Source organism: Pseudomonas sp. NBRC 111123, assembly GCF_001320205.1.
GTDB lineage: Bacteria > Pseudomonadota > Gammaproteobacteria > Pseudomonadales > Pseudomonadaceae > Aquipseudomonas > Aquipseudomonas putida_J.
Window position 1 is genome coordinate 1 of sequence record NZ_BCAZ01000023.1, and the last position, 56,981, is coordinate 56,981.

Annotated in this window: 50 protein-coding genes, 1 pseudogene and 1 riboswitch (1 of these 52 running past the window's edge); of the genes and pseudogenes, 33 read left to right on the top strand and 18 right to left on the bottom strand. The window is 63.9% G+C overall.

The window, feature by feature from the left end; genetic code table 11:
* A partial coding sequence (locus APH27_RS13555; RefSeq protein WP_177331672.1) for a contractile injection system protein, VgrG/Pvc8 family occupies positions 1–729 on the top strand: 729 nt, incomplete at its 5' end.
* Positions 730–758: 29 nt separating this feature from the next.
* On the top strand, positions 759–1,031 hold the full coding sequence (locus APH27_RS27145; protein ID WP_371262712.1) for a T6SS immunity protein Tli4 family protein: 273 nt from the start codon (positions 759–761) through the stop codon (positions 1,029–1,031).
* Here the strand turns inward: APH27_RS27145 and APH27_RS13560 are convergent.
* Positions 970–1,260 (bottom strand): hypothetical protein, encoded by a 291-nt coding sequence (locus APH27_RS13560; protein ID WP_027918989.1) that lies wholly within the window; start codon positions 1,258–1,260, stop codon positions 970–972. The genes APH27_RS27145 and APH27_RS13560 overlap by 62 nt on opposite strands.
* Positions 1,261–1,386: 126 nt before the next feature.
* On the opposite strand from APH27_RS13560, the gene uvrA reads away from it, so the two are divergent.
* The 9 genes from uvrA to APH27_RS13605 all read left to right on the top strand — a co-directional run bounded on the left by uvrA (position 1,387) and on the right by APH27_RS13605 (position 14,360).
* Entirely contained in the window at positions 1,387–3,903 is a 2,517-nt protein-coding gene (uvrA, locus tag APH27_RS13565; RefSeq protein WP_060485080.1) for an excinuclease ABC subunit UvrA, read from the top strand.
* A gap of 184 nt (positions 3,904–4,087) precedes the next feature.
* Positions 4,088–5,842: an L-lactate permease gene (locus tag APH27_RS13570; protein ID WP_027918991.1), complete on the top strand. Its 1,755-nt coding sequence runs from the start codon at positions 4,088–4,090 to the stop codon at positions 5,840–5,842.
* 314 nt (positions 5,843–6,156) lie between these two features.
* On the top strand, positions 6,157–7,806 hold the full coding sequence (locus APH27_RS13575; protein WP_060485081.1) for an MFS transporter: 1,650 nt from the start codon (positions 6,157–6,159) through the stop codon (positions 7,804–7,806).
* Positions 7,803–8,936 carry an HlyD family secretion protein gene (locus tag APH27_RS13580; RefSeq protein WP_060485082.1) on the top strand — a complete coding sequence of 378 codons (1,134 nt, stop codon included), beginning with the start codon at positions 7,803–7,805 and terminating at the stop codon, positions 8,934–8,936. The genes APH27_RS13575 and APH27_RS13580 overlap by 4 nt, the downstream gene beginning before the upstream one ends.
* A 7-nt stretch (positions 8,937–8,943) precedes the next feature.
* Positions 8,944–9,855, top strand: coding sequence for a LysR family transcriptional regulator (locus tag APH27_RS13585; RefSeq protein ID WP_027918994.1), 912 nt, complete (start codon positions 8,944–8,946; stop codon positions 9,853–9,855).
* A 135-nt stretch (positions 9,856–9,990) separates the two neighbouring features.
* Positions 9,991–11,184, top strand: coding sequence for a CaiB/BaiF CoA-transferase family protein (locus tag APH27_RS13590; protein ID WP_060485083.1), 1,194 nt, complete (start codon positions 9,991–9,993; stop codon positions 11,182–11,184).
* The gene (locus APH27_RS13595; RefSeq protein WP_060485084.1) at positions 11,181–12,119 is read left to right on the top strand and encodes a hydroxymethylglutaryl-CoA lyase; all 939 of its coding nucleotides are present in this window, start codon (positions 11,181–11,183) and stop codon (positions 12,117–12,119) included. Before APH27_RS13590 ends, APH27_RS13595 begins: the two co-directional genes overlap by 4 nt.
* 85 nt (positions 12,120–12,204) lie before the next feature.
* Positions 12,205–13,536, top strand: a complete 1,332-nt coding sequence (locus APH27_RS13600) for an MFS transporter (protein WP_060485085.1) — start codon at positions 12,205–12,207, stop codon at positions 13,534–13,536.
* A gap of 191 nt (positions 13,537–13,727) precedes the next feature.
* On the top strand, positions 13,728–14,360 hold the full coding sequence (locus APH27_RS13605; protein WP_027918998.1) for a hypothetical protein: 633 nt from the start codon (positions 13,728–13,730) through the stop codon (positions 14,358–14,360).
* A 3-nt stretch (positions 14,361–14,363) separates the two neighbouring features.
* Here APH27_RS13605 and APH27_RS13610 read toward each other — a convergent pair whose 3' ends face one another.
* Positions 14,364–15,239, bottom strand: a complete 876-nt coding sequence (locus tag APH27_RS13610; protein WP_060485086.1) for an AEC family transporter — start codon at positions 15,237–15,239, stop codon at positions 14,364–14,366.
* 517 nt (positions 15,240–15,756) lie between these two features.
* Between APH27_RS13610 and APH27_RS13615 the strand changes: the two genes are divergently transcribed.
* The 3 genes from APH27_RS13615 to APH27_RS13625 all read left to right on the top strand — a co-directional run bounded on the left by APH27_RS13615 (position 15,757) and on the right by APH27_RS13625 (position 18,075).
* On the top strand, positions 15,757–17,055 hold the full coding sequence (locus APH27_RS13615; RefSeq protein ID WP_060485087.1) for an MFS transporter: 1,299 nt from the start codon (positions 15,757–15,759) through the stop codon (positions 17,053–17,055).
* A gap of 114 nt (positions 17,056–17,169) precedes the next feature.
* A complete protein-coding gene (locus APH27_RS13620) occupies positions 17,170–17,475 on the top strand; it encodes a hypothetical protein (RefSeq protein ID WP_027919001.1) in 306 nt (101 codons plus the stop codon).
* Positions 17,476–17,523: 48 nt separating this feature from the next.
* Entirely contained in the window at positions 17,524–18,075 is a 552-nt protein-coding gene (locus tag APH27_RS13625; RefSeq protein ID WP_060485088.1) for a YbhB/YbcL family Raf kinase inhibitor-like protein, read from the top strand.
* 151 nt (positions 18,076–18,226) lie between these two features.
* On the opposite strand, the gene APH27_RS13630 is transcribed toward APH27_RS13625, so the two are convergent.
* Positions 18,227–19,159: a LysR family transcriptional regulator gene (locus APH27_RS13630; protein ID WP_060485089.1), complete on the bottom strand. Its 933-nt coding sequence runs from the start codon at positions 19,157–19,159 to the stop codon at positions 18,227–18,229.
* A gap of 125 nt (positions 19,160–19,284) precedes the next feature.
* On the opposite strand from APH27_RS13630, the gene APH27_RS13635 reads away from it, so the two are divergent.
* Entirely contained in the window at positions 19,285–19,545 is a 261-nt protein-coding gene (locus APH27_RS13635; protein ID WP_027919004.1) for a DUF2790 domain-containing protein, read from the top strand.
* Between the two features lies 1 nt (position 19,546).
* Here the strand turns inward: APH27_RS13635 and APH27_RS13640 are convergent, their stop codons facing one another.
* Complete coding sequence (locus APH27_RS13640) at positions 19,547–20,242, bottom strand: tRNA (adenine(22)-N(1))-methyltransferase TrmK (RefSeq protein WP_060485090.1); 696 nt, start codon at positions 20,240–20,242, stop codon at positions 19,547–19,549.
* A gap of 140 nt (positions 20,243–20,382) precedes the next feature.
* Between APH27_RS13640 and APH27_RS13645 the strand changes: the two genes are divergently transcribed.
* The 3 genes from APH27_RS13645 (at position 20,383) to APH27_RS13655 (ending at position 25,148) form a co-directional block, all read left to right on the top strand.
* The gene (locus tag APH27_RS13645; protein ID WP_060485091.1) at positions 20,383–20,742 is read left to right on the top strand and encodes a RidA family protein; all 360 of its coding nucleotides are present in this window, start codon (positions 20,383–20,385) and stop codon (positions 20,740–20,742) included.
* A gap of 76 nt (positions 20,743–20,818) precedes the next feature.
* The gene (locus APH27_RS13650) at positions 20,819–22,921 is read left to right on the top strand and encodes a TonB-dependent receptor (protein ID WP_060485092.1); all 2,103 of its coding nucleotides are present in this window, start codon (positions 20,819–20,821) and stop codon (positions 22,919–22,921) included.
* A 226-nt stretch (positions 22,922–23,147) separates the two neighbouring features.
* Positions 23,148–25,148, top strand: a complete 2,001-nt coding sequence (locus tag APH27_RS13655) for a U32 family peptidase (RefSeq protein ID WP_060485093.1) — start codon at positions 23,148–23,150, stop codon at positions 25,146–25,148.
* A 112-nt stretch (positions 25,149–25,260) separates the two neighbouring features.
* Here APH27_RS13655 and APH27_RS13660 read toward each other — a convergent pair whose 3' ends face one another.
* Together APH27_RS13660 and APH27_RS13665 are read right to left on the bottom strand one after the other, a co-directional pair.
* Positions 25,261–26,655 (bottom strand): aspartate aminotransferase family protein, encoded by a 1,395-nt coding sequence (locus APH27_RS13660; RefSeq protein ID WP_060485094.1) that lies wholly within the window; start codon positions 26,653–26,655, stop codon positions 25,261–25,263.
* 85 nt (positions 26,656–26,740) lie between these two features.
* Entirely contained in the window at positions 26,741–27,589 is an 849-nt protein-coding gene (locus APH27_RS13665) for a helix-turn-helix transcriptional regulator (protein ID WP_027919010.1), read from the bottom strand.
* 488 nt (positions 27,590–28,077) lie between these two features.
* A riboswitch (cobalamin riboswitch) is annotated at positions 28,078–28,302 on the top strand.
* A 100-nt stretch (positions 28,303–28,402) separates the two neighbouring features.
* Between APH27_RS13665 and APH27_RS13670 the strand changes: the two genes are divergently transcribed.
* The 7 genes from APH27_RS13670 to APH27_RS13700 all read left to right on the top strand — a co-directional run bounded on the left by APH27_RS13670 (position 28,403) and on the right by APH27_RS13700 (position 34,904).
* Entirely contained in the window at positions 28,403–28,588 is a 186-nt protein-coding gene (locus APH27_RS13670; protein WP_027919011.1) for a CbtB-domain containing protein, read from the top strand.
* Between the two features lie 7 nt (positions 28,589–28,595).
* Positions 28,596–29,288, top strand: a complete 693-nt coding sequence (locus APH27_RS13675; RefSeq protein ID WP_060485095.1) for a CbtA family protein — start codon at positions 28,596–28,598, stop codon at positions 29,286–29,288.
* A gap of 17 nt (positions 29,289–29,305) precedes the next feature.
* Complete coding sequence (locus tag APH27_RS13680; RefSeq protein WP_027919013.1) at positions 29,306–29,698, top strand: cobalamin biosynthesis protein; 393 nt, start codon at positions 29,306–29,308, stop codon at positions 29,696–29,698.
* Between the two features lie 30 nt (positions 29,699–29,728).
* Positions 29,729–30,481: a precorrin-4 C(11)-methyltransferase gene (gene cobM, locus APH27_RS13685; protein ID WP_060485096.1), complete on the top strand. Its 753-nt coding sequence runs from the start codon at positions 29,729–29,731 to the stop codon at positions 30,479–30,481.
* 61 nt (positions 30,482–30,542) lie between these two features.
* The gene (locus APH27_RS13690; RefSeq protein WP_027919015.1) at positions 30,543–30,785 is read left to right on the top strand and encodes a DUF1272 domain-containing protein; all 243 of its coding nucleotides are present in this window, start codon (positions 30,543–30,545) and stop codon (positions 30,783–30,785) included.
* Positions 30,786–31,000: 215 nt separating this feature from the next.
* Entirely contained in the window at positions 31,001–31,615 is a 615-nt protein-coding gene (locus APH27_RS13695; protein ID WP_027919016.1) for a response regulator transcription factor, read from the top strand.
* A 13-nt stretch (positions 31,616–31,628) separates the two neighbouring features.
* A complete protein-coding gene (locus tag APH27_RS13700; RefSeq protein WP_060485097.1) occupies positions 31,629–34,904 on the top strand; it encodes a transporter substrate-binding domain-containing protein in 3,276 nt (1,091 codons plus the stop codon).
* Here APH27_RS13700 and APH27_RS27150 read toward each other — a convergent pair.
* From APH27_RS27150 to APH27_RS13710, 3 genes and pseudogenes are all read right to left on the bottom strand, one after another.
* A complete protein-coding gene (locus tag APH27_RS27150) occupies positions 34,879–35,373 on the bottom strand; it encodes a methyl-accepting chemotaxis protein (RefSeq protein ID WP_371260252.1) in 495 nt (164 codons plus the stop codon). The genes APH27_RS13700 and APH27_RS27150 overlap by 26 nt on opposite strands.
* 42 nt (positions 35,374–35,415) lie before the next feature.
* Positions 35,416–36,246 (bottom strand): annotated as a pseudogene (locus APH27_RS27155) (PAS domain-containing protein); the annotation flags it as partial.
* Between the two features lie 66 nt (positions 36,247–36,312).
* Positions 36,313–37,332, bottom strand: coding sequence for a LacI family DNA-binding transcriptional regulator (locus tag APH27_RS13710; protein ID WP_060485098.1), 1,020 nt, complete (start codon positions 37,330–37,332; stop codon positions 36,313–36,315).
* Between the two features lie 206 nt (positions 37,333–37,538).
* Here APH27_RS13710 and APH27_RS13715 point away from each other — a divergent pair, with 206 nt between their 5' ends.
* The 3 genes from APH27_RS13715 to APH27_RS13725 all read left to right on the top strand — a co-directional run bounded on the left by APH27_RS13715 (position 37,539) and on the right by APH27_RS13725 (position 39,929).
* Positions 37,539–38,078: a gluconokinase gene (locus APH27_RS13715; RefSeq protein ID WP_027919020.1), complete on the top strand. Its 540-nt coding sequence runs from the start codon at positions 37,539–37,541 to the stop codon at positions 38,076–38,078.
* A 111-nt stretch (positions 38,079–38,189) separates the two neighbouring features.
* Positions 38,190–39,542, top strand: a complete 1,353-nt coding sequence (locus APH27_RS13720; RefSeq protein ID WP_060485099.1) for a GntP family permease — start codon at positions 38,190–38,192, stop codon at positions 39,540–39,542.
* Positions 39,543–39,626: 84 nt separating this feature from the next.
* Complete coding sequence (locus tag APH27_RS13725) at positions 39,627–39,929, top strand: hypothetical protein (RefSeq protein WP_027919022.1); 303 nt, start codon at positions 39,627–39,629, stop codon at positions 39,927–39,929.
* A gap of 121 nt (positions 39,930–40,050) precedes the next feature.
* On the opposite strand, the gene APH27_RS13730 is transcribed toward APH27_RS13725, so the two are convergent.
* From APH27_RS13730 to APH27_RS13745, 4 genes are all read right to left on the bottom strand, one after another.
* Positions 40,051–41,478 (bottom strand): sigma-54 dependent transcriptional regulator, encoded by a 1,428-nt coding sequence (locus APH27_RS13730; RefSeq protein WP_060485100.1) that lies wholly within the window; start codon positions 41,476–41,478, stop codon positions 40,051–40,053.
* Positions 41,453–42,946, bottom strand: a complete 1,494-nt coding sequence (locus APH27_RS13735; protein WP_060485101.1) for a sensor histidine kinase — start codon at positions 42,944–42,946, stop codon at positions 41,453–41,455. The genes APH27_RS13730 and APH27_RS13735 overlap by 26 nt, the downstream gene beginning before the upstream one ends.
* A gap of 292 nt (positions 42,947–43,238) precedes the next feature.
* The gene (locus APH27_RS13740; RefSeq protein WP_060485102.1) at positions 43,239–44,708 is read right to left on the bottom strand and encodes a HAMP domain-containing sensor histidine kinase; all 1,470 of its coding nucleotides are present in this window, start codon (positions 44,706–44,708) and stop codon (positions 43,239–43,241) included.
* Between the two features lie 106 nt (positions 44,709–44,814).
* The gene (locus APH27_RS13745; protein ID WP_027919026.1) at positions 44,815–45,408 is read right to left on the bottom strand and encodes a transglycosylase SLT domain-containing protein; all 594 of its coding nucleotides are present in this window, start codon (positions 45,406–45,408) and stop codon (positions 44,815–44,817) included.
* Between the two features lie 188 nt (positions 45,409–45,596).
* Here APH27_RS13745 and gspG point away from each other — a divergent pair, with 188 nt between their 5' ends.
* Both gspG and APH27_RS13755 read left to right on the top strand, forming a co-directional pair.
* Positions 45,597–46,022, top strand: a complete 426-nt coding sequence (gspG, locus tag APH27_RS13750; RefSeq protein WP_027919027.1) for a type II secretion system major pseudopilin GspG — start codon at positions 45,597–45,599, stop codon at positions 46,020–46,022.
* 11 nt (positions 46,023–46,033) lie between these two features.
* Positions 46,034–47,224, top strand: coding sequence for a type II secretion system F family protein (locus APH27_RS13755; protein WP_060485103.1), 1,191 nt, complete (start codon positions 46,034–46,036; stop codon positions 47,222–47,224).
* Between the two features lie 2 nt (positions 47,225–47,226).
* Here the strand turns inward: APH27_RS13755 and xerC are convergent, their stop codons facing one another.
* The gene (gene xerC, locus APH27_RS13760) at positions 47,227–48,141 is read right to left on the bottom strand and encodes a tyrosine recombinase XerC (RefSeq protein WP_060485104.1); all 915 of its coding nucleotides are present in this window, start codon (positions 48,139–48,141) and stop codon (positions 47,227–47,229) included.
* 122 nt (positions 48,142–48,263) lie between these two features.
* On the opposite strand from xerC, the gene APH27_RS13765 reads away from it, so the two are divergent.
* Positions 48,264–48,911: a DUF1345 domain-containing protein gene (locus APH27_RS13765; RefSeq protein WP_060485105.1), complete on the top strand. Its 648-nt coding sequence runs from the start codon at positions 48,264–48,266 to the stop codon at positions 48,909–48,911.
* A 129-nt stretch (positions 48,912–49,040) separates the two neighbouring features.
* Positions 49,041–49,811 carry an RHS repeat-associated core domain-containing protein gene (locus APH27_RS25895; RefSeq protein ID WP_082435116.1) on the top strand — a complete coding sequence of 257 codons (771 nt, stop codon included), beginning with the start codon at positions 49,041–49,043 and terminating at the stop codon, positions 49,809–49,811.
* Positions 49,812–49,833: 22 nt separating this feature from the next.
* Here the strand turns inward: APH27_RS25895 and APH27_RS13770 are convergent, their stop codons facing one another.
* Entirely contained in the window at positions 49,834–51,057 is a 1,224-nt protein-coding gene (locus tag APH27_RS13770; RefSeq protein WP_060485106.1) for a pyridoxal phosphate-dependent aminotransferase, read from the bottom strand.
* Positions 51,058–51,352: 295 nt separating this feature from the next.
* On the opposite strand from APH27_RS13770, the gene APH27_RS13775 reads away from it, so the two are divergent.
* On the top strand, positions 51,353–51,613 hold the full coding sequence (locus APH27_RS13775; protein ID WP_027919032.1) for a DUF1652 domain-containing protein: 261 nt from the start codon (positions 51,353–51,355) through the stop codon (positions 51,611–51,613).
* Here the strand turns inward: APH27_RS13775 and APH27_RS13780 are convergent.
* The 3 genes from APH27_RS13780 to APH27_RS13790 form a co-directional block, all read right to left on the bottom strand.
* The gene (locus APH27_RS13780; RefSeq protein WP_060485107.1) at positions 51,610–53,697 is read right to left on the bottom strand and encodes a bifunctional diguanylate cyclase/phosphodiesterase; all 2,088 of its coding nucleotides are present in this window, start codon (positions 53,695–53,697) and stop codon (positions 51,610–51,612) included. The genes APH27_RS13775 and APH27_RS13780 overlap by 4 nt on opposite strands.
* Before the next feature lie 344 nt (positions 53,698–54,041).
* Positions 54,042–55,529, bottom strand: a complete 1,488-nt coding sequence (locus tag APH27_RS13785; protein ID WP_060485108.1) for an efflux transporter outer membrane subunit — start codon at positions 55,527–55,529, stop codon at positions 54,042–54,044.
* Positions 55,526–56,981, bottom strand: partial view of an efflux RND transporter permease subunit gene (locus APH27_RS13790; RefSeq protein WP_060485109.1) — the 3' portion only. 1,652 nt of this gene lie beyond the right edge of the window; only the last 1,456 of its 3,108 coding nucleotides appear in the window; the start codon falls outside the window, past its right edge; it ends in the stop codon at positions 55,526–55,528. The genes APH27_RS13785 and APH27_RS13790 overlap by 4 nt, the downstream gene beginning before the upstream one ends.

The window sequence follows — 56,981 nt, forward strand, 5'->3', positions numbered from 1 at the left end:
TGCATCGTCTTCACCGACAGCAACGATACCCTGCCCGCCCTGGCCCCGCAGAGCCTGCCGTTCCACACCCAAAGCGTGACCCAGAAGCAGGACGGCATCACCCAGTGGAGCACGGGTTCGCAACTGCTCAGCGGCAAGCTCAACTGGCGCAGCGTCGACTACCTGGCCCACAGCCAGCCGCGTGAAAGCGTGATGCCAGCCTTGCAGGCCGCCTCGGCGCCGGCGGCGCTGGAGCGTTACGAGTACCAGGGCCAGTACAACTGGCAGAAGCAGGAACGCGGCAATTGGCTCAGCCGCGTGCAGATCGAGCAGCGCGAATCCCAGGCCCGCCGCGTGCACGGCCAGGGCGGCGTGCGCCAACTCGAAGCCGGTCGCTGGTTCGAACTCACCCAGCACCCGCTGTACGAGCGCAAGGCTGCCGAGGCCCGGCAGTTCCTGCTGATCGAAGTGCAGTTCTTTGCCGAAAGCAACCTGCCCATGGCCCAGCAGCGCCGCGAAGCCCCCGGCAGCCTGGCACCCTTGTTCAAATCGGTACGCCCGGCACCGGACGATTCGCTGCTCGGCTCGAAGCTCAGCGAAGCCTCCTACGGCTTCTTCCTCAGCACCTTCGAAGGCCAGCTGCACAGCGCGCCCTACCGCAGCCCGTTCGAGCACGCTAAGCCCACCTTTCCCGGCCCGCAAACTGCCGTGGTGTTCACCCCCTCATGCTCGCTGGCCCCACCGTCCTGAGAAAAAGCAGAAAGGCGGTAGCAGGCCTGATGTTCGATGAACTGTTGCTCAAGTCCAGGGGCAGCGGTAAGAATGTCTATGCATTCAGCCTCGAATACCCCGGCACCCCAGGGTGCAGCCTGGAGCCCTACACCTTGCTCGAACTAAGCACCGTGGACAGCGGGCCTGGGTTCAAGAATGACGAACAGACCCTGCAGTTCTGGGATCGTTTGACGAGCAACTTGAAGCGCCCTATAGCGCTCAACCCTCCACGAACAGCAACCCGATCGCCAACAGCAACTGCACCGCAATGGTCCAGCTGAACCAGGCAGGCCGGCGCCCGCACAGCCAGACCACGGCATTGAGTACCAAGGTGATCACGTTGGTCAGCCAGAAGAACGTGAGGCCCCACATGACCGGGTCGCTCCCCAGAAAAGGCGCATAGCCACCTGAGTCGGCGGCGACATAGAGCGAGAACAGCACGCCGATTACCGCGATGGCGAGGGAGGTAAAGCTGAAGTAGCGCGACAAGCGGGTTGCAAAAGGCGTCATGCGGGGCGGTGCTCCTTGAAAAGGCGCAGTTTACCCAGAACCACCCACGCCACAAACCATGCCTGGCCGCCCCTGCCGATGGAAATGCTGTTAACTTGAGCGTTCCCCACCGCCAAGGACTGCGCCATGTCGCCACGCCCCACTGCCCCCACCGGTTTCATCCGCGTCCGTGGCGCCCGCGAGCACAACCTGAAGAACATCGATGTCGACATCCCCCGCGACGCGCTGGTGGTGTTCACCGGTGTGTCCGGCTCGGGCAAGTCTTCGCTGGCCTTCTCCACCCTCTACGCCGAAGCCCAGCGCCGCTATTTCGAGTCTGTCGCGCCCTATGCCCGGCGGCTGATCGACCAGGTCGGCGTGCCGGATGTCGACGCCATCGAAGGCCTGCCCCCGGCCGTGGCGCTGCAGCAGCAACGCGGCACGCCCAGCGCACGCTCGTCGGTGGGCAGCGTCACCACGCTGTCCAGTTCTATCCGCATGCTCTACTCCCGCGCCGGCAGCTACCCGGCCGGGCAACCGATGCTGTACGCCGAGGACTTCTCGCCCAACACCCCACAAGGCGCCTGCCCGGAGTGCCATGGGCTGGGCCGGGTCTATGAAGTGACCGAAGCGACCATGGTCCCCGACCCTTCACTGACTATTCGCGAGCGTGCCGTGGCGGCCTGGCCGATGGCCTGGCAGGGGCAAAACCTGCGCGACATTCTGGTGACCTTGGGCTATGACGTCGACATCCCCTGGCGCGACCTGCCGCAGGAACAGCGCGACTGGATTCTCTACACCGAAGAGACGCCCACCGTGCCGGTGTACGCCGGCCTGACACCGGCGCAGACCCGCGCCGCACTCAAGCGCAAGCTCGAACCCAGTTACCAAGGCACCTTCAGTGGCGCCCGGCGCTACGTGCTGCATACCTTCATGCACTCGCAGAGCGCACAGATGCGCAAGCGCGTGGCGCAGTACATGCGCCCCAGTCCATGCCCGTTGTGCCAAGGCAAACGGTTGAAACGGGCGGCGCTGGACGTGACCTTTGCCAGCCGAGACATCGGCGAGCTGTCGCGGCTGCCGCTGCAGGCGCTGGCCGAGGTGTTTCGCCAGGTCGCAGCGCCGGGCTACCTGGAGCAGCACGATGACAACCTCACCCTGGAGAAACGCCTGGCCGCGCAACGCATCGCCAACGAACTGCTGGAACGCATCGACACCCTGATCGACCTGGGCCTGGGCTACCTGGCGCTGGAGCGCAGCACGCCGACGCTGTCGTTTGGCGAACTGCAGCGCCTGCGCCTGGCCACCCAGCTCAACTCGCAGCTGTTTGGCGTGATCTACGTGCTCGACGAGCCCTCCGCCGGCCTGCATCCGGCAGACAGCGAAGCGCTGTTCGATGCCCTGCAACGGCTCAAGCAAGCTGGCAATTCGGTGTACGTGGTGGAGCACGACCTGGACACCATGCGCCGCGCCGACTGGCTGGTGGACGTCGGCCCTGCAGCCGGCGAGTGCGGCGGACAGATACTCTACAGCGGCCCGCCGGCGGGCCTCGCGCAGGTCGAAGCTTCGCGCACCGCCGCCTACCTGTTCGCCGAGCAGCAGCGCAACCTGCGCACGCCACGCCAGCCGCAAGACTGGCTGGCACTCGAAGGCATCTCCCGCAACAACCTCCACAACCTCAGCGCCCGCTTTCCGCTGGGTTGTTTCACTTCGGTCACCGGCATTTCTGGTTCGGGCAAGTCGAGCCTCGTCAGCCAGGCCCTGCTGGAGCTGGTCGGGGCCCATCTCGGTCATGCCGAGCAGAAGACCGAACCTGAAGAGCAAAGCCTTGAGGATGAACCTGAACAGATAAGCGCCGGGCGCGTCAGCGCAGGCCTCGACAGCATCAAGCGGCTGGTGCAGGTGGACCAGAAGCCGATCGGCCGCACGCCGCGCTCCAACCTCGCGACCTACACAGGGCTGTTCGACCACGTGCGCAAGCTGTTCGCCGCCACCGAGCAGGCCAAGGCCCGCGGTTTCGATGCCGGCCGTTTCTCGTTCAACGTGGCCAAGGGCCGTTGCGAAAATTGCGAAGGCGAAGGCTTCGTCAGCGTCGAGCTACTGTTCATGCCCAGCGTCTACGCGCCCTGCCCGACTTGCCAGGGCGCACGCTACAACCCAGAGACGCTGGCGGTGAGCTGGCAAGGCATGAACATCGCTCAGGTGCTGCAACTGACCGTCGAGCAGGCGCTGGCGGTGTTCGCCGAGCAACCGCCGGCGCGGCGCTGCCTGCAGGTGCTACAGGATATCGGCCTGGGCTACCTGCGCCTGGGCCAGCCGGCTACCGAGTTGTCCGGTGGCGAGGCGCAGCGGATCAAGCTGGCCACCGAGCTGCAGCGTGTGGCGCGTGGTGCGACCTTGTATGTGCTGGATGAGCCCACCAACGGGCTGCACCCGCAGGATATCGACCGCTTGCTGGTGCAGCTCAACCGGTTGGTCGAGGCGGGCCACAGTGTGGTGGTGGTCGAGCATGACATGCGGGTGGTGGCGCAGAGTGACTGGGTGATCGACATCGGGCCGGGGGCTGGGGATGCAGGTGGGCGGGTGGTGGCCAGTGGTACACCGCAGGTGGTGGCGGAGTGTGCTGACAGCCGTACTGCCGCGTTTCTCGCCCGGGCCTTGTAGAGCCGGTACCGGCCTCTTCGCGGCTAAAGCCGCTCCTACACGGGACGCGCATCTGCTGTAGGAGCGGCTTTAGCCGCGATGAGGCCGGCACAGGTGGATGAATCCTTCCTATACTTCCCCTGGCATCCCTGCATGCCGTCTGCCCAAAACGCGATACCTCACATAACAACAAATGAGGTGGCAAATGGTCTGGCAGCAAATCTACGACCCGTTCGCAAGCCCCGTGCTCTCCACGCTCATGGCCGCAGTGCCGGTGGTGGTGATGCTGGCAGCACTGGCCTTCTTCCATATCAAAGCGCACATCGCTGCCCTGCTCGCCCTGGGCTCGGCGCTACTGATCTCGATCTTCGCCTTCGGCATGCCGGCCAACATGGCAGGCTCGGCTGCGCTGTACGGCGCTGCCAATGGCCTGCTGCCGATCGGCTGGATCGTGCTGAACATCATCTTCCTGCACCGGCTGACCACCGAGAACGGCTCGTTCAAGGTGTTGCAGGACTCGCTGGCACGCATCACCGACGACCGCCGCCTGCAGTTGCTGCTGATCGCATTTTGCTTCGGTGCTTTCTTCGAAGGTGCGGCTGGCTTCGGCACGCCGGTGGCGGTGACTGGGGCAATCCTTATTGGCTTGGGCTTCTCGCCGCTGGCGGCGTCCGGGCTGGCATTGATAGCCAACACCGCACCGGTAGCGTTCGGCGCACTGGGCACGCCGATCATCACCTTGGCCAAGGTCACCGGGCTGGATGAAATGGAGCTGTCGGCCATGGTCGGTCGGCAACTGCCGTTCTTTTCGGTGATCGTGCCGTTCTGGCTGATCTGGGCCTTTGCCGGCTGGCGCAAGATGCTCGAAGTGTGGCCGGCGATCCTGGTGGCTGGCGTCACGTTTGCGGTGCCGCAGTTCCTGGTGTCGAACTTCCACGGGCCCATGCTGGTGGACGTGATCGCCGCGTTGATCTCCATGGCCTGCCTGACCGCCTTCCTGAGGGTATGGAAACCGGCGACGGTGCACACATCGGCGGCACTCACCGGGCGGGTCGACGATTCCAAGGTCGAGGACGACGGCAAAGCAGGCGCCGCGACCACCTTCGCCCAGAGCGACCCGCGCAGCGTGTTCAAGGCCTGGCTGCCCTGGATCATTCTCACTGTGTTCGTGTTCGCCTGGGGCACGGCGAGCTTCAAGAACCTGTTCGACACCCGCCCGGCGCTCGACCCAGCTAGCGGCGCGGCGATGCTCGACCCACAGGGCAAGCCGATGCGTGAAAGCAACCCGGTGTTTGCCCCGGTGTTCACCTTCGACGCGATCCACCAGCAGATCGAGAAGGTGCCGCCCGTTGTCCCGGCGCCTAAAAAGGAAGACGCCCAGTACAAGTTCACCTGGTTCACCGCCACCGGCAGCGGCATTTTCCTCGCAGCGGTGCTGGGCGGGCTGCTGATGGGCTACTCGCCACTGGCACTCGGGCGGCAGTACCTGCGCACGCTGTGGGTGGTGCGTTATTCGCTGATCACCATCGTCGCCATGCTGGCGCTGGGCTTCCTCACGCGCTACTCGGGGCTGGACGCAACCATGGGCCTGGCGTTCGCCGCCACGGGTATCTTCTACCCGATGTTCGGGACCCTGCTGGGCTGGCTGGGTGTGGCGCTGACCGGGTCGGATACGGCCTCCAACGTGCTGTTCGGCGGGCTGCAGCGGGTGACGGCGGAGCAGCTGGGGTTGAGCCCGGTGTTGATGGCGGCGGCCAACAGTTCGGGTGGGGTGATGGGCAAGATGGTCGATGCGCAGTCGATCGTCGTGGCCTCCACTGCGACCCGCTGGTATGGGCATGAAGGCGAGATTCTGCGCTATGTGTTCTTCCACTCGATCGTGCTGGCGGTGCTGGTGGGTGGACTGGTGACACTGCAGGCTTACGTAGCACCGTTCACCGCCATGGTGGTGGGCCGGTAACGGTAGGTCATGGGCTCTTCAGCGCCTGGGCGATCGAGCGCCGCCCGCGCGGCGCATCGCGGATAAATCCGCTCCTACGTTTGTTGCAACGTGGCCATGCCTGTGAGGCCATGGTTTTTAGCCTTGTTTGCAAGGCTCAAGACATGCACCAGGGCGTGCAACCATGGCTTAACAGGTTCGGCACGTTGCAACAAACGTAGGAGCGGATTCATCCGCGATGCGCCGCGCGGGCGGCGCTCGATCGCCCAGGCGCTGAAGACCTTGAGCCAACCACCTGTTCCCACACCCATCACCCCTGAAGTACAGTCAGCCCCATGGACAAATACACCCCGCGCCAGTGGCTCCCGCACGAGAAGCCCAGCCTCCCCGGCTCCCCTTCCACGCCCCTGCACACGCCGGCCAAGCGCCTGGCGTACGGGGTGGTCGGGCTGCTGGTGGCAATTACCGGTGGCCTGGGGAACGCACTGGTCACTGCCAACCTGGTGTTCCTGCAAGGCGCGCTGGGCGCGACCAGCGCCGAGATGGCCTGGCTGCCGGCGGCGTATGTGATGACCAACGTGTCGATCAACCTGCTACTGGTCAAGTTCCGCCAGCAGTTTGGTCTGCGCGCCTTCACCGAGGTGTTCCTGGTGCTGTATGCCCTGGTCACCTTCGCCCACCTGCTGGTCAACGACCTCAACTCGGCCATCGCGGTGCGTGCCGCCCACGGCATGGTTGGCGCGGCACTCAGCTCGCTGGGGCTGTACTACATGATTCAGGCGTTCCCTGAACGTTGGCGGCTCAAAGCCATGGTGCTTGGCCTGGGCGCCTCGCAGCTGGCCCTGCCGCTGGCGAGGATCTTCTCCGAAGACCTGCTGCAGATCGCCGAATGGCGTGGCCTGTACCTGTTCGAACTGGGCCTGGCACTGGCCGCTTTGGGCTGCGTGCTACTGCTCAAGCTACCCCCCGGCGACCGCTTCAAGACCTTCGAGCCGCTGGATTTCCTCACCTTCACCCTGATGGCCAGCGGCGTCGCCCTGCTGTGCGCCGCACTGTCGCTCGGGCGCATCGACTGGTGGCTGGAGGCGCCGTGGATCGGCGTTGCCCTGGCCTGCTCCATTGCCTTGATATTCACCGGCCTTGCCATCGAGCACAACCGCCAGAACCCGCTGCTGATGACACGCTGGCTGGGCAGTGGCGCGATCATCCGCCTTGGCCTGTGCGTGATACTGATCCGCATGGTCACCTCGGAACAGTCCACCGGCGCCGTGGGCTTCCTGCAGGTGTTGAACATGGGTAGCGAGCAGATGCGCTCGCTGTACTGGATCATGCTGCTCGGCGCCGTGGCGGGCCTGGCCAGCAGTGCGCTGACCATCGACCCCAAGCACCTGATCATCCCGCTGTTCGTTTCGCTGATGGCGATGGCCGCCGGGGCGTTCATGGACAGCAGCTCGAGCAACCTCACGCGCCCGGCGCAGATGTACTTCAGCCAGTTCCTGCTGGCTTTTGGCAGCACGTTCTTCCTCGGCCCGTCGATGGCCCTGGGCATCAGCCATGTGCGGGCCAACCCGCGCAACCTGGTGAGCTTTTCGGTGCTGTTCGGCATCTGCAACAACCTCGGTGGCCTGATCGGCGCGGCGCTGCTGGGCACCTTCCAGACCTGGCGCGAGAAATTCCATTCCAGCCACCTGATGGACCGCCTCAGCTACCTCGAACCCTTGGTCAACGCCCGAGTGCAAAGCGGCGGCGCCGGTTATGCCGGGATCCTCGCCGATCCGGCACTGCGCAGCGAAGCCGGCCTGCGCGTGTTGGCCGGCGCCGCCACCCGCGAGGCCAACGTGATGGCCTACAACGACGTGTTCGTGCTGATCGGCAGCATCGCCGTGCTGACCATGATCTGGATTACCATTCGCGGCTCCTGGCTATGGTACGTCGCCCGCCAGGCTGCTTCATCCGACTCCACCAGCGGTACTGCCAGCCGATGACCGAAGAAACCCGTACCACGACCACCACCGCCATTGCCGAAACCCCGGAAGGCAGCACCCCACCCAGCGAACCGAGCAGCCCGTTGCGCACGCGGCGGGTGCGCATCCTGTCCTCGATCAGCTTCGCCTGCGTGGCACTGGCCGGCATTTTGCTGGTGCTCTACGCCTGGAACCTGCCGCCGTTCAGCAGCGCCATCGAAAGCACCGAAAATGCCCTGGTGCGCGGCCAGGTGACGATCATTGGGCCGCAGCTAAGCGGCTATGTCGTCGACGTGCCGGTGCATGACTTCCAGTTCGTCAAGGCCGGCGACCTGCTGGTGCAACTGGACGACCGCATCTACAAGCAGCGCCTGGCCCAGGCCATCGCCCAGCTGCAACAGCAGCAGGCCGCGCTGGCCAACAACCTGCAGCAGCGCAAGAGCGCCGACGCCACCATCGCCCAACGCCAGGCGGCGATTGGCGACGCCTCGGCCCAGGCGACCAAGGCCAAGGCCGACCTCGGCCGCAACCAGGCGCTGGTCAGTGATGGCTCGGTATCGCGCAGCTCGCTGGACCTGGCCCGCGCCAGCGAGGCCGCCGCCGTCGCCAGCTTGGCCCAGGCCAAGGCCGCGCTGGAAATCGCCCTCCAGGACCGCGAAACCGTGGTGGTCAACCGCGCTTCGCTGGAGGCCTCGGTGGAAAACGCCAAGGCCGCCGTCGAGCTGGCCCGCATCGATCTGGACAACACCCGCGTCACCGCCCCGCGTGACGGCCAGCTGGGGCAGATCGGCACGCGCCTGGGTGCCTACGTCAATTCCGGTGCGCAGCTGATGCCACTGGTGCCCGATACCCTGTGGGTGATCGCCAACATGAAGGAAACCCAGATGGCCGACGTGCGCATTGGCCAGCCGGTTACCTTTACCGTCGATGCCTTGAACCACTTGAAGCTGTATGGCCACGTACAACAGATTTCGCCGGCCACCGGCTCTGAGTTCGCGCTGCTGCAGGCCGACAACGCCACCGGCAACTTCGTGAAGATCGCCCAGCGCATCCCGGTGCGCATCACCGTCGACCCCGGCCAGCCAGACGCCGCGCGCCTGCGCCCGGGCATGTCGGTGGTGGTGAGCATTGATACGCGCAACAAGGAATGACGCCCCCATGCAGTTGAACAACCTGATCCGCCGCCTGGACCTGGTCACCTTGCAGCTGTTCGTGGCCGTTCACGAAGCAGGCAGCCTGACCCGTGCTGCGGCGCGCGAGGCCATCGCGGTGTCTGCTGCCAGCAAGCGCCTGAATGAACTGGAGGGCGCGCTCGGCTCGCCGCTGTTCCTGCGCCAGGCCCGCGGCATGCAGCTCACCCCGGCCGGCGAGACCCTGCTGCACCATGCCCGGCGCATGCTGTTCAACCTGGAGAAGATCGGCCTGGAGCTGGGCGAGCACCTGCAAGGCGTGCGCGGTTACGTGCGGATGCTGGCCAACCTGTCGGCGATCATCCAGTTCCTGCCCGAAGACCTTGCCGCGTTCAGTGCCGACCATGCACAGATCAAGGTCGACCTGGAGGAGCGCCCGAGCGGTGGCGTGGTCCAGGGCCTGCTTGACGGTGTCGCTGACCTGGGCATCTGCTCTGGCGACAGTGATACCCGCGACTTGCATGCCGTGCCCTACAAGCGCGACCAACTGGTGCTGGTGGTGCGCCAGGGGCATCCACTGGCCGAGCTACCGCAGGTGGCCTTTGCCGAGACCTTGGACAACGACTTCGTTGGCCTGCACTCGGCCAGTTCGATCAACATGCGCACAGTCGAGGCCGCACGCCGGGCCGGCAAGGTCCTGCGCCTGCGCATTCATGTGCCGAGCTTTGATGCGGTGTGCCGCATGGTGCAGGCCGACATGGGCGTGGGTATCCTGCCACGCAAGGCCTTCGAACTGTTCGGTGGCGCACTCGGCTTGCGCGCCGTGGCCCTGAGCGACGACTGGGCCGAGCGCGAGTTGCTGCTGGTGGCACGCGAGCTGGAGGCGCTGTCGCCGGTAAGCCGGTTGTTGTTCGAGCAACTGCGGGGAGTCGAGCAATAGCCGCCAAAAGGTCGGTACATGAGCAGCACCAACCCTTCGCGTTTCGCGAACGGTAGTTGCCGACACAGGATTGGTGCCCTGCTTCTGCCAGCCTTACCCTCTACCTCAAAGTCCAAGAACAATGAGGTACGCAACATGCCCGCTCCCCTCGAAGGCATCCGGGTGCTGGAAATCGGCACGCTGATCGCCGCGCCCTTTGCCGCCCGCCTGCTCGGTGAATTCGGCGCCGAAGTGATCAAGATCGAAGCCCTGGGCCAGGGCGACCCCCTTCGCAAGTGGCGAAAGCTGCACGACGGCACTTCACTCTGGTGGTACCTGCAATCACGCAACAAGAAGTCCCTGGCGCTGGACCTCAAGGCCGCCGAAGGCCTGGCCATCGTCAAGCAGTTGCTGCAGGAAACCGACGTCCTCATCGAAAACCTGCGCCCCGGTGCCCTGGAAAAACTCGGCCTTGGCTGGGACGTACTGCATGCGCTCAACCCGCGCCTGACCCTGGTGCGCATCTCCGGCTACGGCCAGAGTGGCCCGTACCGTGACCGCCCGGGCTTCGGCGCCATTGGCGAGGCCATGGGCGGCATCCGCTATACCACGGGCGAGCCTGGTGCCGCACCGGCGCGTGCCGGGGTCAGCCTCGGGGACTCGCTGGCCTCGCTGCATGCGGTCATGGGTGCCCTGCTGTCGCTGTTCAATGTGCGCGCCAACGGTGGGCTCGGCCAGGTGGTCGATGTGTCGCTGGTGGAAAGCGTGTTCAACCTGATGGAAAGCCTGATCCCCGAATACGACCTGCTTGGCCACGTGCGTGAGCGCAGTGGCGGCGCGTTGCCCGGTATTGCGCCGTCGAACACTTACCGCACTGCCGATGGCGCCTTTGTGGTGATCGCCGGCAACAGCGACCCGATCTTCCGCCGCCTGATGCAGGCCATCGGCCGGCCCGACCTGGGTGCAGCCAGCGAGTTCGCCCACAACGACGGCCGCGCCGCCCAGGCCGCGCTGCTCGACGACGCCATCGAACAGTGGACCCGCCAGCACTCGATCGACGCGGTGCTGGCCGCGCTGGAACTGGCTGAAGTCCCGGCCGGGCGCATCTACTCGGTTGCCGATATCGTCAATGACCCGCACTACCAGGCACGCGACATGCTGCTCGACAGCCAGTTGCCCGATGGCACCGCTGTGCGCATGCCGGGCATCGTGCCCAAGCTCTCCGCCACGCCAGGCCGTGTCGACTGGCAAGGGCCGGCGCTGGGCGAGCACACCGACGACGTGCTTGGTGGCCTGGGGTTCGCTGCCGCCGACATCGCCCGCCTGCGCAGCCAGGGGGTGGTGCAATGATCCCAGCCAACCCTGAGCAGCTGATCATCCAGGAAGTCGCACCGCGCGACGGCCTGCAGATCGAACCAACCTGGGTCGCCACCGAAGACAAGATCGCCCTGATCGACGGCCTTTCACGCCTGGGCTTCAGCCGTATCGAGGCTGGCTCGTTCGTCTCGCCCAGGGCGATCCCGGCATTGCGCGACGGCGATGCGGTGTTCCGCGGCATACAGCGCCACCCGGGGGTGGTCTATGTAGCATTGATCCCCAACCTCAAGGGCGCCGAATTTGCCTTGGCGGCCGGCGCCGATGAGCTGAACCTGGTGCTGTCGGCCAGCCAGTCGCACAATCTGGCCAACATGCGCATGCGCCGCGAACAATCGCTGGCGGGCTTCGGTGACATCGTGCAGGCCGTGCAGGGGCGGCCGGTCAGCCTCAATGCCACAGTGGCGACCGCCTTCGGCTGCCCGTTCGAGGGGCGCATCGATGAAGACCTGGTGCTGCGCCTGCTTGATGCGTACCTGGAACTGGGCGTGCACGGCGTGACCCTGGCCGACACCACCGGCATGGCCAACCCGCGCCAGGTCGAACGCCTGGTACGCCGCAGCCTGGAGCGGGTGCCGGCAGGCATGCTCACGCTGCATTTCCACAACACGCGGGGCCTGGGCCTGTGCAACGTGCTGGCTGCCTATGAAGCCGGGGCGCGTCGCTTCGATGCCGCCCTCGGCGGGCTCGGTGGCTGCCCGTTCGCCCCGGGTGCGTCCGGCAACATCTGTACCGAGGACCTGGCCAACCTGTGTGCCGAAACCGGCATCCCCACCGGCATCGACCTCGATGGCCTCATTCGCCTGGCGCGGGGCCTGCCTGCCCTGCTCGGCCATGAGGTGCCCGGCCAGCTGGCCAAGGCCGGCCGCAATTGCGACCTGCACCCGCTGCCGGCCGGCCTGCCCGCCTGATCCACTGCGGTAACCCGGGGTTCGCCCCACCAGACAACAAGAACAACAGGGCCGCCAACGTCGCGGCCCGACTGGAGAACACATAATGAGTCTTTCCGCCCTGCACACGGCTGCCGATGGCACCGCCGACAGCGAAAAAGCCCTGGTGCGCAAGGTCGCCTGGCGGTTGATGCCGCTGATCATGGTCTGCTACCTGTTCGCCTTCTTCGACCGCATCAACATCAGCTTCGCCAAGTTCCAGCTGCAGACCGACCTGGGCTTCAGCGACACCGCCTATGGCCTTGGCGCCAGCCTGTTCGTGGTCGGTTATGTGCTGTTCGAGGTGCCCAGCAACCTGATGCTGTACAAGGTTGGCGCACGCCGCTGGATTGCCCGCATCATGATTTCCTGGGGGCTGGCCACGGCCGCGATGGTGTTCGTGAGCAACGAGTGGCAGTTCTATGCGCTGCGCTTCATCATCGGTGCCATGGAAGCCGGCTTCGCCCCGGGTGTGCTGTACTACCTGACGCTGTGGTTCCCCAGCCACTACCGGGGCCGCATCACCTCGTTGCTGTTCCTCGCTTCGGCCTTCGCCGGGCTGTTCGGTGCGCCGTTCTCGGGCCTGATCCTCGGCCACCTCGACGGTGCCTTGCAACTGCGTGGCTGGCACTGGCTGTTCCTGCTCGGCGGCCTGCCTTGCGTGGCCCTTGGTCTGTTGGTGCTGACCCGGCTCAAAGACCGCATCGAGGACGCCGGCTGGCTGAACCAGGCGGAAAAGCAGCTGCTGCTGTCGCGCATCGACCCGCCGCAGGCCGCCCATGGCCAAGGCTCGTTGCTGCAGGCCATCCGTATTCCGGGTTTCCTGACCCTGGGGCTGATCTACTTCCTGATCCAGATTGCATCTTATGGCCTGAACTTCTGGGCGCCGCAACTGATCCGCAGTGCTGGTACCGAAAACCCGTCGATGATCGGTCTGCTGACGGCCATCCCCTACATCTGCGGCGCCATTGCCATGGTCGTGTGCGGGCGCCTGTCGGATGCCACGGGCGAACGGCGCGGGTTCACCGCCGGGCTGATCTCGCTGGGCGCGCTGGGCTTCCTCTGCGCCGGGCTGTTCGATGACAACACGCCGTTGCTGCTGGTGTCCCTCGGCCTGCTGGGCGCAGGTGTGGTGGCATCTATCCCGAGCTTCTGGGCATTGCCACCGAAACTGCTGGCCGGGGCTGGCGCCGGTGCAGCCGGGGGCATCGCCTTGATCAATACCTTGGGCCAACTGGGCGGTATCGTCAGCCCGGTACTGGTGGGCCGCATCCGTGACCTGACCGGCACCACCACACCGGCGCTGTACCTGATTGCCGGCGCCTGCGTGGTGACCGCGCTGCTGGTACTGTTCGCCCTGCCAGAGAAACTGCGCACACGGGATGTACCGAACCGTTGAGGCCCTTTCGCGGGCAGCCCGCCCCTACAGGAAAAGTAGTACCTGTGGGGCGGGCGTGCCCGCGAAAAAGCCGACACGGGTTCGAACTGTGAACCCGTTCGAGATGCCGTCTTGCCACGATTGCGCCGCTCTAGGCCGTGGGTTCTAATGCCCGACCCCGGCTTATCTTCGCCATCCAAGGACGCTTGAACATGTACAGGAAGATCGTACCGCTGGCGCTGCTGGCCACCCTGGCCGGCTGCTCGGACACCAAGGACGCCAGCGAGGCCAACTTCCACAAGGCGGCCCAGGCCTACCTCGACACGCAGTACCCCCACTGCTTCGTGGTCACCGATTTCCCCACCAAGACCCAGGACTTCGACGTCACCGGCACCAACAAGGCGCTGCATGCCCTGGCCAGGGTCGGTATCGTCAGCGAGCAGGAAATCTCCCGCGTCGAAGTGCCGGAGCGCCTGTGGCAACCGGCCCGCACCGATATCTACTATGCCTACGACCTCACTGACGAGGGGCGCAAGTACTACAAGGCCGATGCCCAGAAGATGCTAAACGGCCAGACCCGCGGCGGGCTGTGCTTCGGCAAGGCAGAGGTGACGGCGATCGAGCAGTTCAGCGAACCGGGGCAGATGATGGGCCACACCGTTGCCGATGTGACCTACGCCTACAAGATCACCGGCCTGCCGGACTGGGCGGCCAATGACGACGTCAGGGCCAACATCCGTGACCTGGGCACTGCCGTGGCGACCCTTGATAAGCCGGCCCGGGAAAAACGGGTAATGGTGCTGACCAACAAGGGCTGGGTGCACGAGCGTTTGTTCGACAAGTAAGGTTTACAGCCACCAGGCCAGAACCACCGGCAGCCAGAGGAACGACAGCACGGTCGAACACATCACCAGGTTCGCCACCTGCTCCGGCTGCCGGTTGGCGCGCACCGCCATCAGGTAATTGAACACCGCGACCGGCATCGCCGACTGCACCATCAGCACTGCCCGCTCCATGCTCTCCATGCCCAGGGCCGCGCCCACCGCCCAACCCACCGCCGCACCCAGCACGATGCGCACACCGCCCAGCAGCAGGCCGCCGCCGATATGCTGCGGGCGGATGCTGGCCAGCGACACGCCCAGGGTCAGTAGCATCAGCGGGATCGACATGCCGCCCAGCAGGTCGGCGGTGTTGGCCAGCCAGCGTGGCAGTTCGAAGTCGAGGAAGATGATCGGCATGGCGCCGGCCAGGCTGATGACGATCGGGTTGCGCAGCAAGGCCTTGAACGAGGCGACCGTGCCGGAAATGGCCATGCCCAGGGTGAACTGCACGATCGACAAGGTCAGGAAGAACGCCACCGCCAGGGCCAGGCCATGCTCGCCGAAGGCATACAGGCTGATCGGCAGGCCCATGTTGCCGGTGTTGGGGAACATGAATGCCGGCAGCAGCACCCGCCAATGCTGGCCCGAGACGCGGCACACCAGCAGCCCGGCCACAGCCATGCCCACGGTGCACAGCAGGCAGGCCAGGGCCATGCTGGTGAACGCCGTAGCGTCCAGCTCGGTGCGGCTCAGGGTCGACAGCACCAGCGACGGCGTACCGACGGTCATGACCATGCGGGCGATGAATTCGGTGGGGTAATCAAGGCCTTTGCGGGCCCAGGCGTAGCCAATGCCGGCGACGATGAAGACCGGGGCGAGGACGGCGAACAGCGAAGCGAGCATAGGCGGGCCTTCCTTGGTGAGAATGCCGATTATGCCGCAGCCTTGAGGAATCTGGGGCCGCTGCGCGACCCTTTCGCGACACAAGGCCGCTCCTACAGGACGTGCGATCTCCTGTAGGAGCGGCCTTGTGTCGCGAAAGGGTCGCGCAGCGGCCCCAAAGATGTCAGATCAGGGCACAAAGCTGTCGCATCCCGCCCTGCGTCGTCTCGTCGCAGGCCTTAGCCTCTTGGGCAAATCGATCACAACCCGTAGAATCGCGCTTCCTTTTCGCCCGTCGCCTTGAACGGTGGCAACCGGCAGCAACGACAGAGTCCAGGCCTGAACACATGGTGCCCATGTGAAATAGGCTCAACCGAATCCGCCCGGCCCCGCTCTTTCAGGGGCCAGCGGTTGAGTCTTGCCCAGGTCGCATCCAGCCCAGGCACATCCGTGCAGCTTTTTCGGCCCTTGATGGGTCCGTTTGGCGTGCGCGTTCGATGAGGCGTTTTTCTGACCGCCACTCCAACTTGAGGTTTGTATGTCTCCGCGTTTGCTGGCCATGGCGCTGGCGCCCCTGCTCGGGCTGTTCATCATTGCCCTGGGCAACGGCTTCATGTCTTCCCTTACCACCCTGCGCCTGGACGCTGCCGGAGAATCGGCAACGACCATCGGCATTGTCTCGTCGACCTATTTCATCGGCCTGACCCTCGGGGCCATCTTCAACGACCGGCTGATCCTGCGCATCGGCCATATCCGCGCCTACACCAGCTTCGCCTCGCTGATCGCCGCCACCATCCTGCTGCAGGGGCTGTTCTACGACGTTACCTGGTGGTCGGTGCTGCGGCTGATCAATGGCTGGGCGGCGGTCGGTGTATTCCTGGTGATCGAAAGCTGGCTGCTGCTGGCCGGTGACGCGAAGATCCGCGGGCGCCTGCTGGCGCTGTACATGATCGCTTTCTATGGCGCAGGTGTGATCGCCCAGGCCGGCCTTGGCGAAATCACCCACCTGGGCGACAGCGCCCCGTTCATGCTTGCCGGCATGCTCGCCGCACTGTCGGTACTGCCGATCGTGATCCTGCCGCGGGTATCGCCACTGCTGGATCAGGTCGAGCCGCTCAAGCCACGGCAATTGCTGGGCGTTGCCCCGTCGGGGCTGGTCGGCTGCTTTGGTTCGGGTGTGGTCATTGCGGGTATCTACGCCCTGTTGCCGCTGTACCTGCAGCGCATCGGCCTGGATATCGGCGAAGTCGGCAACATGATGGCCTGGGTGATCCTCGGCGCCATGCTGTTGCAATACCCGGTGGGGCGCTGGTCCGACCGCAAGGACCGCCAGGATGTGCTGATTGCCCTGGCCGGGCTGTGCATGGTGCTGTCGCTGGTCACGGTGTTCCTGCCTTCGGATTCGGCCCTGCTGCCGGCCATGCTGTTCCTGCTCGGTGGCGGCGTGTTCGCGCTATACCCGGTGGCGGTCAGCCATGCTGCCGACCGGGCGCCATCCGACGCCCTGGTGCCGATGATCCAGGGCCTGCTGCTGATCAACTCGCTGGGCTCGGCCATGGCGCCGCTGGCGATTTCGCCGGCGATGACCGAATTTGGCGAAGTGGGGCTGTTCTGGGCCTTTGCCGTGGTCAACCTGGGCATGGTGTGCTTCTTCCTCTGGCGCCGCGGCAAGCGCCCGGCGGCGGAGCACCCGGCGCCGTTCACGGCATCGACCACCTTCTCGCCGACCGGCGCGGAGCTGCGGGTGACCGAGGACCTGATGCATGCGGCGCAGGAACACCCGCCGCTGGAGCACACCGAAGCGGCTGCACCAACCGCGCAGCCAGACGCCAAGTAAATGCAGGGGCCGCTTATTAGCGGCCCTTTTTTTTGACCGCCCGTCGCCCATGGGGCACCCCAGCCTCCTCCGCCAGCCAAACGAATGACAGATCATCCTCCCAGGAGACTTGCCATGACCCGCATTCATTCGCTGTTGCTCGCCCTCGCCATGGGTATCGCCACCACCACCAGCTACGCCGCGACGGACATGACCAATACCGACAGCCACCCGAAAACCGACCAGCGCGGTGGCAAGACTGCCGGTGAAGGTAGCAGTGTCAACAACCCGGGCGGTTCCAAGGACAACGACAGCAGCGACACCGGCAGCAATACCGATGCCGCCGACGGTGCCGCTGGCGGCTCCAACAGCACCGGCGAAGCCACAGGCTCCGGTGCCGGCCACACCGGGGGCACTGCCGAAGACCAGGACAGCCGCTGACCGGTAGCTGGTCTACACTGCGGCGCTAAGCCCTGCAGAGGAATCGCCATGAACCTCAAACCCTGGCTGCTCGCCGCCTTGCTGCCTTGCACTGCCATGGCTGCTGGCGGCGATTCTGCCGCGCTGGCGATCAGCTCGTCGTCATTCACCGATGGCGGTGTCATTGCCCTGCAGCAGGTCGGGCCCGACCCGGCCTGTGGTGCCGGTGAGGGGCGCACGCCACAATTGAGTTGGAAGAACCTGCCTTACGGCACGCAGTCGCTGGCCCTGGTGATGTTCGACCCGGACGGTGGCAAGGGCCTGGGGATGGTGCACTGGATTGCCTACGACATCGACCCATCGCTTGGCGCGCTGGAGGAAGGCGCCGGCTGGCAGACCAGCCAGGCACTGATCGTCGGGCGCAACTCGCACGGCACCATGACCTACCGCGGGCCTTGCCCGCCAGCCGGCGACAAGCCGCACCACTATGCACTGACCCTGATCGCTACCGACCTGCCGCTGGGCACCTTGCCCGAAGCACTGGACCGCAACGGCTTGCTGGAACTGCTGCAGGGGCATGCGCTAGGGGCGCAGAGCCTGGTTGGCCGCTACGGGCACTGATTGCCGAGACTGGCATTGCTTGTAGGAGCGGCCTTGTGTCGCGATAGGGCTGCAGAGCAGCCCCAGGATCTATGCGTTGGAGCAGAAGGTGCTGGGGCTGCTCTGCAGCCCTCTCGCGACACAAGGCCGCTCCTACAATGACCGCGTCCCATCAGCGCCAATAACGCGAATCATCGACGATTTTCGCATGACCTTCGAACAACCCCGGCAGCTGTTCCTTGAGGTAATCGATCCAGGTCCGCACCTTGGCATCCAGGTAATGCCGCGACGGGTAGATCGCATACAGCGCGTTTTCACGTAGCCGATACGGCGCCAGCAGCCGCCGCAGGCGCCCCTGTTCGATGGACTGGCTGGCGGTGTAGAACGGTAGCAGGCCGATGCCCATGCCCAGTTCGCTGGCCACCAGCATGGCGTCGGCAACGTTGGTCAGGAAGCTGTCACGCGGGGCGATCACGCAGTGGTCGAGCCCCTGGGGGAACACCCAGTCACCTTCATGCATCGGATAGGCCATGCGCAGGCAGCGATGCTCGTGCAGATCTTCCGGCCGCTCGGGCACGCCATGGCTCTCAAGGTAGCTGGGCGCCGCGCAGGGGATGCTGAAGATGGTGCCCAACGGCACGGCAATCAGCTGCGAGTCGGGCAAGGCCTCGTCCACCGTGATCACCACATCATGCCCCTCGGCCAGCGGGTCGGGGTTGCGCTGGGACAGCGTCAGCTCGATGGCCACCTCCGGACATAGGGCGTTGTACCCGGCCACCAGCGGCATCAGCAGCATGCCCAGGCCGTGCGGGCAATGCAGGCGCAAGCGGCCACGCGGGGTGAGGTGCGCGCCGCGGGCTTCATCCATGGCCTCGTCGGTCAACGCCATGATCTGACGCGCCCGCTCAAGAAACCGCTCGCCCGCCTCGCTCATGCGCAGGCGCCGGGTGGTGCGGTGCAGCAGGCGGGTTTGCAGCTGGTTCTCAAGCTCGGCGACGATCCGCGACACCTGCGCCGCTGAAATGTCGAGGGCATTGGCGGCTGCAGCAAAGCTGCCGCACTCCACTACCCGGGCAAAGGTACGCATGGCGTGCAGCATGTCCATGGGGATTCGGCTCCTAGATCGATCTTATTCGTACGTTCCAGGCAGGAATCTATCACGACTTAGCCCATTTATTGAGGATCACCAATGAATACATCATTGGTAAAACATTGGAAAAGGAGCCTGCCATGAAACGTTCTATCGCTTTTGTCGCCCTGTCTGCCGCCCTTGCCTCGTTCGGCGCCTTCGCCGATACGCCGGCCAGCCAGCCGACCGCCAGCAACTATGAGTACGGTATGCCGCTGGATGTGGCCAAGGTCATCTCGATCACCCCGGCCAGCAACGCCGCCGACTGCCAGGTCGGTACCGCGCACATGGTGTATGTCGACCACAAAGGCCAGAAACGCGAAATCGACTACCGCGAAATGGGCAACTGCTCGCAGCAGTGAGTCAGGCCAGTACCGCGTTGATCCAGCCAATCTGCCGAGCGAACTCACGCAGTTTTTCCTGCGGGATGGCATCGCGGGCACGCTCGAAGTTGGCCAGGCTTTGCTGTTTCTGACCCAGCATACGCTGCCACTTGGTCAGGAACGCCGGGCTTTTCTCACGCATCAGCACTGGGCCGAAATACAACTCCTCGGCACTGTAGGCCACCGCCTCGTCGGGTTCGGCCACGATGATCTCGTAGTCGAAACGGTTTTCCCGCAGCAGTTCTTCGCTGACGATCCGGTAGCCGTTGTGCATCAGCCAGCTGCGCAGTTCGCGCTCATCGCCATTGGGCTGCAGGATCAGGCGCTCGTTGCCGTTCAGGCGCGCCTTGCCACGTTCTAGAATTTCGCACATGGTCTTGCCACCCATGCCGCACAGGCTGATGGCCGATATGCGGTCGTGGGGCTCGATGGCCTCCAGGCCGTCGGCCAGGCGCACGGTGACGGTTTCGCTCAGGCCATTGCGGCGCACATTGCGCTGCGCTGACGCGTAAGGCGTCTGCGCCACCTCACCGGCCACCCCGGCTTCGATCACGCCACGCAGCGCCAGTGCCACCGGCAGGTAGCCGTGGTCCGAGCCGATATCGGCCAGGCGCGCGCCTTGCGGCACATGCGCTGCCACACGCTCCAGGCGCATCGATAATGTCTGTTCGTTCAACTCCGGCCCCTTGCTCAACAATCGGCGGCGATTCTGACCGCCTGGGCGCGGTATTTCAATGCATAGAGGCCCAACGGCTCGACCCTTGCGGCCTGCTCGCGTAGGCTTGCCACTTTCCTTCCGTTGCAAGGCAAACCCCCATGGCAGATCTCATCTTCACACCGGATTCCGACGCCGAGTCCATTTCCTCCGACGTCGCCGAATACAACGGCATCCTTGTGACTACCCAGATTCCGGCCGATCTCGACGCCGACATCACCCAGCAGAGCGAGAGCACCCTGCAGGCCCTCAAAGACGCGCTGGAAAAAGCCGGCAGCAGCATGGACCGGGTCATGCACCTGACCATCTACCTGACCGACATGGCCGACCGCGCCGCGTTCAACGAGGTCTACCAGCGCTTCTTCAGCAAACCGTGGCCGGTGCGTGCTGCAGTTGGCGTGGCAGCGCTGGCCTACCCTGAGATGCGCGTAGAAGTCACCGCGATGGCTGCCAAACGTTAACCCGATTCGATCTGTGGTTGGCCCCTGGGGCTGCGTTGCAGCCCCCGCGATTCCAACCTTCAAAGCAGGACGCTGCATGCATTACCCCCCTTTTCGCCGCAAGGCCCTGATCGCCTTGCTGCCCGGCCTGGGCCTGTGCCCGCTGGCCCAAGCCGAAACCGCCACCACCTTCAACCTGCTGGAACCGGTGGTGGTCACCGGCACCTACACGCCCAACCCAAGCTTCGACCTGCCCTACTCCATCGACACCGTCGACCGCGACCAGATCGCCGATGGCCAACTGGGCGTCAACCTGTCGGAGGCGCTCAACCGCGTACCCGGCCTGGTGGTGCAGAACCGCCAGAACTACGCCCAGGACCTGCAGATTTCCTCGCGTGGCTATGGCGCCCGCTCGGCCTTCGGCATCCGTGGCATCAAGCTGCTCAGCGACGGTATCCCGGCCAGCACCCCGGATGGCCAGGGCCAGGCGGCCTCGTTGAACCTGGACGTGGCGGACCGCATCGAAGTGCTGCGCGGCCCGGCGTCTGCCATCTACGGCAGCAATGCCGGTGGCGTGATCCAGATGTTCTCCCGCGATGGCTCCGGCCCACCCAAGGTGGGCGCCGAAACCACCTTCGGCAGCGATGGCTTCAACAAGAACCACGTCTACAGCGAAGGCGGCAGCGAGCAGGCCGGCTTTCTGGTCGATGCCTCGCGCATGGACACCGACGGCTACCGCGACCACAGTGCCGCCCGCCGCGACCAGACCTTCGCCAAGGTGCACGTCAAACCGGACGCAGACAGCCGCCTGGCACTGATCTTCAGCACCTTGGAGCAGAACGGCACGCAAGACCCGCTCGGCCAGACCTGGGACGCCTACAAGCACGACCCACGCTCGGTGGCGGCGCGCGCCGAGGAATACAACACGCGCAAGAGCATCCACCACCAGCAGGTGGGCATGAACTACGAGCGCTATTTCGGCGATGCGACCCTGCAGTTCAACCTGTATGCCGGCAAGCGCAGCGTCATTCAGTACCTGTCGATCCCCAAGGGCACACCTGCGAACAACCGTGGCGGCGGCGTGGTCGACTTCGACCGCGAGTTCCACGGCGGCACCCTGCGCTGGATCCAGCCGGTCAGCGCCGCCCCCGGCAACCTGACGCTGACTTTCGGTGCCGACTACGACCGCAGCCGCGACGACCGCCGTGGTTTCCAGAACTTCAGCGGTAACGCCCTGGGCGTGAAAGGCGACCTGCGCCGTGATGAACAAGACACCGCCACCAGCCTTGACCCCTATGTGCAGGCGCATTGGGAACTGGACCGCTGGACCGTGGATGCCGGCTTGCGCCACAGCAGCATGGAAATGGAAGTGGACGACCGCTTCCTGGCCAACGGCGATGCCAGCGGCTCGAAGAACTACCAGCGCACCACACCGACCCTGTCGGTCATGTATGCCTTTACCCCGGACCTGCACGGCTACATCAGCGCTGGCAAGGCCTTCGAAACCCCGACCCAGGCGGAGATGGCCTACGCTCCCGGGGCACTCGAAGGCTTCAACTTCGGCCTGGAACCGGCTACCAGTACCCAGTACGAACTGGGCCTGAAGATGCGCCCGGATGAACGCACGCGGATCAACGCGGCGATCTTCGAAATCCGTACCAAGGACGAGATCGTGGTCGCGGCTTCGACCGATGGCCGTACCAGCTACCGCAACGCCGGCAAGACCCTGCGCCGCGGCTTCGAGCTGAGCGTGCAGCGCGAGCTGAACGCGCAATGGCAGGCCAACCTGGCCTATACCCTGCTCGATGCCACCTATGACGAGGCCTTTACCCAGGGCACCGCAACCATCGACAAGGGCAACCAGCTACCGGGCGTGCCGCGCAGCAGCCTGTTCGGCGAGCTGGTGTGGAAGCCGCGCGACGGTATTAGCATGGGGCTTGAGGGGCAGTACCGCAGCAAGGTGTATGTCGAGGACACCAACGACCAGCATGCGGCGCCGGGTTATGCGGTGTTCAACTGGCGCACGCAGTTCCAGCAGCATGTCGGGCCGTGGACGTTCCACCAGCTGGTGCGCCTGGACAACTTGCTCGACCGCCAGTATGTGGGCTCGGTGATTGTCGGCGATGGCAATGGCCGCTATTACGAGGCGGCGCCAGGCCGGTCCTGGTATGCCGGCGCGGGGCTGGAATACCAGTTCTGACCGCTTAGGGGCTGCCCTGCAGCCTTTCGCGGGCATGCCCGCTCCCACAGGGACCTGACCTGGCCTGGAGCTGATGGAGAACCTGTGGGAGCGGGCTTGTCGGGGCGCCGAACCGCCGCGAAAGGGCCGGTACAGCCAGCACACCTCTCGGCACTCAAGGATGCCACCCGCCCTATTCCCCGCTACAATGCCGCACTAAACCGTGACAGCCCGAACCTATAACGACATGTCCCTTCCAAAGAACCAACTGGAACTGCTCAGCCCTGCCCGCGACGTGGCCATCGCCCGCGAGGCGATCCTGCACGGCGCTGATGCCATCTACATTGGCGGCCCGAGCTTCGGCGCGCGCCACAACGCCTGCAACGAAGTCAGCGATATCGCCGAACTGGTCGAGTTCGCCCGGCGCTACCATGCACGCGTGTTCACCACCATCAACACCATCCTCCACGACAACGAGCTGGAACCGGCGCGCAAGCTGATCCACCAGCTCTACGACGCCGGCGTCGACGCGCTGATCGTGCAGGACCTGGGGGTGATGGAGCTGGATATCCCGCCGATCGAGCTGCATGCCAGCACCCAGACCGATATCCGCACCCTGGAACGGGCCAAGTTCCTCGACCAGGCCGGCTTCTCCCAGCTGGTACTGGCGCGCGAGCTGAACCTGCAGCAGATCCGCGCCATCGCCAGCGAAACCGACGCGGCCATCGAGTTCTTCATCCACGGTGCGCTGTGCGTGGCCTTCTCCGGCCAGTGCAATATCTCCCACGCCCAGACCGGGCGCAGTGCCAACCGCGGTGACTGCTCCCAGGCCTGCCGCCTACCGTATACCCTGAAAGACGACCAAGGCCGCGTGGTGGCGTTCGAGAAGCACTTGCTGTCGATGAAGGACAACAACCAGACCGCCAACCTGGCCGACCTGGTCGATGCCGGCGTGCGCTCGTTCAAGATCGAAGGCCGCTACAAGGACATGGGCTATGTGAAGAACATCACCGCCCACTACCGCAAGGAGCTGGACGCCATCCTCGAAGGCCGCCCGGAACTGGCCCGCGCCTCCAGCGGCCGTACCGAGCACTTCTTCCTGCCCGACCCGGACAAGACCTTCCACCGTGGCAGCACCGACTATTTCGTCACCGACCGCAAGGTCGACATTGGCGCCTTCGACTCGCCGACCTTCACCGGCCTTGCGGTCGGCGTTGTGGAGAAAGTCGGCAAGCGCGACCTGCAGGTGGTCACCGAAGTGCCGCTGACCAATGGCGACGGCCTCAATGTGCTGGTCAAGCGTGAGGTGGTGGGTTTCCGCGCCAACATCGCTGAGCCGCGTGGCGAGTTCGAGGAAGACGGCCAGAAGCGCTATCGCTACCGCGTCGAACCCAACGAAATGCCGGAAGGCCTGCACAAGCTGCGGCCGAACCACCCGCTGTCGCGCAACCTCGACCATAACTGGCAGCAGGCCCTGCTGCGCACTTCGGCCGAGCGCCGGGTCGGCGTGGAATGGCATGCGGTGCTGCGCGAACAGCGCCTGATGCTGACGGTGAGCAGTGAGGAAGGCGTCAGCGTGCAGGTGGCCCTGGACGGCCCGTTCGGCGTCGCCAACAAGCCACAGCAGGCACTGGACCAGTTGCATGACCTGCTCGGCCAGCTGGGCACCACGATGTACCACGCCAACAGCATCGAGCTGGATGCGCCGCAGGCGTTCTTCATCCCCAACTCGCAGCTCAAGGCCCTGCGCCGTGAAGCCATCGACGCGCTGACCGCGGCCCGTGTGCAGGCTCACCCGCGCGGTGCGCGCAAGGCCGAGACCACGCCAGCACCGGTGTACCCGGAGTCGCACCTGTCGTTCCTGGCCAACGTCTACAACCAGAAGGCCCGCGACTTCTACCACCGCCATGGCGTGCAGCTGATCGACGCGGCGTACGAAGCCCACGAGGAGCACGGCGAAGTGCCGGTGATGATCACCAAGCACTGCCTGCGCTTCTCGTTCAACCTGTGCCCCAAGCAGGCCAAGGGCGTGACCGGCGTACGTACCAAGGTGGCGCCGATGCAGTTGATTCAGGGCGATGAAGTGCTGACCCTGAAGTTCGACTGCAAGCCGTGCGAGATGCATGTGATCGGCAAGATGAAAAACCACATCATCGACCTGCCGACGCCAGGTAGCGCGGTGGCCCAGGTGGTTGGCCATATCAGCCCGGAAGATCTGCTCAAGACCATTCCCCGCGCCCCGCACTGATGTTCAGTCCGTGAGGCCCATTCGCGGCTAAAGCCGCTCCTACAGACGGCGCAATACCTGTAGGAGCGGCTTCAGCCGCGAAAGGGCCGCTCAGCGGCCCCGTTTTTTTGTCTCAGAGAATCCCCAACCCGCGCGCGGTACGGTCCACCGCAATGCGGGTTTTCTCCACCAGCTCATCCAGTTCGCTGTGGTTGGCCACCAAGGCCGGCGCCATGATCATCCGCCCCAGGGTCGAACGAATGATCACCCCTTCCTCGAAGCCATAAGTGCGGCACTGCCAGGCCAGGTCGTTTTCATTTGCATAGCGTTTGCGGCTGCCCTTGTCTTCGGCAAACTGCAGCGCCGCCACCAGGCCGGCGCCTTGCACCTGGCCAATCAGTGGGTGGTTGGCGAACACTTCGCGCAGGATGCGCTGCAAGTACGGGCCGGTGTCTTCCTTGACCTGGCGCACGATGCCTTCATCGCGCAGCGCCTTGAGGTTGGCGATGGCCACCGCTGCCGCAACCGGGTGCCCGGAATAGGTCAGGCCGTGGGCAAACACCCCGCCCCGCTCGACCAGTGCCTCGGCGATGCGCTTGCTCAGCACCAGGCCGCCCATCGGCACGTAACCTGAGGTCAGGCCCTTGGCGATCGACAGGGTGTCCGGCTCGAAGCCGAAGTATTCATGGGCGAACCACTCGCCAGTGCGGCCAAAACCACCGATCACTTCGTCGGCACACAGCAGCACGTCGTACTGGCGGCAGATGCGCTGGATTTCCGGCCAGTAGCTTTCTGGCGGGAAAATCATGCCACCCGCGCCCTGGAACGGCTCGGCGATAAAGCCGGCGACGTTCTCGGCACCCAGTTCAAGGATCTTCTCTTCCAGCTGCAGGGCGCAACGGCGACCGAACTCGGCCGGGGTCAGGTCACCGCCTGCGGCGTACCAGTAGGGTTCGTCGATGTGCGCCACATCCGGGATCATGCCGCCCATCTCATGCATGAATTTCATGCCGCCCAGCGCAGTGGCTGCGAGGGTCGAGCCGTGGTAGCCGTTCCAGCGGCCGATCATGATCTTCTTGCTCGGCTGGCCAACCACCTGCCAATAGCGGCGCACGGTGCGGATCAGCACCTCGTTGGCCTCGGAGCCGGAGTTGGTGTAGATGGCATGGCTGTAGTGGCCTGGCAGCAGGCTGAACAACAGCTCGGACAGTTCGATTACCGCCGGGTGGGTGGTGTGGAAGAACATGTTGTAGTAGGCCAGCTGGTCCATCTGCGTGGCGGCGGCGGCAGTCAGGTCCTTGCGGCCGTAGCCGAGCTGGGTGCACCACAGGCCCGACATGCCGTCGAGGTAGCGCTTGCCGTCGCTGTCCCACAGGTGCAGGCGCTCGCCACCGACGATCACGCGCGGGCCTTCGGCGTTCAGCGCCTTCTGGTCGAGGAAGGCGTGGATGTGGTGGGCGGCGTCGCCGGCCTGGTAGTCACGGGTATTGCGCTGGGCTTGCAGCTTGGCTTGGAACGGTGCGTTCATTGTTGTTCTCCAGGGTAAAACGCGGCGTGCAGTTGTCCCTGCCAGACCGCTGACAGTAAAAATCGGGTGGGGTGAAGCGGCGCGTTCAGCGCCTTCGCAGGTAGCTTTCCAGAGGGTCTTTGCTCAGGCCTTCCTGAGCCTGGGCGAGCGAGTCGATGAACAGCGAAAACAATTCGGACTGCTTGGCGATATCGAGCTTGGTGTACAGATTCTTGCGGTGGGTCTTGACCGTGTCTTCGCTGATGCCCAGGCGCTCGGCCAGGGAACGGGTCGAGTGGCCGCGCAGCAGGTACTGGGCGATGCGGCACTCGCGCTCGGTGAGCAAAGAGGAGCCGAAGTTGTTCAGTGCGGCGTTGATCTGCCGGCCCAGGGCGCTCTCGAAACGCCCGCCGATGGCGTCGACGTCGAGGTGGCTCCACTGCCGCCGTACGGTGGCCACGACCCACGGTGCCACGCACTTGAGGTCGTTGACCTGCTGACGGTCCAGGCGGCGGGTGCTGGCCAGGGCCACGGCGATGGTCAGGTGTTCGTCGAGCGGCACGATGAAGTTGAGCTCGTCTTCCAGGTGGGCGTGCTGGTAGAACGCCAGGTAGTACTCGCTGCGCTTGAAGTGGTCGGGGGCGACGTCGCTGAGGCGGTAGCAACCGGGGGCGATGCCGTCCATGCAGGCGCGGTAGAACGGGCACAGCAGGTAGTAGCCTTCGAGGTACTTGTGGATGTTGCCTTCTGGCAGCCAGGGGCCTTCCTCGTCCTTTTCGAACAACGCCGAGGGCAACCCTTTGCGTGGGTAGAGGAACACGGTGATGGCCTGGCATGGCGCAATCAGCTTGAGTGCGGCGAACAGCGCCTCGACAAAGCCGGGCGAGCCCTGAGCATCGACGACACGGGCCATCTGCGCGTACCAGTCGGGCGATTTCAGCCGGTCTTTGCTCATTGTCGTGATCCCATGCCGGGGTTGTTGTGGTTGGAATTCTTGCATGGGGCAGTGGTACAGGCCATCACCCTTCGGGGTGAGGGGGGGGAAATTGGCTTGGAGCGGGTAGGTTTTCAACGACGGTCTTGCAGCGCCTATCCGATCGAGCGACGCCCGCGCGGCGCATCGCGGATGAATCCGCTCCTACATCTATTCCGGGCCAATCAGTCCTGGGGATACACCGGTGTCCAGCTTGTTTGTTCCCTGCAATATCCAAGGTGACGCTGTTGCCGTACCCCTTTTTCCAGCCATGCGCCAAGGGTACGCGCGCCAAGGCCGCAGGAATAACTGGCCCGAAACAGATGTAGGAGCGGATTCATCCGCGATGCGCCGCGCGGGCGGCGCTCGTTCTCACAGACACTGCAATTCCATCGGCAAGCACCTATCAGCCCCTACGCATCCTCCCCTGCTGGATGCATAGCATTTGACGCCACTCGCGCCGCATGCTCTCCTTACGCCTTGCGTCAGGTGCCCCCCTTGGGGGTGAAACGGGAAATCGGTGCGTCACAGGCCCTCGCCAGGGCTGGGCAAATCCGGTGCTGCCCCCGCAACGGTAAGCGAGCGAAGCATCCAGACCACTGTGCCACGCAGTTCGGCATGGGAAGGTGATGCTTTTCAAGGAGCCCTGCTCCTCCTCGCAAGCCCGGAGACCGGCCTGGCGTTCATGAACACCCCGCGGTGGGCGGGCGCTGTCGCATTCCCTCGGGTGCCTCGCCCCCGGGGCTGCCGCGCCTGTCCCATGCCCTTACAAAAAGCAAAGCAGAGGATCGCGTCATGCCCATCACCAGCGCCAAACACAGCATCGCCACCCCCGTATCCCTCAGCCAGCGCATGGTCATCGCCGTCGGCGCCAGCCTGCTCGGCCTGTGCCTGGTCTACTTTGCCGGCTTCTCGCATATCGAAGCCGTGCACAACGCCGCGCACGACACCCGCCACAGCGCCGCCTTCCCTTGCCACTGAGGCTGCCATGATCAAGCGTATCGCCCGCACTGCCGGGTTCAGCGGCCTGCTCGCCGCCCTGTTGCTGACCCTGCTGCAAAGCTTCTGGGTCGCACCGCTGATCCTCCAGGCGGAAACCTACGAATCGGCCGCCCCCGCAGCCGAGCACCACAGCCACGGCGAAGAAGCCAGCGCCGGCCACAGCCACAGCGAAGAAGCCTGGTCGCCAGAGGATGGCTGGCAGCGCATCCTGTCGACCACCGGCGGCAATCTGGTGGTTGCCGTCGGCTTCGCCTTGATCCTCACCGCCCTCTACAGCCTGCGTGAACCGAGCCGCACCAGCACTGGCGCACTGTGGGGACTGGCCGGCTTTGCCGTGTTCTGCCTGGCACCGACCCTGGGCTTGCCGCCAGAACTGCCAGGCACTGCCGCCGCCGACCTCGGTCAGCGCCAGAGCTGGTGGATCGGCACCGCAGCCGCCACCGCACTGGGCCTGGCATTGCTGGTGTTCGCCCGCCATGGGTTGCTCAAGGCACTGGGCGCGGTACTACTGGTAGTGCCCCACGTGGTCGGCGCGCCACAGCCGGAGGTCCACGAAAGCCTGGCCCCGCAAGCGCTGGAAAATCAGTTCAAGATCGCTTCCTGGCTGACCAACGCGGCGTTCTGGGTGGCCCTGGGCCTGCTCAGCGCCTGGCTGTATCGCCGCTCCAGCCACGCCTGATGGCTATCGACCCAACCCTGCCGGCGTTGTACGCCGGCTTCGGTTGCCGCCGGGGCTGCCCGGTGGAGGTTCTCGATACCTTGTTGCAGGAAGTGCTGCAGCGTCATGGCCTGAGCACCTCAGCGCTTCACGGCATTGCCAGCATCGCCGGCAAAGCCGATGAGCCAGGCCTGCAACAACTCGCCGCACGTCACGCCCTGCCGTTGCTGGTTTTCGATGCCGGGCAACTGCAGGCGTTCGAGCCACAACTCAGTCACCGCTCCCCTGTCGCCTATGCCCACAGCGGCTGCTGGGGCGTGGCCGAGAGCGCGGCACTGGCCCTGGCCAGCCTCAGTCACGCTCGCGCCACACTCAAGGTGGCCCGGCAGGTGCTCGGCCCCGCTACCCTGGCACTGGCCTGCAGCAGATAATCGCATTTTTCACCTATTCAAGGATTTGCCATGACGGTCTACTTCATCGGCGCCGGCCCCGGCGATCCGGAACTGATCACGGTCAAGGGCCAGCGCCTGATCCGCCAGTGCCCGGTGATCATCTACGCAGGCTCCCTGGTACCCGCCGCGGTGCTCGAAGGCCATCGTGCCGGGACGGTCATCAACAGTGCCGAACTTCACCTTGAGCAGATCATCGACGCCTTCCGCGCCGCCCATGCCAAGGGCCAGGACGTGGCCCGGGTGCACAGTGGCGACCCCAGCCTGTACGGCGCCATCGGTGAGCAGATCCGCCACCTGCGCGAACTGGGCATCGACTACCAGATAGTCCCCGGGGTCACAGCCACCGCAGCCAGTGCGGCGCTGCTTGGCTGCGAACTGACCCTGCCGCAAGTGGCACAGACGGTCATCCTCACCCGCTACGGCGACAGCTCCCCCATGCCCGCAGGCGAACAGCTCGGCGACCTTGCCCGCCATGGCAGCACCCTGGCCATTCACCTCGGGGTCAAGCACCTGCCACGCATCGTCGAAGAACTGCTGCCCCACTACGGTCTCGACTGCCCGATCGCAGTGGTTCATCGCGCCACCTGGCCGGATCAGGACTGGGTGCGCGGTACGCTGGCCGATATCGTCGAGCAGGTTGCCAGCAAGGGCTTTCGACGCACCGCACTGATCCTCGTCGGCCATGTGCTCGGCGATGCACCGTTCACCGAGTCGGCGTTGTACCGCGCCGGCCACGCCCACCTGTACCGCCCCGGCGAGTAGCATTGCAAAGGCGACAAAGGGCGGAGCAGACTGCACATTCCACCAGACCGGAGGGATACCCATGCTGGAGCTGCGCCCTAATTGTGAATGCTGTGATGCCGATCTGCCGGGCGATAGCCCGGATGCGATGATCTGCTCTTTCGAATGTACCTTCTGCCGCCACTGCGCCCACAGCCGCTTGCAGGGGCGCTGCCCGAATTGCAGTGGCCAGCTGCTGGCCCGCCCAACACGGGTGGGCCAGGCCTTGAGCAACAACCCCGCCTCGACCCAGCGCGTCCTCAAGCCACACCCGGCCTGCGCCTGACCTTCCCCCCAGCACAGGTATCGTCGCCTCTGGCGATGCCTGTAACGGCATTTTTGTAGGAAATTTCTACAATACCGGCTTGCTTGTTCAACATATCTATACTCGCCATTACCTAGGATCTGGAATGGTCGTATCGTGCCGCACAGCAGAAAAAGCTTGCAGACGTCTCCTGATTGCTTCGGGGGGCCGACCACATTCCGACAGGAGTTAGTGACATGACAACAGTGCTGATCGTTGATGATCATGCCATCGTCCGTTTTTCCTTGCGCATACTGCTTGAGCGTGAGCGCTTCCGTGTCGTCGGCGAAGTCGACAATGGCAGTGAAGTGGCGCAGAAGGTGCGCGATTTGCGGCCCGATGTGGTGGTGCTGGATATAGGGCTCCCCGGCCTGGATGGCATGGAGGTCATCAAGCGCCTGCAACAACAGGAACCAGCACCGAAAATCATGGTGCTGACCGGGCAGGCCACCGATCTTTACGTACGCCGCTGCCTGGATGCCGGCATCGGTGCATTTGTCACCAAAGGCGAGGATCTGGACGCCGTAGTATTCGCCCTCAAGGCCCTGATCAAAGGCTACTCCACCTTTCCGCAGATGGCGGTCAACAGCAACACCCTGGAGAGCGAGCCTGAGCGCCTGAGCAGCCTGTCCAACCGCGAGATGGAAGTGCTGCGGCGCCTGAGCCGTGGTGAAAACAACAAGAACATCGGCGCCTGCATGAACCTCAGCGCCAAGACCATCAGCACCTACCGTGGTCGCATCATGGAAAAGCTCAAGACCGAGTCATTGGTGGAAATGGTTGATCTGGCCAAACGCAACCATGTCAACTGAACACCCGGGCAGTATGGAGCGTGTCCTGGCCTGCCTGACGCTGTTCATCACCCTGGCCTGCTTACCGCTCATGGCCTTCGCCGAAAGTGAACCACGGCATTTGCTGGCACGCGCCACCAGTGCCGCGCCCCCCCTGCAACTGGATGCAGCCGATCGCCAGTGGCTGCGCCAGCGCGGCGTCTTGTTGCTGGGAAGCTCCCGGCCAGATTACCCGCCGTTCGAGATCAACGTCAGCCCGGCTGATTATGAAGGCCTCAGTGCCGACTATGCCGGGCTGATCGCCGAACAGCTGGGCATCCCGATCGAAGTCAGGCGGTTCGGCAGCCGCCACGAAGCGATCGACGCATTGCGCACAGGCAAGATCGACTTGCTGGGCAGCTCCAATGGCTTCGAAGCAGCCGATGCCCAGCTCAGTCTCAGCGTGCCCTACGCCGATGATCTGCCAGTGATCGTGACGCGTCAGGATACACCCCTGAAGCTGAGCAACGACCTGGCCGGTTTACGCTTGGCAATGGTCGACCACTACCTGCCGGGCGAGACCGTTCGCGCGCTCTACCCCAAGGCACAACTGAGCCTCTATCGCTCGACCCTGGCAGGCCTGGCAGCGGTCGAGCTGGGTGAGGCGGACGCTTATCTGGGCGATGCCATAAGTACCGACTACCTGATTGGCAAAAGCTACCAAGGCACGATGAAGATCGACCATTTTTCACAGGTGGCACCCGCCAGCTTTGCCTTCGCTTTCGCCAATGACAATGTGCGGCTGCACCGCTTGGTCGACAGTGCCATGGCCAGGATCACCGAAAGCGAACGCCTGAATATCCTGCGCCGCTGGAGCAGCGGCAATACCAGCTTGTTGCTTGAGCGTCACCTGTCGGCACTGACAGACGAAGAGCTGACCTGGATAGCCCGCCATCCGACCATAAGCGTGCTGGTCGATACCGCCCTTGCCCCGCTGACCTTCAACGACGCCCAACAGCATATCAACGGGATTACCGTCGACCTCCTCAAACAAATTACCCTGCGCACCGGCTTGCAGTTCGAATTCATCGAACGAGACACCGTGCAGCAGATGGTCGAACAAGTTGCACGCGGAGAGGCACAGATGATCGGGGCACTGGGCTATGGCACAGAACGCGCGACGCAGCTGCGCTATACCCGCCCCTATCTGGTCAGCCCACGCGTGCTGGTGACCCGCATTCAGGCGCCCTCGCCCTTGCAAGCTGGAAACCTCGATACGCAGCGCATCGCCCTTCTGCATGGCTCCCACTTGCGCGACGAAGTGATGCGCCGCTTTCCTCATGCGAAACTGGTCATGGTCAACAACCCCCTTGGCCTGATGGAAGCAGTGGCCAATGGCGATGCTGACGTCGCCTATAGCAGCTATATCAATGCCTCGTACTACACTAACCACGTATTCAAGGGGCAACTGCGTATCGCCAGTGTCATGGACGACGAGCCAGCTGCCGCCGCCTTCGCCGTGGCACCTGACCAGCCGCAACTGCAGGCCATCCTCGACAAGGCACTGATCAGTATTCCCCCAGAAGAGCTGGGTCAGTTGATAAACCGCTGGCACACCAGCACCTTGGTCAGTGACAGCCCGTGGCGCAACTACCGCACACTGACACTGCAAGTGCTGGTGCTGTCAGCCCTGCTGCTGGCGGGCGTGGTGTTCTGGAACAGCTACCTGCGCAAGTTGATCCACCAACGCACCGAAGCTCAACGCGCGCTCCAGACACAACTGGCCTTCAGCCGCGGGTTGCTGGAGCAGCTGCGCCAAGCCAAGGACGAAGCCGAACAGGCCAGCAAGACCAAAAGCGCGTTCGTGGCGACCATGAGCCATGAGATACGTACTCCCATGAACGCGGTGATCGGCTTGCTGGAGCTGGCACTGAATGACAACCGCTCTGGCCGTTGCGACACTCAGGTCCTGCAAACCGCTCACGACTCCGCCATCGGCCTGCTCGGGCTGATCGGCGACATCCTCGACATATCCCGCATCGAAACCGGGCACATGACCCTCCAGCCTGTAGCGACCGACCTGGTCGACCTGGTACGCAGCACGCTGCGGGTATTCGAGGGCAATGCACGGATAAAGGGCCTGCACCTGCAAAGCGAGCTGCCTGACGAGCCACTCTGGGTCCTGGCCGACCCGTTGCGGATCAAGCAGATCCTTTCCAACCTGCTGAGCAATGCGATCAAGTTCACTGACCGTGGCGACGTCGTGGCGCGCCTTGCATTCAAACCCTCGGCGGCAGGCGAAACCGTGCTGATAGAGTTGGGCGTGAGCGACACCGGCATCGGCATTGCCCCCCAGGATCAGGCGCGGCTGTTCAACACCTTCACCCAGGCCTCAGGCCCACGGGCCAGCCAGGGCGCTGGCCTGGGCCTGGTGATCAGCCGGACGTTGGCCGAGCTTATGGGCGGCAGGCTCGACCTGCAAAGCGTGGAAGGCGTCGGCACCCGCGTGCGCGTCCAGTTGCAGCTTGTACCGAGCGCGCCAGCCGCACCGGTGGAGCTCAACCAGGACGACGACGAAGCCGTCAGCGGGCAACTGAATGTGCTGGTGGTCGATGACTACCCTGCCAACCTGATGCTGCTGGAAAAGCAGCTCAACAGCCTCGGCCACCAGGTGACGCTGGCCGAAAATGGCGAAATTGCCCTGGCCTTGTGGCAAGCGCACACATTCGATCTGGTCATCACCGACTGCAGCATGCCGGTGATGGACGGCCATGAGCTGGCCCGCAGGCTGCGCCAGCTGGAGCAAGCCAGCGGGCAGCCCGCCTGCAGCATTCTCGGAGTGACAGCCAATGCCCAGGCCGAAGAGCGTCAACGCTGCCTGGAAAGCGGCATGGACGACTGCCTGTTCAAGCCCATCGGGCTGCGCACACTGAATGCTCACCTGCCGCACCTGCGAACCAGCGCGCCGGCGTCAGCCCCCAACGCAAGCGGCTTCGACCTCAACGAACTGCGGCACCTGACCCAGGACGACCAGCAGTTGACCAGGCGCCTGCTCGAACAACTGACACACAGTGCCCAGCAAGACTTGGCCGCCCTGCAAGCGCTTGGCCCCGCCAGCGACCACGAGGCATTGCGTGCCCTTGCCCACCGTATAAAAGGGGGCGCCAAGATGCTGCGGGTACGTGGCGTGGTCAAGGATTGCGAAGCCATCGAACAGGCACACGCCCAGGGGCTGCCGACGGAGGCATTGCGCCTGCAGCTGGAAGCGAGCCTGCAGGCCTTGCTGAGGGAGCTGGGCGATTCCCTCAGTGCAATTGCAGCGTCGAGCTGATCTGGCTGATGGCGTCGACCACGTGGCGGGAGCCCTGCTGGATTTCCATGATCACCGTCCCCGCCTCGTTGGCCAGCTCAACGCCCCGCCCGGTACGTGACAGGCTCGACTGCATGCTGGCCACGGCGGTCAGCGACAGGTCGTGGTTCTGCCGCACCACATCGACGATCTCCAGCGTCGCCTTGCTGGTGCGCGCCGCCAGGCTGCGTACTTCATCGGCAACCACGGCAAAGCCGCGGCCATGCTCACCGGCCCGGGCCGCCTCGATGGCCGCGTTCAAGGCCAGCAGGTTGGTCTGGTCGGCGATACCACGGATAGTCAGCACGATCTGCCCGATCACATCCGATTGCTTGCTCACCGCATCGATGCTGCGCGCGGCATCATTGAGTTCCTGGGAAATCTGCTCGATCACCGCCACGGTCTGCTGCACCACCTCGGTACCCTTGCGGGCGCAGGCATCGGTCTGCACCGAGCTGGCGTGGGCTGCATCAGCGGCGCTCTGCTGGGTGCTGACCTGCGCGGTGATGTCGCTGGCAAACTTGACCACCTTGTACAGGCGGCCCTTGCTGTCGAAGATCGGGTTGTACGAGGCCTCCAGATAAATTGTCTGGCCCTGCTTGTTGACCCGTTCGAAGCGGTGCGAGTGATACTCGCCGCGATTGAGAGACGCCCAGAACTCGCGGTACGCGCTGGATTCGCGCTCATGGGGCAAGCAGAACAGCCCATGGTGACGGCCCTGCACTTCTTCGAGGGAGTAGCCCATTGTCTGGAGGAAGTTGCGGTTGGCTTTGATCACCCGCCCTTGCGGGGTGAACTCGACCACGGCCATGGAGCGACCAATGGCCTTGAGCAGGCTTTCGCTTTCATGTTCGTCCTTCACCCGCTGGCTGATGTCGGCCGCCACCTTGATCACACTGGTAACCTGCTGTTGCTCGTTCACCACCGGCATGTAGCTGGCCTCCAGCCAGACTTCACGGCCAGCCTTGTCGACGCGTTCGAAGGTGCCGCTGATGGCCTTGCCTTGGCCCAGTTCCTGCCACAGTTGCTGGTACTCGGCACTCTTGGCATAGCCGGGGTCGCAGAACAGGCGGTGGTGCTTGCCACGCAGTTCATCAACGTTGTAGCCCATGGCCTGGCAGAACTGGGCATTGGCATCGAGGATGGTGCCGTCAGGGGCGAACTCGATCATCGCCATGCAGCGGCTTATGGCCGCGAGCTTCGCCTGGGCTTCGGCCAGGGCCTTGTGGGTGCGCTGAATCTCGATCAGGTCAGACTTGCGGTGGAAATCGAACATGGTGCCAGGATCCTCGATGCTCGGATTTTCCTGAGCATAGATCGGCATTTTTGCCGTGCAAGCCAGTTGATATCACTTTCTGATTAACCAGTTACAGGCAGGTCCTGAAAAACCTCATGAGCTCTCGCGCACCATCAGTTCAAAGCCAAGGTCTTGCTGCTCGGTTGCCACTCGCTTGCCATCGAGCAGTGCCAGCAATGCCTGTGCTGCGCCCCGACCAACGGCTGCCCTTGGGGTGCGAATAGAAGTAAGGCGCGGCACCATGTGCGCCGAGGCAGGCAAGTCGTTGAACCCAACCATTGCCACCTGGCGCGGCACCTCGATGCCTTGGCGCAACGCCTGCAACACCGCGCCCTGGGCAAGGTCGTCGTTACAGAAGAAGATGCCATCCACATCGGGGGCCTGGGCCAATAGCTGGCTGAACAGTTCGCTGCCCAATGCAATGGACGACGGTTGCGGTGCGAGGATCTCCAGCTCGCTGGCCAGCATGCCGGCTTCGGCAAGGGCCTGGCGGAAGCCTTCGGCACGCTGCATCACACGTGGGTCGAGCTGCGCGGCAATGAACGCAAGGCGCCGCCGGCCACGCGCAATCAGGTGCGCTGCGGCGGCCCGGCCGGCCTGCTGTTGGGAAAAGCCCACCGACAACGCGCCAGCATCACCGCCCAGCTCCATCATGTGCACGCAGGGCACGCCGCTGGCTGCCAGCATCTGCCGCGACGCGTCGCTGCGGTCAAAGCCGGTCAGCAGCATGCCGCAAGGCTGATAGGCCAGATAATTGCGGATCAGGTTTTCTTCTTCGTCGATATCGTAGTGATAGTTACCAATCAGTACTTCGAGCCCACGCGGGCGCATCACCTCGTGGATGGCCTCCAGGGTGTCGATGAACAGTTGGTTGGACAACGACGGGATCAGCACCACTACCGATTGGCTGCGCGCCGACGCCAGCGCCCTGGCTGCATGGTTGGCGACGTAGCCCAGGGACGCGGCGGCGGCCATGACCTTTTCCACCAGTTCCGGGGCAACCGTGCTGACCCCGCGCAAGGCGCGCGAAGCGGTGATCGGGGAAACCCCGGAAAGCCTGGCGACTTCTGCCAGGGTGGGACGACCTGTGGTGCGGGAGCCTGTGCGGGTCATGGATGTTGTAATTTTACTACTTGCAGGAATGGGGAACGGCCACTAAGGTAGCGCTGTCTCAGGACGCAGGCAATGTAATCTTTGGTAGTGGCCACTACAGCGCTCTGCCAAGCGTCCATACTGCGTAAGGACAAGACCAATAACACCGGGGAGGTGGCGTTTCGTCAGCGACGAGACAGCGCTATCTCACCCCGCAGGAGGTACTGATGAATTCTCCCCTGTCCGCCATCGTGGTGATGGGCGTGGCCGGTTGCGGCAAAAGCTGCGTCGGTGATGCCATTGCCAAGCGAAGCGGCGGTCGCCTGATCGAAGGCGACGCCTTTCACCCTGCCGAGAACATCCGCAAGATGAGCGCTGGCATCCCTCTGGACGACGCTGACCGTGCCGGCTGGCTGGTGCGCCTGGGCCAGGAACTGCAAGCGACGGTGAAGTCTGGCGAACGGCCGATCCTCACCTGCTCGGCGCTCAAGCGGCGTTACCGCGACACCCTGCGCGCGGCAATGCCGGAGCTGGTGTTCGTATTCCTCGAGCTCACCCCCGCCGAAGCAGAAAAGCGCGTGCTCGCCCGCCCTGGCCACTTCATGCCGGCCAGCCTGATCGACAGCCAGTTCGCCGCCCTCGAGGCGCCCCATGGCGAACCCCTGACCTTGCCGCTGGACGCCACTCAACCCATTGCGGTACTCGCCGAAACGGTAGACGCCTGGCTAAAGCCCTGCGGTGAGCGGAACCTGGCGCGGACTGCCTGAACCGGCGGTTTTTCCGGCTCACCAAAGACAGCGCTGTCTCGACGCCTGAAGGCGGCGAAAGTTCCATAAACGCTACGCCAAAAACAACGATAAGACCGAGGCATCAAAACCATGTTCGGACTGGCTACAGATACCTACCTGCTGCTCGACGCGCTGGTCACCATCGTCGGGCTGATCTTGCTGATCACCTATTTCAAGGTCCACCCCTTCGTCGCCCTCACCCTGGCCGCGGGTTTCCTCGGCCTGACCTCCGGCATGCCAGTGGCCAAGGTCATGAAATCGTTCCAGGACGGTTTTGGCGGGGTGCTCGGCTTCGTCGGTATCGTCCTCGCCCTGGGGACGATGCTTGGCAAGCTGATGGCCGACTCCGGTGGCGCCGACCAGATCGCGCAAACCCTGATTCGCGCCTTCGGCAAGAAGAACGTGCACTGGGCAATGATGTTCGCCGCCTTCCTGGTGGGCATCCCGCTGTTCTTCGAGATCGGCTTCGTGCTGCTGATTCCGCTGGTGTTCATCGTCGCCCGGCGTTCCGGGGTGTCGCTGATCAAGATCGGCATCCCGCTGCTGGCCGGCCTTTCCGTGGTGCATGGCCTGGTCCCGCCACACCCGGGCCCGCTGCTGGCCATCGGCATCTTCCATGCCGATATCGGCAAGACCATCTTCTATGGCTTGCTGGTCGCGTTGCCCACGGCAATTATCGCCGGCCCGCTGTTCGGCAACTTCATTGCCCGGTACATCCCCGGTAACCCGTCGCAGGAGCTGATGGACCAGATTGCCAAGGAGTCGGACCAGAGCAACCTGCCCAGCTTCACCATCACCCTGGTCACCGTGCTGCTACCCGTGGCGCTGATGCTGCTCAAGACCTTCGCCGACGTGGTACTACCGGCCGAGCACATCTTGCGCCAGTGGATGGACCTGATCGGCCACCCGATCACTGCCCTGCTCGCGGCCCTGTTGCTGGCCTTCTACACCTTCGGCTCGGCCCGTGGCTTCAGCCGCCAGCAGATCATGAAGATGCTCGACCAGAGCCTGGCCCCGACGGCGGCAATCGTGCTGATCGTCGGTGCCGGTGGCGGCTTCAAGCAGATGCTGGTGGATACCGGCGTGGGCAACGTGATCGGGCAGATGGCCGTGCAGGCAGAGATTTCACCGATCATGCTGGCCTGGCTGGTGGCTGCGGTGATCCGTATCGCCACAGGTTCGGCGACTGTGGCGACCATTACCGGTGCTGGCATCGTCGCCCCGGTGATCGACCTGGTGCCTGGGGTCAACCGTGAACTGCTGGTGCTGGCCACCGGTGCCGGCTCGCTGATCCTGTCCCACGTCAACGATGCCGGCTTCTGGCTGGTGAAGCAGTACTTCAACATGACCGTGGCGGAAACCTTCAAGACCTGGAGCATGATGGAGACGATCCTGTCGATCGTCGGCATCATCTTCATCATGGCGCTGTCGACGGTGGTGTGACCGTTGATCGGGATCATGGCACCTGAGCACCTCGGGTAGGGCCCAACACAGATATGAGCCCTACCCTACGCAAAGGAGCCTGCCATGAACCGTTCAGCCCTGCTGCTGATTGCCCTGCTCACCTCGCCATTGGCCCTGGCGGTCGGCACCGGGCCGACCTACCCCGATGACCCGCACAACCCGGCGCCGCAGCCGGGTGTCGACAGTACCCTGAACCCAATCGAGAAACCCATGCCCAGGGATACCGACCCGCGTATCCAGGGCAATGACCCAGAGAGCCCCCCGGCCAGGCAGAATGACAACCGTGACTTGCCAGGGATGGATGGCAGCGGCTCGGAAGGAACCGGGGGCCAAGGCGCCAATGGAAGCAACGGTAGCCAGCGTTAATCCCCTTTGAACGCCAGCCAAACGAATCAACCTGTAGGAGCGGGTTTACCCGCGAAAGCGTCGGTGAATCCACCATCGCCTTTGCGTGTAAACCCGCTCCCACAGGTTGATCGTGAGGCGTCTACCACTGGCGTTTGTCAGGCCGGGTAAGCCCCAGCTTCTCGATACGATACCGCAGCATGTCCCGCGACAGACCGAGCATGCGTGCCGACTTGGTGACATTCCAGTCGGTACGGTCCAATGTCTTGCACACAAGGTCCCGCTCCATGTCCGGCAGGCTGGTGCCGGGCTCCGGCTCATGCCTTGGCATTTCGTAAACGGTCGCGGTGGGCTGAGCTACCAGCGGCTCGTCGATCAAGGATGTGCACAGGTTCAGCTGATGCGCCTGCACCACCTCATTGGGCGCCAGCAGCACGGTCTGCTCCAGCATGTTGCGCAGTTCACGCACATTGCCCGGCCAGCTGTAGCTCAACATCAAGGCTTCGGCCTCGGCACTGAAGCGCAGGTTCGGCTTGCCGTAACGGCGCCCGTGGTGCGCCAGGAAATGCCGGGCCAACAGCAGCACATCCGGGCCGCGGGCATACAGACGCGGCACTTTCAGGGCGATGATGCGCAAGCGGAAGAACAAGTCACGGCGGAACTTGCCTTGCTGCACCATCAGTTCGAGGTTGCAGTTGGTGGCGCTGATCACCCGCAGGTCGACCTTGCGTTCCTTGACCGCACCGATGCGGCGGATGCTGCGATCTTCCAGCAACTTGAGCAGCTTGGCCTGTAGCACCAGGTCCATCTCGCCGATCTCGTCGAGGAACAGCGTGCCCCCATCGGCCGCTTCCACCAGGCCTACGCGGCGCTCCTTGGCGTCGGTGAACGCGCCCTTCTCGTGGCCGAACAGCTCGGCCTCAAGCAGGTTGGCCGGGATCGAGGCACAGTTGAACTCGATGAACGGCCCTTTGCTGCGCGAGCCGTCGAAATGCAGCGCGCGGGCAACCAGTTCCTTGCCGGTACCGGTCTCACCTTCGACCAACACCGGTGGCAGGTCGTCCATGGCCATGCGCCGCTCGGCGTCGAGCACTTGCTGCAGGGTGTGCTTGAGGGTCAGCATCACCGGCGACTCACCGATCAGCGCCTGCAACCCAGACTTCTGCGCCTCGCGTTCCTGGTAGAACGACAGGGTGCGTTCCATGCGCTCGGCAGCCAGGGCCTTCTCCAGGGTCAGCTTGAGCTCGGCCAGCACCACCGGTTTGGTCAGGTAATGGAACGCGCCCTCCTTCATGGCCTGCACGGCGTCTTCGACATTGCCGTAGCCGGTCATCATGATTACCTTCAGGTCCGGCGCCTGCGACACCAAGGTGCGCAGCAGGTCGTGCCCGCTCATGCCGGGCAGCGAGTTGTCGGTCAGTACCGCATCGGGCTGGACCCGCTTGATCTGCTCCAGCGCCAGTTCCGCACTGTGGCAGAGCGTCACCTCGAAGCCCTTGAGGCTCAGATAGGTGCGAATGTTGTCGCCGAGGATTTCGTCATCCTCAACTACCAGGATGCTGTGCTCCATGGTCCCCTCCCGCTGCGATATTGAAAGTGAGGCTGACGCGGGTTCCTTCCTCTTCTCGGCTGCTCAGGCTGACCGAGCCGCCAAAACGCTCCATGATCCGTTTGACCAGGGCCAGGCCTACGCCAAGGCCGCCTTGCTTGGTGGTGTAAAAAGGCTTGAACACCATTCTTTCCTGTAGCTGACTCATGCCCTTGCCAGTATCGCTGAGCAGCAGTTGCGCGCGCTCGCCATCCAGCGCGCAGACCTGCGCATGCAGGACGCCGCCCTTGGGCATGGCTTCAAGTGCATTGGAAAACAGGCTGTTGAGGATCTGCGTCAGCTGCAGGGGCTGGCTGGCCACCCACTGCGCCTGTGGGCCTTCGAAGCTGAAACGTACGCCATTGCGCTCGATCTGCTGGGCAAAGGCCAGGTGGGTATCTTCGATGGCCGCCACCAGGTCCACCGCCTCGGCACAATCGCTGGTCGGGCGCAGCGACACTAGCAGCTCCCGTACCCAGCGCGACATGCGGTCGACCTGGGTGATGATGTCGTTGATGTTCTTCTGCGCCGGCGGGCTGGCAATTCCTTCCGCCAGCTCGGCGCTGGAGCGGATATTGGCCAGCGGGTTGCGCAAGCTATGAGCCACTGCCGAAGACATCTCGCCCAGTGCCACATAGGTTTCGCTGGCCACCAGCCGATCTTGTTGCTGCTGCAGCATGTAGGCGGCGCGGCGCACGATCCAGAACAGGCCGAAGTAGATCAGCGCCCCGCCCACCAAGGTCGAGGCCCAGATCAAAACGTAACCGCGCTGGATACGGCGCACCAGATCCTGCGGCTCCTTGTAGATCTCGACCATGGCCATGACCTGCTCGCCCTGGCTGTCGAACAAGGGGATGTAATTTTCGATGAACAGGTAATTGGGCTCGCGCAGGAACTTCTGCTCTTCGCGGTCGTCTGCGGCTTTGTGGTAACTGGCCGATACCGCCTTGCGTGAGCGAAAGGCGCGGTTCAGGTCGCCGTCGGCTTCAATGCGCTTGCCGATCAGCTCGGGGTTGGTGGACCAGACGATGGTGCGGTCACGGGCATAGGCGTTGGCCAGCAAGATATCCGGCAAGTGTTCGACGTGGTCGAGAAACTCGACCCGGGTCGACTCGGCCAGGGCCGGGCTCACTTGCAGGTGCTGTTCATCCAGGCGCGGGTTGAGCAGTTCGCCCATGGTGGTGCCGGGCGGCAGCTGCGAATGGCGCACTTCGGCCAGGGCCATCGACTGGATGAACTGGGCGGTGAGCATGGCATCGCGCTCGACACTGTCGCGCACCACGAAGCGGGTTGAGACGTAGCCCAGGCCGCCAGCCACCGAAGCGATAATCATCAGGCTGATCACCGAGAACCAGCGCAGCAGGTTGAACTCGCGAAGCGGCGCGGCCAGCCCACTGCTGCCGGGCAGTGCGGCGGGTTTTACCGGAACCTCTTCATCCAGCATCTGCATCGCGTCGTTCCCGTGCAGGGAGTCCGTTCATAAGGTGGTCATCGTACTGCTACCGACAGTAGCAGATTGATAGCACCTCACCAGGGCAGCTGTTGCCGCCATTTGCCGCGCGTTACCTGCTTCAAGAACCTGCAAGAAGCCAGCCAGTACGGGAAACCAATGGTCAAATCAATATAAATCAATACGTTATGAGCTATTTATGATTTCCAGTAGAGGATGACCCCCCACATGTGGGTGGCGTTTACCCAAAAACCATTAAATATTTATTTTTCAGATGCTTACACTAATAGCACTACGTATTTTGTGATGAATTCACCAACCGAAAACTGAGCGAGACCCGCGTGCCATGGCCTTCGCTGCTACTCAACCGAACTGAACCGCCAAAACGCTCCATGATCCGCTTGACCAGTACCAGCCCCACACCCAGCCCGCCTTGCTTGGTACTGAAAAATGGCCTGAACGCCAAACGCTGCTGCTGTTCGTTCATGCCCTTGCCGCTATCGGCAAGGCGCAAGGTCAAGCTGCGGCGGTCGCGCTTGACCACTTCGATACGCAACCGCCCACCCTGCTCCATCGACTCCATGGCATTGGCGATCAGGCTGTTGAAGATCTGCCCGAGCAACGCTGGGTGGCCAAGTACCTGCACTGGCGGTATCGGTTGCACATCCAGGGTTACCCCGCTGCGCGTGAACGACACGGCATAACTCTGCAGGCTTTCCTGCAGCACCTGGAGCAAGTCGACCGGCACCGCTTCATCATTCAGCGGCCGCAAGGATTGCAGCAGTTGGCGAATCCAATGCGACATGCGGTCGACCTGGCTGATGATGTCGTTGATGTTGCGTTGCGCCGGGCCTTCATCGAAGGCCTGAGCCAGTTCGGCGCTGGAGCGGATGCTGGCCAACGGATTGCGCAGGCTGTGGGCCACCGCCGAGGACACCTCGCCAAGGGCCACATAGGTTTCACTGTTGATCAGGCGTTTCTGCTGCACCGCCATCAACCGCGCAGCGCGGCGCATGATGCCGTACAGGCCGATGTAGACCAGTGCCGCACCGATGGTGATGGCCAGCCAGATAAGAATCAGGCCATGCTCGATGCGCACGATCAGGTCGTGGGGCTCCTTGTAGATTTCCACCATCGCCGTGACGGTATCGCCATCGGCATCGAACAAGGGGATGTAGTTTTCGATGAACAGCTGTTCTGGCGGGGTCACGAACTTCCGTTCAGCACGTGCCTGCTCGAAATTGTGGTAGCTGGCCGAAACCCGCATCTTGTACTCGAAAGCGCGGTCCAGGTCGTCATCAACTTCGATCAGCTTGCCCATCAACGCCGGGTTGGTCGACCAGATCACCGTGTGGTCCGGGGCATAGATATTGGCCAGGAGCATGTCCGGCAGGTGTGCGATATGGTCAAGGAACTCACCACGGGCCTTGCGCCGCGCCTCCGGGTCGACGTCGGGCATGGCCGTGCGGTCGGTGCGTGGGTCGAGCAGTTCACCCATGGTGCGCACATTGGGGATCGACACGTGGCGCACTTCGGCGTCGGCGATCGAAGTGATGAACTGCGCCGTAAGCAGGGCGTCGCGCTCGATGCTCTCATCGATGATGAACCGGCTGGAAATAAGCCCAAGGCCTGCCGCCACCGAGAGGATGATCGCCAGGCTCACCCAGGCATACCAGCGCAGCAGGTTGAACGGCCTGCGCGGCGCTGCGGCTTCATTGCCTGCGGGTGCCTCGATTGCTTCGGAACGGGGGGCGATGTCCATGACGGACTCCACTGCAGGGCACCTGTTGAAAGGTTATAGCCCAGAGTTGGGTAACCATGGCGCTGATTGCGGACGAGTTGCGCCACTTTCGCGACGCAAGGCCCGTTCAAAGTGGCGAATCATCGGCCAGCCCCTGCAGCTTGCGGTACTCGCGCAACACGTTCGGCACATAACGGCGGGTTTCGGCGAACGGCGGTACCGCACCGCGCCGCCGCACGGCATCCGGGCCTGCATTGTAGGCGGCCACGGCCAGGGTGATGTCATTGTCGAACAGGGTCAGCATGCGTTTGAGGTAACGCGCCCCACCCTGCACGTTGTCTTCGGGGTCAAGGAGGTCTTCCACGCCCATCTCCTTGGCCGTGTCTGGCATCAGTTGCATCAGCCCCACCGCCCCAGCCGCCGAACGGGCCTTTGGGTTGTAGCCAGATTCTGCCTTGATCAGCGCATGCAGCAGCGCCAGCGGCACATCGTAATCGCGGGCCGCCGCCGCCACCAGTTCGGCGTAAGGTCGCCCGGTGACCAACTGCGCGCCGGCCGGGCCAGCCTGGGCAAGGGGTTCGCTGATTACCCGTTCGTAGTGGCGTCCTGGCCGATGGACGTTGCTCAGTACATAGCTGCCATTGGCATCGACTGAAATGTACATGTCGGCCTGGGCGGTTGCCGCCACCAGCCAGGTCACTACCAGGATCACCACTCGCATGTCGGTCGCCTCCCCGCCGTGCTCTCCCCCGATATGGGGGAAATGCCCCGGAAAACCCGGGCTTTTGTCCTACGACGCAAGCACCATGCCGCTTGCCATGGCGCATGGCGCAAGGCCCCGAGGCAGACGTGCACGGCTGTTGCATGTGGCTTGGAAACGCGTGTCCCCATGCAGCGGAGGGCTTCACCATGCAGCGCAGATCCAACCCCCAACGTGGCTTCACCCTGCTTGAACTCCTGGTGGTCCTGGTGGTGCTCGGTTTGTTGGCCGGCATCGTCGCGCCCAAGTACTTCAGCCAGCTCGGCCGCTCGGAAGCCAAGGTGGCCAAGGCGCAGATCGAAGGCTTGGGCAAGGCCTTGGACCTGTACCGCCTGGAAGTGGGCCATTACCCCAACAGTGAGCAGGGCCTGCAGGCGCTGGTCACCGCCCCCAGTGGCGAGGCGCGCTGGTCGGGGCCCTACCTGCAGAAGGCCGTGCCGCAAGACCCATGGGGCCGCCCTTACATCTACCGCCAGCCCGGCGAAAACGGCGGTGAGTACGACCTGCTGTCGATGGGCAAGGACGGCCAACCCGGCGGCGATGGCGAAAACGCTGAAATCACCAGCTGGCAATGAGGAGAACGGCCATGCGCTATAGCCTCAAGGCCCTGGGCAGACAGGGCATTGTGCAGATACAGATCGACGCCGAGGACGCCGAACACGCGCGTCGCCAGGCCGAGCACCAAGGGCTGCGGGTGGTCAGCGTGCGCGGCCAGGGCAAAACCCTGCGAGGCCTGGGCTGGCGCCGCGCGGCGAGTTTCGACCTGGTGCTGTTCAGCCAGGAACTGACCACCCTGCTGCACGCCGGCCTGCCACTGATCGATGCCCTGGAGAGCCTGGCGGAAAAGTCCCCCGTCGGGGCCACCCGCAAGGTCCTGACGGAGCTGGTGCGCCAGCTCTATGAAGGCCGCTCGCTGTCCCAGTCACTGGCACAGCAGCCGCGAGTCTTCCCGCCGCTGTATGTGGCACTGGTGCAGTCCAGCGAACGTACCGGCGCGCTGGGCGATGCCCTGGCCCGCTACATCGGCTACCGCCAGCGCCTGGACCTGGTCCGGCAGAAGCTGGTGGGCGCTTCGGTCTACCCGTTGTTGCTGTTGCTGGTGGGTGGTGGCGTGGTGCTGTTCCTGCTCGGCTATGTGGTGCCGCGCTTCAGCCTGGTGTTCGAGGGCATGGGTAGCGAACTGCCCTGGTTATCGCGGGTGCTGATGGATGTCGGCCTGTTCCTGCATGCCCAGCAGTTGCCGCTGGCACTGGCGGTTGCGGGCGGCATCGGTACATTGGTGGTTCTGCGCCGCAACCCACTGGTACGGCGCTGTGCATCACGGCAACTGAGACGGTTGCCAGCCTTGCATCAGCGCCTGGTGATGTATGAACTGGCGCGGTTCTATCGCTCGCTTGGGATCCTGCTGCAGGGCGGCATCCCGATTCTCACCGCCATGGGCATGGCCCACGGGCTGCTTGGCAGCGCTTCGGCGCAAGGCCTGGAACAGGCCAGCCGACGCGTAGGTGAAGGGCTGCCGTTGTCGGACGCACTGGAGGCTGGCCAACTGGTTACCCCCGTGTCGCTGCGGTTGCTGCGGGCGGGGGAACAATCGGGGAACCTGGGGGAGATGCTCGAACGCTGCGCGGATTTCCATGATCAGGAAATCGGCCGCTGGGTGGAGTGGTTCGTGAAACTGTTCGAGCCGCTGCTGATGACCTTCATCGGGCTGCTGATCGGCGGGATCGTGATCCTGATGTACATGCCGATCTTCGACCTGGCTTCGAGCATTCACTGACCTCAGTAGTCGAACCGGTCCACCGCCCGCCGCCGCTCGTTGTCATCGCGCCGGTCATAACTGGCAGTGGTCTGGATGTTGGCATGATGTGCCAGCTTCTGCGCAATCGACAGGTCATGCTCTTCGATCACCCGGGTGATGAACGCCCGGCGAAAATCATGGGGCATGATCTTCACCCCCACCTGAGCGCCGCGCTGGCGGGCAATGTAGTAGATCGCATGCTTGGTGATACGTGCGCGGGTAATGTGGTTGCCACGGCGAATGCGGTTGAACAGGAACGGGTCGTCCGACGCGCCCTCGGGTAGCGCCTGCCGGCGCAGGTCCAGCCAGGCCTGCAGCTTTTCGAATGCCCAGGCCGGGGCGTACTTGATCAGCTGCCGGTTACCCTTGCCGGTGACCTGCAGGCTGCGCGCCTCGAAGTCGACCTGGTCGAGGTCGATATCCACCGATTCCGACTTGCGCATGCCGGTGCCGTAGAGCAAGGCGATGATCGCCGCATCACGCACGCCCTGCGGCCGCGGGTCGGCCTCGCACAGGTCCATCAGTTCGCGAATCAGGCTGCGCCGCAGGTTGCGCCCGGGCGGCAGGCGGCTGCCAGACGCCGGCTTGACCTCGCGGATGCGCAACAGTTGCTCGTGGTCGATCAGGCCTTGGCGCCATGCCTCGTTCATCACCCCGCGCACGGCATTTACATACAGCGATGAGCTGTTAGGTGCATAGCCATCGGCGCGCAATGCCGCGACCAGGCCAATCACATGGCCAGGCTCAAGCCGGTGCCAGGGTACATCGACGAGGTTGCAGTCGACGAAACCGAGGCGGTCGGCGGCATCCTGGAGGATGTAACGCATGGTCTGCTGGCTGGAGGGTGCCAGCCGGGCCAGGTATTGCAACAACGGGTTGTGGGGAAGGCTGGACACAACAACGAATCCTGAAGCGAATCAAAGCGAAGGCAGGCAATGTTACCGTAACCCGGCCAATTGATCGAACCGCCGGCCGCTGTGGTCTAGAGTGAGTTCACACGTCCTGCCTGCGAGCGCCCATGGCTTTCCACCGCCTCACCCGTACTCACCCCCGCCTGAGCATCGGTGCCGTTGCTGGCCTTGTCGGCGCCTGGTTCATTCCGGCCGATGACGCCATCCAGCGCACCCTCGCCGGCTGGAACCTCGGCGTCTGGCTATACCTGCTGCTGGTGCTCTGGCTGACCTGCCGAGCCACTCCCGAAACCGTGCGCACAGTCGCCCGGGTCGAGGACGAAAATGCCGGCCTGGTGCTGTTCACGGTGTGCATCGCTGCCATCGCCAGCCTCGCCGCCGTGACCCTGCAGCTGGTCTCCAGTCGCGGCTTGCAAGGCAGCGCGCTGGCCTTGCACTACCTGTACACCGGGCTGACAGTGGCAGGTTCGTGGCTGCTGATCGGCTGCATCTTCAGCCTGCACTACGCCCGCCTGTTCTACACCGGCGACAGCAAAGAACCGGCGCTGCGGTTTGCCGACGGTGAGCGCAACCCGGATTACTGGGACTTCCACTACTTCTCGTTCACCATCAGCGTCGCCGTGCAGACCTCCGACATCGGCGTCGGCGGGCGCGGCATGCGCCGGGTGGTGCTGGCGCATTCATTGGTAGGCTTTGTGTTCAACACGGCGATTCTGGGCTTCACCATCAATATTGCGGCAGGCCTGCTCGGTTAGGGTTACCTGGCACTTTTACCAGTAGACGCTGAAGAGCCAGCTCGTAGGATACGGTTATCGACACTTCTCAAGGTCTGAGTCATGCGCCCTATTGCAAAATGGCAGAGCCGCCACAGGATCTTCTATCAAATGGAACACGCCTGCCTTTATTCAGGCGCAGTCACCGAGCGCATCCTTATCGCTGACACTACCTCGCTAGCGCAAAAATCGAGCGCCGACACAAAAGCCCTGCTCATTCAAACTGACTCAGCAGGGTCAAGCATTGGAGCCCTGGCTCCTCACATCGCTCAGCTGTTCACGCCCTATGGAGCAAATGCCCCTGGCTCGTTGGTCACGATACTTGCATTCTGCGGGCAGCCCCTTGATCGTGCCTCGAACACCTATCCGTTGGGAAATGGACGGCGTTTTTTTAGTCCATCGATAATGCGATTTACGGCCTCCGATCCTATGTCACCTTTCGGTAGAGGCGGGCCTAACGCTTACGCTTATTGCCAGGGAGATCCAGTCAACAGGCATGACCCAAGCGGTCAATGGTGGGGGCTGCACCGTCTAGTCAGATTCTCCGCCAGATTATTTCATCGCGGATTAGATACAGCATCACGCCTGATATTCGACATGCCAGCACCCACTCTACGTCGAACCGTGCAGACTGTTGCTGCAGAAAGCGTTCAACAGGGCACTCGCCAATTCGAAACGAGCTGGAACCTGATGCCTCCGGCTGCGCAAATGACAGTGTCAGCAGTTGTTGCATTACCAACGGTGATGGCTGTCGGGATAACTGTACTCGCCGCAGCCCGGACAGGAACGTTGATGGTTCCATCACTGCAACAGGCTGCCGGCTTTTTCAGGGGAGAAGCGAGTGTACAGTTGCGCCAAGCCCTTGATATTCGTCTCCACTAGAGTTTTGCGAACGTTGATGTTTTCATCCTTCCCGTCCAAATAACGGAATTTCGGACTTCCACAACGCATTGCCGCAGGTCCGTTCGACCAAGGCGCGCCCGGCACAGGCAGCAATGCGCTGGCAGGCTTGCTCCAGGTGCTCGGCATCCAGCACCAGCCCCATGCGCACATGGCCCGCCGCACTGGGGCCGAACGCATCCCCAGGCAGAAGTGCTACCCCCTCTTCCAACAGCAAGCGCTGGGCGAAGGCATAGGCATCAAGCCCGGTGGCACGGATATCGAGCATGACGAACATGCCGCCTGCCGGTCGATGGGCGAGCACGCCCGGGCAGTCCAACAGGGCTGCACACACACGGTCGCGCCGCTGCCGATAGGCCTCGCGCATCTTGTGCACCGCCGGCAAATCCTGCTCCAGCGCCGCGCAAACACCGGCCATGACAAATTCCGGCAGGCCGAACAGCATCGCCACGGCCAGGGTGGCGAGGTGTGCAATCAAGGCTTGCGGCCCCACCACCCAACCCACTCGCCAGCCGCTCATGGCGTGGGACTTGGACACGCTGTCGATCAGCACGCAGCGCTCGGCCATGCCTGACAGACTGATCGGGTCTGCCGGCTCACCGTCGAACAGCAATCCGCTGTACACCTGATCGCACACCAGCCACAGGTCATGTTCCCGGCACAGCTGCGCCAGCAGCGCCATGTCCTGCGGCGAGATGGCAGCGCCCGTCGGGTTATGCGGGGTGTTCAGCAACAGGCCACGGGTATGCGGGGTTATCGCCCGGGCCACCGCCATCGGGTCAAGGCGAAAGCCCTGCTCTGGGCTGACAGGTACCTGCACGGGCTGTGCCCCGCAAGCCCCTAGCACGCCTTGATAGGTGACATACATCGGCTCGGCGACGATCACTTCGTCACCGCCTTCGAACAGGCATTGGCAAACCGCATACAGCGCGCACTGGGCTCCGGCAAGGACCATCACCTGGTCGGCTGAGACATCCCCGCCAGTGCGCCGGGCAATTGCCTGGCGCAGGGCCAGGCTGCCATGCACGTCGCTGTAATGGGTCTCGCCGCGCTGCAGGCTGGCTATGGCTGCCTCCACCACCGGTACTGGCGTGTCGAAGTCCGGGTCACCCACCGACAGCAGAAAGATCTCGCGCCCTTCGCGGCGCAGTGCCTGGGCCTGGTAGTGAATGTCCCACGCCGAAGCGGCTTCGCCGGCGATGCGTTGGGTGAGCGTGGAAAAGCGCATGACTGTCTCCTTGTCTGCCCAGCTCGCACCGCTCGTCCGAAAACGTTGTGTGCCTAATTACCCTAAAAATAGCAGAGCAAACCGGCAACCATGCGGACATGGTGCGGGGAAAACGTTTGCGTGGCCAGTTGCCGCCAGACGGCCCGCATGACCGCCCTGTGACCGCTGTCATGCATTAATACAATTGTCTTGTATTGCCCCAAACATGGGCTGTGGCAAGTGCTATGGTTAGGTTCCCGGCGGCCGAGCGAACGGCTTCCAATCACCGCGTCCAGGCAAGGACAAGGAGGCTGGCATGAACAAGATGACGTTCCCCAACGCCTGCCAGGTGATGCGCTGGCACTTCCATCCGCTGGGCTTCGAGGCCAGCATGGATGCGCCGCGCAGCATGGTCGCACGACTATTTGACCGGGCCACGGGCCAGACCCTGCTGGCCATCGCCGGCATCCCCTGCACGGCAATCATGGCGGCAGCTGATGTCGAGCGCATCATCGAGGCCGTGGAAGCCGAGATGGAGGCCTTTGCACCGGCCTTTAGCCTGCTTGATGCAGGCTAGACAGCTGCCTCGCTTTTCTCACGCAACGCCTGCAACTTGCCCATGAACTGCTCGGCCGGCACCGGCTGACCGAGCAGGTAGCCCTGCAGTGAATCACAGCCCAGGCGGGTCAGGAAGTCCTGCTGGCGGTTGGTTTCCACCCCTTCGGCAACGATGCGCAGGCCCAGCGCCTGGCCCAGGGCGACGATCGCCGAGACAATCGCCGCGTCGTCACTGTCCTGCTCCAGATCACGCACGAAACCGCGGTCGATCTTCAGTTCGTTGGCCGGCAGGCGCTTGAGGTACATCAGGCTCGAATAACCGGTACCGAAGTCGTCGATGGACAGGTCCACACCCATGTCGGAGAGCCGCTGCAGCACTCTCAGGCTGGCATCGGCGTCGTGCATGGCGGTGGTTTCAGTGATTTCCAGGGTCAGGCGGTTGGCCGGCAGGTGGTTTTCCCGCAGGGCACGGGCGACGCTGTCCACCAGGCCGGTGTGGCAGAACTGGATGGCCGACAGGTTGACCGCCATGCGCCAGTCCGCATGCCCCTGCTCGACCCACTGGCGCATCTGCCGGCAGGCTTCGCCAAGCACCCACTCGCCGATGGGGATGATCAGGCCGGTCTTTTCCGCCAGGCCAATGAAGCGGTCCGGTTGCATCAGGCCGTGCTGTGGGTGCTCCCAGCGCAGCAAGGCTTCGGCACCGATCGGTGCGCAGGCCTGGGCGTCGAACTTGGGCTGGTAGTGCAGGCGGAACTGGCCTTGCTCCAGGGCTATGCGCAGGTCCTGCAACAACTGCAACTGTTGACGGGCGTTGCTGTTCATCGACGCGTCGAAGAAGCTGTAGCCGTTCTTGCCGGCACTCTTGGCGTGGTACATGGCGGCATCGGCGTTGCGCAGCAGTTCGAGCTGGTCCTGGCCGTTGCCGGGGTACAGCACGATCCCCAGGCTCGCCGTCAATTGCAGGTCGTGCTCGGCGACACGGAACGTGCGCGACACCAGGTTGACCTGCTTGACCGCCACATCCATGGCGTCTTCCGGCTCCTGCAGCTCCACGAGCAACACGAACTCGTCGCCGCCAATCCGCGCCAGGGTGTCCTGGCTGTGCAGATGGCCACGCAGGCGGGCCGCCACGGCCTTGAGCAGCAGGTCGCCGACATGATGGCCAAAGGCATCGTTGACCGGCTTGAAACCATCAAGGTCGATGAACATCAGCGCAAAACAGCCGCCCTGCTCCGCCACCTTGCCAATCGCCTGTTCGATACGGTCGGACAACAGCGTGCGGTTAGGCAGCCCGGTCAGGGTGTCGTGCAGTGCCAACTGGGTCAGCTCCTGGTTGGCCAGGGTCAGCGAGTGGGCCAACGCTGCCGTGCGCGCCTCCAGCCGTGCATCCAGCACCGAGGTCAGCAAGGCCACGGCCAGCACCGCCAACGTGGTGATCAGCACCAGATAGACCAGGCCATCGCCCTGCAGGCCGCTGGCCAACGCGCCGCAGTAGCTGCCCTCGGCAAAGTTCGCGGCGGCCATTGCGGTGTAGTGCATGCCGACGATCGCAACGCCCATCACCATGGCCGCCAGGCCGCGAATCTGGCGCACGTACGGGGTGTGCTGGCGCAGGCGGAAGGCTATCCACAACGCGGCTGCCGAAGCACCGACCGCGATGGCCAGCGAGGCGCCGAACAAGGTCGGGTCGTAATCGATGCCGGGCAGCATACGCAGCGCCGCCATGCCGGTGTAGTGCATGCAGGCGATGCCGGTGCCCATGATCAGCGCACCGAACGCCAGCTGCAGCTTGGGCAGGCTGGGCTGGCTGACCAGCCACAGGGCGAAACCTGAAGAGAGCACGGCAATCACGAGAGAAAGCACGGTCAGGCCGATGTCATACCCCAGGGCAATGGGCAGGCTGAAGGCGAGCATGCCGATGAAATGCATCGACCAGACGCCAATACCCATGGCCAACGCGCCCCCGCCCATCCACAGGTGCACGGCCCGGCCCTTGGCCGTGGCGATACGGCCGGTCAAGTCAAGGGCGGTATAGGAAGCGAGGATCGCCACGCAGAGTGAAATCAGCACCAGCGCAGAGGAATAACTACCGTTCAGCATTGGAAAATCCAGCTCGGGACAGGGGGCCCGAAAAAACTGACGATTGTACTCAAGCTTTGGCGAAACGCACGGGGTTTGTGCGAATGGGAATGGATCCAAAGAATGGTAAGGATCCTCAAATTGCTTGAGCTAGAGCGCTTTCGATGGCAAGTGCAGGCATATTGCCACTTGTCGGTTGGCTCGCCGCTTGCAGGAGCGGCCTTGCGTCGCGAAAGGGCCGCAAGGCGGCCCCGGCGATATTGTCAGCGAAGCTGAAAACCGGGGCTGCTCTGCAGCCCTTTCGCGACACAAGGCCGCGCCTACAAACACCCGGCCAGCCATCGAGCACGCTTCACTCCTGCTGGTCACTCCTGCTGGGCAAACGCCTGTTCGGCATCCCAGCCACCGCCCAGGGCGGCAATCAGTTGCACGCTGGCCACCAGGCGCCCTTGCAGCAGGGTCAACGCACTGCGCTCGTTACTCAGCGCGGTAGTTTGCACGTTGACCACGTCGAGGTAGCCGATCAAGCCGGCGCGGTACTGGTTCTCGGTCAGGCGCAACGATTCGCGTGCCGACTCCAGCGCTTCCTGGCGTACCACCGCTTCGTCAGCGTACACCTTCAACTGCACCAGGAAGTTCTCCACTTCCTTGAAGCCGTCGAGCACGGTCTGCCGGTACTGCGCCACCGTCTGGTCATACACCGCCCGGGTGCGGTCGACCTCGGCGCTGCGCTTGCCAGCGTCGAACAAGGTCAGCGCCAGTTGCGGCCCCACCGACCAGTAGCGGTTGGGCAGCTCGATCCAGTTGCTGAAGCTGCTGCTGGAATAACCACCACTCATGCTCAGGCTCAAGTCCGGGAAGTAGGCGGCACGCGCCACGCCGATATTGGCGTTGGCGGCCATCACGTTGCGCTCGGCCGAGGCGATGTCCGGGCGCCGTTCGAGCAGTTGCGACGGCAACGTCACCGGAATCTGCGGCAGCGCCGGGATCTGCTTGCTGTCGGCCAGGGAGAAATCAGCCGGGGCCTTGCCCAGCAACACGGCGATGGCGTTCTCGAACTGTGCGCGCTGCCAGATCAGGTCGATCAGGTCGGCCTGGGTGGACTTCAGCTGGGTACGCGCCTGGGCCACTGCATCCGGGCCAGCAACGCCGGCCCGGTACTGGTTTTCGTTCATCCGCAGCGAACGCTCATAGGTCGCGACGGTCGCTTCGAGCAAGCGCTTCTGCTCGTCGATCACGCGCAGCTGCAGGTAGTTCTGCACAAGCTCCGACTGCTGACTGAGGCGGATCGCAGCCAGGTCGGCAAAGCTGGCCTCGGCACTGGCCTCGTTGGCATTCAGGGTCTCGCGCAGCTTGCCCCACAGGTCGATTTCCCAGCTGACGCCCAGCTGCGTGTTGTAGGTGTTGCGAATACCGCTGCTGTTGTTGGACAGGCTCGAGCTGGAACTGCCGGTGCCTTGTGCCGAGCGGTTCTTGCTGGCGCTCAGGTCCAGGCTGGGGAACAGCGACGCCCGGCTGCTGCGTACCAAGGCCTGGGCCTGGCGGTACTGGGCTTCCGATTGCGCAACGGTCTGGTTGCTGCGGTTCAGCTCCTCGACCAGCGCATTCAACCCGGCATCGCCGTAGATCTCCCACCAGGCGCCACGGGCGATGGCATCGGACGGGTTGGCCTGGGTCCAGCCCTCGGCCTGCTTGTACTGCGCCGGGGTGCTCAGCTCCGGGCGGTGGTAGTCCGGGCTCAGGGTACAGGCACTGAGCATGGCCACGCACAGCGCGGCGCCAGCCAGGCGTGAGCCCCGCCCATGGGTCAGCAGCTGCAAGGCTCGGTGAAGTGGTGTCTGGGCGAAGTTCATAGCGGCGTGTCCAGGGCGGCGTCGGTGCGTACACCGCGCCATTGGTTGAATCGGTGACGCAGGCGGTCCAGGTACAGGTACACCACCGGCGTCGTGTATAGGGTCAGCAGCTGGCTGACGACCAAGCCACCAATGATGGTCAGGCCCAGCGGCTGGCGCATCTCGGCACCTTCGGCGCGGCTGATCAGCAGCGGCAAGGCGCCAAGGATGGCCGCCAGGGTGGTCATCAGGATCGGCCGCAGGCGCAGCAGGCAGGCGCGGCGGATCGACTCTTCCGGGCTCAGGCCCTGGTGGCGCTCCAGTTGCAGGGCCAGGTCGATCATCAGGATGGCGTTCTTTTTCACCACGCCGATCAGCAGGAACAGGCCCAGCAACGAAATCAGGCTGAACTCGCCACCGGTGACGTACAGCGCGAGCAAGGCACCGACACCGGCCGAGGGCAAGGTCGACAGAATGGTCAGCGGGTGGATGTAGCTTTCGTAGAGGATGCCGAGCACCAGGTACACCAGCACCAGGGCACCGAGGATCATGAACGGCTGCCCTTCCTGGGTCTTGGCGAACGCACTGGCCGTGCCGCCGAGCTTGGCGATCACTTCCTCGGGCAAGCCCAGCTTGGCCACTTCCCGCTCTACCGCGGCCATGGCCTGGTCGGGGCTGTAGCCTTCGGCAACGTCGAAGGCGATGTCTTCGGAGGCGAACTGGCCTTCGTGGCTGACGCGGTCATTGGCCAAGCTGTTTTCGTAGTGGGCAATGGTCGACAGCGGCACCCGCGCACCCTCACTGGTGATCACCTGCACCTGTTCCAGTGTGCTCGGGTCCCAGGCGTATTTCGGGTTGATCTCCAGCACCACCTGATACTGGTTGAGGCTGTCGTAGATGGTCGAGATCTGCCGCTGGCTGTAGGCGTTGTTCAGCACGGCGGTGACCATGTCCATGTCGATGCCCAGGCGCTTGGCCTGGTCGCGGTCGACCACCAGCGTCACTTGCTGGGTACCGGAGCCGTCACGGGCGTCGATGGCGGTCAGTTCGGGCAATGCGCGCAGCGCCGCGACCACCTTGGGGAACCACTGGCGCAGGGCCGCCAGGTCACCACTCTGCAGGGTATACAGGTATTGCGAGGACGTCTGGTCACGGCCACCGCCGCCCAGCTGCAGGTCCTGGTCGGCCATCAGGAACAACCGCCCACCCGGCACCTTGGGCATTTCCTTGCGCAGGCGTTCGATGACCTTCTGCGCATCGAGCTTGCGCTCGTTGATCGGTTTCAGGCGCACCAGCACCATGGCGTTGTTGGTGCCACTGTTGCCACCGATGAAGCCAGCCACGCTCTCCACTGCCGGGTCGGCGAGCAAGGCGCGGCGGTAGATTTCCATCTTCGGCTGCATCACGTTGAACGACAGGCCGTCGTCACCGCGGATGAAGCCCATCAGCTGGCCCGTATCCTGTTGCGGCATC

What these genes read in the sequence shown, in the direction of transcription:
- APH27_RS13700 (WP_060485097.1), top strand. Translation starts at nt 31,629, where the DNA reads ATGGAGCGTGTCCTGGCCTGCCTGACGCTGTTCATCACCCTGGCCTGC.
- gspG (WP_027919027.1), top strand. Translation starts at nt 45,597, where the DNA reads ATGCAGCGCAGATCCAACCCCCAACGTGGCTTCACCCTGCTTGAACTC.
- uvrA (WP_060485080.1), top strand. Translation starts at nt 1,387, where the DNA reads ATGTCGCCACGCCCCACTGCCCCCACCGGTTTCATCCGCGTCCGTGGC.
- APH27_RS13580 (WP_060485082.1), top strand. Translation starts at nt 7,803, where the DNA reads ATGACCGAAGAAACCCGTACCACGACCACCACCGCCATTGCCGAAACC.
- APH27_RS13655 (WP_060485093.1), top strand. Translation starts at nt 23,148, where the DNA reads ATGTCCCTTCCAAAGAACCAACTGGAACTGCTCAGCCCTGCCCGCGAC.
- APH27_RS13605 (WP_027918998.1), top strand. Translation starts at nt 13,728, where the DNA reads ATGTACAGGAAGATCGTACCGCTGGCGCTGCTGGCCACCCTGGCCGGC.
- APH27_RS13615 (WP_060485087.1), top strand. Translation starts at nt 15,757, where the DNA reads ATGTCTCCGCGTTTGCTGGCCATGGCGCTGGCGCCCCTGCTCGGGCTG.
- APH27_RS13610 (WP_060485086.1), bottom strand. Translation starts at nt 15,239, where the DNA reads ATGCTCGCTTCGCTGTTCGCCGTCCTCGCCCCGGTCTTCATCGTCGCC.
- APH27_RS13560 (WP_027918989.1), bottom strand. Translation starts at nt 1,260, where the DNA reads ATGACGCCTTTTGCAACCCGCTTGTCGCGCTACTTCAGCTTTACCTCC.
- APH27_RS25895 (WP_082435116.1), top strand. Translation starts at nt 49,041, where the DNA reads ATGGAACACGCCTGCCTTTATTCAGGCGCAGTCACCGAGCGCATCCTT.
- APH27_RS13775 (WP_027919032.1), top strand. Translation starts at nt 51,353, where the DNA reads ATGAACAAGATGACGTTCCCCAACGCCTGCCAGGTGATGCGCTGGCAC.
- APH27_RS13695 (WP_027919016.1), top strand. Translation starts at nt 31,001, where the DNA reads ATGACAACAGTGCTGATCGTTGATGATCATGCCATCGTCCGTTTTTCC.
- APH27_RS13630 (WP_060485089.1), bottom strand. Translation starts at nt 19,159, where the DNA reads ATGGACATGCTGCACGCCATGCGTACCTTTGCCCGGGTAGTGGAGTGC.
- APH27_RS13570 (WP_027918991.1), top strand. Translation starts at nt 4,088, where the DNA reads ATGGTCTGGCAGCAAATCTACGACCCGTTCGCAAGCCCCGTGCTCTCC.
- APH27_RS27145 (WP_371262712.1), top strand. Translation starts at nt 759, where the DNA reads ATGTTCGATGAACTGTTGCTCAAGTCCAGGGGCAGCGGTAAGAATGTC.
- APH27_RS13725 (WP_027919022.1), top strand. Translation starts at nt 39,627, where the DNA reads ATGAACCGTTCAGCCCTGCTGCTGATTGCCCTGCTCACCTCGCCATTG.
- APH27_RS13645 (WP_060485091.1), top strand. Translation starts at nt 20,383, where the DNA reads ATGGCAGATCTCATCTTCACACCGGATTCCGACGCCGAGTCCATTTCC.
- cobM (WP_060485096.1), top strand. Translation starts at nt 29,729, where the DNA reads ATGACGGTCTACTTCATCGGCGCCGGCCCCGGCGATCCGGAACTGATC.
- APH27_RS13745 (WP_027919026.1), bottom strand. Translation starts at nt 45,408, where the DNA reads ATGCGAGTGGTGATCCTGGTAGTGACCTGGCTGGTGGCGGCAACCGCC.
- APH27_RS13575 (WP_060485081.1), top strand. Translation starts at nt 6,157, where the DNA reads ATGGACAAATACACCCCGCGCCAGTGGCTCCCGCACGAGAAGCCCAGC.
- APH27_RS13740 (WP_060485102.1), bottom strand. Translation starts at nt 44,708, where the DNA reads ATGGACATCGCCCCCCGTTCCGAAGCAATCGAGGCACCCGCAGGCAAT.
- APH27_RS13720 (WP_060485099.1), top strand. Translation starts at nt 38,190, where the DNA reads ATGTTCGGACTGGCTACAGATACCTACCTGCTGCTCGACGCGCTGGTC.
- APH27_RS13650 (WP_060485092.1), top strand. Translation starts at nt 20,819, where the DNA reads ATGCATTACCCCCCTTTTCGCCGCAAGGCCCTGATCGCCTTGCTGCCC.
- APH27_RS13780 (WP_060485107.1), bottom strand. Translation starts at nt 53,697, where the DNA reads ATGCTGAACGGTAGTTATTCCTCTGCGCTGGTGCTGATTTCACTCTGC.
- APH27_RS13590 (WP_060485083.1), top strand. Translation starts at nt 9,991, where the DNA reads ATGCCCGCTCCCCTCGAAGGCATCCGGGTGCTGGAAATCGGCACGCTG.
- APH27_RS13665 (WP_027919010.1), bottom strand. Translation starts at nt 27,589, where the DNA reads ATGAGCAAAGACCGGCTGAAATCGCCCGACTGGTACGCGCAGATGGCC.
- APH27_RS13675 (WP_060485095.1), top strand. Translation starts at nt 28,596, where the DNA reads ATGATCAAGCGTATCGCCCGCACTGCCGGGTTCAGCGGCCTGCTCGCC.
- APH27_RS13770 (WP_060485106.1), bottom strand. Translation starts at nt 51,057, where the DNA reads ATGCGCTTTTCCACGCTCACCCAACGCATCGCCGGCGAAGCCGCTTCG.
- APH27_RS13715 (WP_027919020.1), top strand. Translation starts at nt 37,539, where the DNA reads ATGAATTCTCCCCTGTCCGCCATCGTGGTGATGGGCGTGGCCGGTTGC.
- APH27_RS13635 (WP_027919004.1), top strand. Translation starts at nt 19,285, where the DNA reads ATGAAACGTTCTATCGCTTTTGTCGCCCTGTCTGCCGCCCTTGCCTCG.
- APH27_RS13735 (WP_060485101.1), bottom strand. Translation starts at nt 42,946, where the DNA reads ATGCAGATGCTGGATGAAGAGGTTCCGGTAAAACCCGCCGCACTGCCC.
- APH27_RS13755 (WP_060485103.1), top strand. Translation starts at nt 46,034, where the DNA reads ATGCGCTATAGCCTCAAGGCCCTGGGCAGACAGGGCATTGTGCAGATA.
- APH27_RS13765 (WP_060485105.1), top strand. Translation starts at nt 48,264, where the DNA reads ATGGCTTTCCACCGCCTCACCCGTACTCACCCCCGCCTGAGCATCGGT.
- APH27_RS13625 (WP_060485088.1), top strand. Translation starts at nt 17,524, where the DNA reads ATGAACCTCAAACCCTGGCTGCTCGCCGCCTTGCTGCCTTGCACTGCC.
- APH27_RS13785 (WP_060485108.1), bottom strand. Translation starts at nt 55,529, where the DNA reads ATGAACTTCGCCCAGACACCACTTCACCGAGCCTTGCAGCTGCTGACC.
- APH27_RS13710 (WP_060485098.1), bottom strand. Translation starts at nt 37,332, where the DNA reads ATGACCCGCACAGGCTCCCGCACCACAGGTCGTCCCACCCTGGCAGAA.
- APH27_RS13600 (WP_060485085.1), top strand. Translation starts at nt 12,205, where the DNA reads ATGAGTCTTTCCGCCCTGCACACGGCTGCCGATGGCACCGCCGACAGC.
- APH27_RS13585 (WP_027918994.1), top strand. Translation starts at nt 8,944, where the DNA reads ATGCAGTTGAACAACCTGATCCGCCGCCTGGACCTGGTCACCTTGCAG.
- APH27_RS13595 (WP_060485084.1), top strand. Translation starts at nt 11,181, where the DNA reads ATGATCCCAGCCAACCCTGAGCAGCTGATCATCCAGGAAGTCGCACCG.
- APH27_RS13660 (WP_060485094.1), bottom strand. Translation starts at nt 26,655, where the DNA reads ATGAACGCACCGTTCCAAGCCAAGCTGCAAGCCCAGCGCAATACCCGT.
- APH27_RS13670 (WP_027919011.1), top strand. Translation starts at nt 28,403, where the DNA reads ATGCCCATCACCAGCGCCAAACACAGCATCGCCACCCCCGTATCCCTC.
- APH27_RS13690 (WP_027919015.1), top strand. Translation starts at nt 30,543, where the DNA reads ATGCTGGAGCTGCGCCCTAATTGTGAATGCTGTGATGCCGATCTGCCG.
- APH27_RS13620 (WP_027919001.1), top strand. Translation starts at nt 17,170, where the DNA reads ATGACCCGCATTCATTCGCTGTTGCTCGCCCTCGCCATGGGTATCGCC.
- APH27_RS13730 (WP_060485100.1), bottom strand. Translation starts at nt 41,478, where the DNA reads ATGGAGCACAGCATCCTGGTAGTTGAGGATGACGAAATCCTCGGCGAC.